The organism is Brevundimonas sp. GW821-FHT12C05, assembly GCF_058807475.1.
Map to the genome: position 1 here is coordinate 439,651 of NZ_JBXAQS010000002.1, position 52,156 is coordinate 491,806.

Genomic DNA, 52,156 nt, shown 5'->3' on the forward strand with positions numbered 1-52,156 from the left:
ACGGTCAGTCTTGCGGCGGTGACCGCGGCCGAAGCGATTCAGGCCGGGAAGGCCGAGGCCGCGACATAGACCCAGGCGGTCTCCCCCGAAGCCAGCCGGACGCTGACGCGGCGATAGTCGTCGACCTCATAGGCGTCGGCGGCGGCCAATTCGGCAGAGGTGATGCGGAAAACCGTCCCGGGCACGCGATCGGCGGCGTCGGCGCTGGGCCGCACGATCGGATGGCGGTTCGATCCGCTTTCGGCGATCACCTCGGGATCGGTGATCTCCACCCAGTCAGTCCGGAACCCCGGCAGGGCGTCCGGCGCACCGTCGAGCCTGCGGCCGAAATTGGCCAGCTGGACCGCCGGGTCCTGAAGCGTCCCATAGGAGAACAGCAGGACCGCGGCGTCGGACGCCATGGCCTCAGGCGGCCGCTTCTGTCTTCTTGCGCGACGGCGCGACCATCAGCTTCTTGGTCTTGGCGATGGCCTCGGCCGGGTTCAGCCCCTTCGGGCAGACCTGGGCGCAGTTCATGATCGTGTGGCAGCGGTAGAGCTTGAACGGGTCCTCGAGGTCGTCGAGGCGCTTGTCCGTTGCGTCATCGCGGCTGTCGGCGATCCAGCGGTAGGACTGCAGCAGGGCCGCCGGGCCCAGGTACTCTTCCTGGTTCCACCAGTAGCTGGGGCAGGACGTCGAGCAGCAGGCGCACAGGATGCATTCGTACAGGCCGTCCAGCTTGGCGCGGTCTTCCGGCGACTGCAGGCGCTCCTTCTCCGGGTCCGGTTCGTCGGACTGGAGGTAGGGCTGGATCGAGTCGTACTGGGCGTAGAACAGGCTCAGGTCCGTCACCAGGTCCTTGATCACCGGCTGGTGCGGCAGCGGGCCGATCGAGATGGTGTTGGACGCGCACTCGTCCATGCCCTTGGTGCAGGCCAGCGCGTTGCGCCCGTCGATGGTCATCGAGCAGGAGCCGCAGATGCCCTCGCGGCACGATCGGCGGAAGGCAAGGGTCGGGTCGATCTCGTTCTTGATGTGGATCAGGGCGTCCAGCAGCATGGGGCCGTGCTCGTCGGCCGAGACCTCGTAGACGTCCCAGCGCGGGTCGGCGTCGACCTCGGGGTCGTAGCGATAGACCTTGTAGGTCTTGACGTTGGTCGCGCCGGCCGGAGCCTTGTGGACCTTGCCGGCCGTGGGCTTGGAGCCGCGGGGGAGAGTGAGTTGGACCATGTTCAGTAAACCCGCGCCTTGGGCTCGATGTACGAGACATCGTCCGACATCGTGTAATTGTGCACCGGACGGTAGTCGATCTTGGTCTGGTCGCCCGGCGTCTTCCAGGCGAGCGTGTGCTTCATCCAGTTGACGTCGTCGCGGTTCGGATAGTCCTCGCGGGCGTGGGCGCCGCGCGATTCCGTCCGGTTCAGGGCGCCCTCGATGGTGACCAGGGCCTGATCGATCAGGTTGTCGTATTCGAGGGTCTCGACCAGGTCGGTGTTCCAGATCAGGCCGCGGTCGGTGGTCTTGATGTCCGCGCCGCGGGCGTGGATGTCGCGCAGCTTGGCGACGCCCTCTTCCAGGGTCTTGCCGGTGCGGAACACGGCGGCGTCCGACTGCATGGCGCGCTGCATCTCGATGCGCAACTTGGCGGTCGGGGTCGAGCCGTCGGCGAAGCGGAAGCGGTCCAGGCGGGCCAGGTGGCCGTCGGTCGAGGCTGCGGGAGCATCGGGCACGGCGCCGGCCTTGTCGACGATCTCGCCGGTGCGCAGGCCGGCGGCGCGGCCGAACACCACCAGGTCGGTCAGGGAGTTGGAGCCCAGGCGGTTGGCGCCGTGCACCGAGACGCAGGCCGCCTCGCCGACGGCCATCAGGCCCGGAACCACGCTGTCGGGGTTGCCGTCGCGCAGGGTCAGGACCTCGCCGTGATAGTTCGTCGGGATGCCGCCCATGTTGTAGTGGACGGTCGGCAGGACCGGGATCGGCTCCTTGGTCACGTCGACGCCGGCGAAGATCTTGGCCGATTCCGAAATGCCCGGCAGGCGCTCGTGCAGGATGGCCGGATCCAGGTGATCCAGGTGCAGGAAGATGTGGTCCTTCTTCGGACCCACGCCGCGGCCTTCGCGGATCTCGATGGTCATGGAGCGGCTGACCATGTCGCGCGGGGCCAGGTCCTTCACGGTCGGCGCATAGCGCTCCATGAAGCGCTCGCCTTCCGAGTTGGTCAGGTAGCCGCCCTCGCCGCGGGCGCCCTCGGTGATCAGGCAGCCGGCGCCGTAGATGCCGGTCGGGTGGAACTGCACGAACTCCATGTCCTGCAGCGGCAGGCCGGCGCGCAGCACCATGGCGTTGCCGTCGCCGGTGCAGGTGTGGGCCGAGGTGGCCGAGAAGTAGGCGCGGCCGTAACCGCCGGTGGCCAGGATCACCATCTTGGCGCGGAAGCGGTGCAGGGTGCCGTCGTCCAGCTTCAGCGCCGTCAGGCCGGTGCAGACGCCGTCCTGCATGATCAGGTCCAGGCCGAAATACTCGACGAAGAACTCGACCTCGCGACGGACCGACTGGCCGTACAGGGTGTGCAGGATGGCGTGGCCGGTGCGGTCGGCGGCGGCGCAGGTGCGCTGCACCGGGCCCTCGCCGTAGTTGCGGGTCATGCCGCCGAAGGCGCGCTGGTAGATGCGGCCGTCATCGGTCCGGCTGAAGGGCACGCCCCAGTGTTCCAGCTCGTAGACCGCCTTGGGGGCCTCGCGGACCAGGTATTCGATGGCGTCCTGGTCGCCCAGCCAGTCCGACCCCTTGACGGTGTCGTACATGTGCCATTTCCACGAGTCCTCGCCCATGTTGCCCAGGCTGGCGGAGATGCCGCCCTGGGCCGCGACGGTGTGGCTCCGCGTGGGGAAGACCTTGGTCACGCAGGCGACCTTCAGGCCCTGCTGGGCGGCGCCCAGCGCGGCGCGAAGGCCCGAGCCCCCGGCGCCCAGGACCACCACGTCATAGGCGTGATCGATGAATTCGTAAGCAGCCGCCACCGATCAGGCTCCGATACCAGCCGGCAGCGGGGCCGAACCCAGCGCCAGGCGCACGATGAAGAAGACACTGGCCGCGGCCAGAGCCAGGAAGACGAGGTTCAGACCGCCGATCGCCAGGGTCTTGGCCAGCGGTTTGTGGATGTAGTCCTCGATGATGACCTTCCACGCCAGGCTGGCGAAGAGGAACAGCGTCAGCAGGGTGAGGATCAGCAGACCCGCGTTCAGCGGACTGGCGAACCAGGCCAGCAGATCGTCATAGCCGGCGCCGGCCAGGGTGAAGACGCTCGAGACGACCCACAGACCCAGCGGCATCAGCAGCGCCAGGGCGACCCGCTCGGTCAGCCACTCGCCGGCGCCGTGGCGCTCGGAGATCTTGACGTGGTTCTTGAACTTGGCCGGACCGCTCACAGCGAGACCCTCCCGGTGGCGAACAGCAGGACCCAGAACAGCACGGCCAGCGGGATCGGCCCCCAGACGGCGATGTTCGACAGCAGGTTGGCCGACTTCAGGGTCAGGCCGTTGCCGGTGTCGTTGAACAGGTGGCGCGCGCCGTTCAGCAGGAAGGAGAACAGCACCACCGTCAGGCCGAAGCCGATGAACAGGCCGAACGGCGAGCCCAGCAGGGCCGCCGCCCCGGCGTAGCTTTCCGGCCCGCAGGCCAGGGCGGCCAGCCAAGCCACCGCGATCGCCGCGCCGACGCTGATCGCGCCGATGGTGACGCGGAACAGGATCGAGGCCGTCATGGTGACGTGCCAGCGCCAGATCTGGAGGTGGGGAGACAGCGGACGGATGCGGCCATTGGGCTGACGCACGAAACGGCCGGTGGGATCGGTCACCGGAGCGTTGGAGGCGTCGCCCGGCAGAGGGGAGCTCGACATATTGCGAATGGTTCTCAAAAACCTGAGCGAAATCAGGCGCTCGAAATCGGTGAACTGGCTTTAGTCAGCCGTGACGGGGGGGTCAACGCGGCCAAGGTCGAGTTGCGCTCGCAGACGCGTGATCGGGGTGCGCGGCGCCCATCACGATTTCGCGTGTGGCGCTTCTGCACTAGGCGCGGCGGTCCGCGCACGGCAGCTTCCCTTCATGTCGGGGTTCATCCTTCTCGCCTTCGCGGGCGCGTTGCTGCAGCAGTCCGCGCCGCATCCGTCCACGCTGGCGCAATATTCGGCGCCGGCGATCCGGCCGTTCGAGCCGGCGTCCGACTTTGGTCGCGAACGGGCCCAGGGGGACGCCGAGACCGAGGCGCATCGCCGCCCGCTGGAAACGCCGGTCTCGGTCGAGGCCTATGTCCGTTCCTATGAGTATTCGCCGGGCGACACCGAGGCGGCCTATGACCAGGGCGTGGCCGCGGCGGAAATCCGCGTCGACCAGAGCGCCGGCGCCATGGACGGCCGCTGGCGGGTTTCAGACGATCAGGGCCGGGTCCTTTTCGGTCTGGTGCTGAATGACGACGGTCGAGGTCCGGTCGAGGGCGGCTGGCGCGGCGCCTCGGGCGCGGGCGTGGCCACGGTGGACGGCGGGATGGTGACGCTGGACGGACTGGGCGCGCTGACGCTGGAGCCCGCCGGTCGCGATTGGCATGGGACGCTGACCGAGGGCGGCCGCACCCGGACCGTGACGGTCAGTCGGGTGAACTGAGCCTGAGCCGCGATACGGCGGCCTGCAGACCGGGCGCCCCATAGGGAAGCGCCGCGCCGCGGCCCCAGACGGGATCGGGCCACAGGGCGTCATCATGGCGACGGCCGATGACATGCACATGCAGCTGGGCCGTGACGTTGCCGAGCGCGCCGACGTTCAGCTTCTGCACCGGCCGACCCGCGGCCTCGCCCAGCAGTCGCACCGCCTCTCCCGCCTTCAGGATCTCGTCCATCAGGACGGCCCGGTCGCCCGCGTCGAGGTCTTCCAGCTCATGCAGGCCCGTCCTGCGCGGGATCAGGATCAGCCACGGAAAGCGCGTGTCGTCCTGCAGCCGCAGCTGGCACAGCGGCCAGTCGAGCACGATGACGGAGCCGGCGTCGAAGGCGGGATCGGCCTTGAAGGAAACGGTCATGACGCCTCGGTCGCCCGTCGCGGCCGAGGCGTCAAGCGGAACGCCTAGACCATTTTTGCTTCAGGTCGGATCGACCTGAATCCAAAAAATGGTCCAGCATCAAACTAGAGCGAAATCTGAGCCGAGTTGGACTGCGTCCAACTCGACCGATTTCGCTCTAGTTCAATGCATAGACGACGCAGGCGCGGTCGGTCAGTTCGCGCAGCGGCGGCTGGAGCGCGAGGCGGGCCGCTTCGATCTGCGCCTCGCTGGGAGCTTCGCCCGGAGGGGGCGGCGGCGGCGGCGACGGTGCATAGGCCGCCCGGGCTCCGGTCACCATCATGTCGCTGCTGACGCTGGTGACCTGCTCTTCGCTCCCTCCGTAGGACGGCCAGCCGGCGAGAACGTCCGTTTCGCAGGCACGCCCCGTTGGATCGATGACCTGCACCCGCCCCAGCGTGGCTCCGGCGTTGGTGGCGGCTTCCCGGGCCCGGCGGGCGGCGTCCTTCACGGCTTCGGCCTGCAGCCAGGTCTTCACCGCATTGTCGGGGTCCAGGCCGAAGCCGACGGCGCTGACCGAGGTCGGCTGCGAGGCCGTGACGGTCGCGTAGACCCGTTCCAGCACGGCGACATTCCGTATGGTCACCGACACCGAGGCGTCGGATTGATAGCGGGCGATGCGATCAGCGCGGACATTGTCGCGCATGACGCCGTTCTCATCGCGATACTGGTCGTAGATGGGCCGGGTGGTGATGGTCGTTTCGACCCGGACGGTGTCGGCTCCGTAGGCGCCCAGCGCCTGGCTGAGGGCGCGAACCTGATCCGCCGCCTTGCGGGAGGCCTCCGCCGCGGTGCGTTCCACCGACTGGAAGGTCGCGCCGAAACTGGCGCGATTGGCCTGCACTTCGGTTCGCACATAGCCGACCGAGGCGATGACCGGATCGCGCATCCACCAGGGCGCCGGCACATAGCGGTCGCCGATCGAGGCGGGCGGCGTCTGGGCGAGGGCGACCGTGGGCGCGACGGTCGGAGCGAGGCTGGCGAAGGTGAGGAGGACGGCGGTCAGGCGGCGCATTCGAAAACTCCCTGCTAGGCCCTGACCTGACCCTCGAAACCGATCCGGGTAAAGGGGCGGCCGGCAATCGTCAGGCTCCGTCAGGGTCTATGCTGACCATAGAAATTATCTATCGATCATTCGGTTCGACAATCATTGACTTTGTGCAGTGCACACGGCATTTCGCGGCTGCGGCGCCGCTCCCCCGGCGCTCCGGATTTCCATTCCCCAAGAGTCTTCAGGAGAACAGCAATGCTGGGCGTCGGTCAAAAACTGCCGGAATTCAAGATCATCGGCGTGAAGCCGGGCTTCAACAGCCACGAAGAAGGCGGCGTCTCGGCCTTCGAGCCGATCACCAACGAGAGCTTCGAAGGCAAGTGGAAGGTCATCTTCTTCTACCCGAAGGACTTCACCTTCGTGTGCCCGACCGAGATCGCCGAATTCGCCAAGCTCGGTAAGGACTTCGCCGACCGCGACACCATCGTCCTGGGCGGCTCGACCGACAACGAATTCGTCAAGCTGGCCTGGCGCCGCGACCACGCCGACCTGAACGCCCTGCCGATCTGGCAGTTCGCCGACAACGGCGGCAAGTTCGCCCGCGAACTGGGCGTCCTGAACGAGGAAGAGGGCGTCGCCCTGCGCGCCACCTTTGTGGTCGATCCGCACAACGTCGTGCAGCACGTCTACGTCACCAACCTGAACGTCGGCCGTGCGCCGGCGGACACCCTGCGCGTCGTCGATGCGCTGCAGACCGACGAGCTGTGCGCCTGCAACCGCCCGGTGGGCGGCGAGACCCTGGCGGCGTAACTGTAGCGTCAGTGTTTCCCTGACAGGCGGCGGCGAAAGTCGCCGCCTGTTTCGTTTTGTGAACGCGCCGGGCCCTTGGCCCATCGGAGCGCGACCACACATGAGGGGCCTGTCCGGCCGTCGGCGCGGATAGCGGACCTCACCTCCAGGAAGGACCCCAAACCATGTCGATCGACGCCCTGCGCGACCTCATTCCCGCCTACGGCAAGGATATCTCGCTGAACCTGTCGTCTCTGGCTGCCGAGACGGTGCTGAACGACCAGCAGAAATGGGGCTGCTTCCTGGCCTCGGCTCACGCCATCGGCGTGGCGCCGGTGGTCAAGGCGATCGAGGCCCAGGCGGCCACGATCCTGTCGCCCGAGGCGATGAACGCGGCCAAGGCCGCCGCCGCCATCATGGGCATGAACAACATCTACTATCGCGCCCTGCACCTGATGAAGAACCAGGAGTACACGACCCTCCCGGCCAAGCTGCGGATGAACGTCATCGGCAATCCGGGCGTCGACAAGATGGACTTCGAGCTGTGGTCGACCGCTGTCTCGGCCATCAACGGCTGCGGCGCCTGTCTGGACGCCCACGAGGGCGAGCTGCGCAAGCACAACGTGCCCAACACCCAGGTCCAGGCCGCCCTGCGCATCGGCGCGGTGGTTCACGCCGCCAGCCGCATCGTCGCATCGGAAACGGCGCTGGCTTAAGGCTCGGCAATGACGGGGGCGGCCCAGTCCGTCCCCTTCAGCGCGGCGGCGTAGGTCCGGCTGACCGGCGCCGTCGCCCCGTCCGACAGGACCAGCTCGCCCCGCCCGCTCTTCCAGCGCGCGGTCTCGACGCCGGTCCGCGCCACCCACCACGAGCGATGGGTGCGGAACCCGTCACAGGCGCCCAGTGAGTCCAGGGCGTCGCCGAACCGCATCAGCACCAGATCGGATCCGGCCTCGGTGCGGATGCGCAGATAGTGGTCCTCCGCCTCGACCGCGATGAGGCGCGCGCGCGCCAGTCGCGGCGAAAGCTTGGTTCGAATGGCCGGAGGCGCGGCCCCGTCGGAGACGGGCGCGGGGGTGTGCTTGAACGCCGCGCGGGCCAGCCACGCCAGGCCGACGACGGCGATATTGACCGTCAGCACGCTGGGCATGCCCCAGACCAGCTTTCCGAGCTGGAAAGGCGCCTCCCACAGGATCACAGGCAGGATCGCCACCCACAGGGTGATTGGCGGCGTCATGGCGATCAGCTGGGTCAGGGCGAACAGACGCGGTCGTCCGGGAACCCGGCGCGCGACCCACGGTTCGATCACCGCCGCGATGACGCCGCCGCCGACAAGGGCGAACTCCCAGAACAGGTAGCGTTGCAGCGTCGGGATATCTTCTGAATCGAACGCCGAGATGGCGGCGAGGAACCAGCCGAGCAGCATCAGGCCGATCAGCTCGACAATCCCCGAGCGGCCGATGCGCAGACGACGCATGCCCTGTTTCACGCCCTCGGTCGTCACGCCCTGCTCCGTTCACGAAGCGGATCGGGCCGTTCGCGAAATCAAGGCTGACACGCCCGGTGCGGGCGTTTCAAGCGGGCTGCATGTTTTCCTGGAGATCCCTCATGCAGCGCGTGGCGACGACGACCCTGTTCGGCCTGCTGGCCCTGATGTGCCTCGCGGTCGCCCTGTTCAGCGCTCGCTTCCTGTTGCCGTCGCCGATCATGGCGGAATCGATGGCGCCGCACCTGCAGGCCCGGCCGATCATCTTTCTGGCCCATGTGGCGGGCGGGGTGACGGCGCTGGCCCTGGGCGCCTTCCAGCTGGTCACCTGGCGTGGGCCGCGGCGGGCATGGCACCGCATGGCGGGCCGGGTCTATGTGGTCGCCTGCCTGGTCGGCGCCCTCGCCGGCCTCGGCCTGGCCTTGACGACGTCGGCGGGGCCGATCGCCGGCCTGGGCTTCGGCCTGCTGGCGGTGGTCTGGTTCGCGACCACGACGCTGGCGTGGCGCAAGGCCGTGGCGGGCGACTTCGCCCAGCACCGGCGCTGGATGATCCGCAGCCTGGCCCTGACCTTCGCGGCGGTGACACTCAGGATCATGATCCCGCTGTCGATGATCAACGGGCTGGATTTCGCGATCGCCTATCCGGCCATCGCCTTCCTGTGCTGGATCCCGAACCTGATCGTGATCGAGCTGTGGCTCAGGCTATGGGGCTGGGAGGCTACGCCGCCGGGTCCTCAGGCCCGTAGTGAATGTACCGGGTGAAACGGTTGAACTGATCCTGCATGACCGCGTCCACGCCGTCGGCGTAGGCCCCCAGGCCGGGCCCGCGGACGACATAGGTCATCACGACCTCCCAGCCGGCCCCGCCCGCGCCCCCGGTCCAGCCGATGCCCCAGTTGGCCAGGGTGGCCTTGCCCTTGAGCGGCCCGAGAGCCGCGTCGATCAGCACCCCGGTCTCCGGATCATATTCATAGACGGCGCCGTGCTCGAACGTCGAACCGTCCGGCATGGCCTCGCAGAAGCAGGTCCCGGGATCGAGCGACAGGTGCAGGTTATGGGAATCACCGCTGTAGGTGTGGGCGGGGTTCCACCAGTTCCCGATGTCTTCGACCGAGGCGATCAGGTCATCCTGCGTGGTCTCCAGGGTCGATACATAACGCAGGACGAAATGGTCGGCGCTGCGTTCGACGACCTCGGCGGCGGCCGGAGTGGCGAACGCCAGGACGGCGACGGCGGCGAGCAGTGACTTGAGCATGATCAGTCCTCCCGCCGCTATCGGGCGACGAACAACGGTATCCGTCAAGTCACGGTTTGGCGTCAGGCGGAGGTGAAGGTCAGGGGCGCGCCCCAGAACTGGCTGACCAGTTCCGACTGCGGCCCGGCCTTGCCGGTGGTCAGGAAGTCGCGGCGGCCCGAACCGCCCAGCACATATTCCGGATGCCGCTCGAAATAGCGGTCCAGGGCGTCGGCCACGGCGGTCGGCTGGTGGATCAGCGAGGTCCCGGGCGGCAGGGCGGCGGCAAAGACCCCGGCCACGATCTCATAGTGGGTGCAGCCCAGGATGGCCTTGTCCGGATGACGGCCGATGCGACGGCGCAGGGCGTCGACGTGGTCACGGACAACGACTTCCAGCTCCTCGGTCGGAGCGCCCAGTTCGATCAGGCCGGCCAGGCCCGGGCAGGGCTCGGAGAAGACGGCCAGATCCTCGCGCCGCTTGTCGATCTCGATCTCATAGACCCGGCTCATGGCCGTGGCGGCGGTGCAGAAGACGCCGGTGATCTCAAGCGCCTCGATCTTGTCGCCCAGACGCTCGGCCTCATAGGTCCAAGGCAGGCCGGTGGCGGCCTCGATGGTCGGCACGATGATGCCCAGCACATTGACCGGACGGCCGTGACGCGCGCGCGCCTCCGGCACCCAGGTCTGCTGCAGGCGGCGCAGGGCGATGGCGCTGGCGGTGTTGCAGGCCAGGACGATGACGTTGGCCCCTGCCTCGAACAGGCGTTCGCAGCCCGCGCGGGTCAGGTCGACGATCTCCTCGCCGCCCCGGCCGCCGTACGGGGCGTTGGCCTGGTCCGCCAGATAGATGAAGTCCCGCCCGGGGAAGCGTCGGGTCAGTTCGCGGTGAACGGTCAGCCCGCCCACGCCGGAGTCGAAAACGCCAATGGCCATGGGGGCGCTTTAGCCGCGCGGCTCCGCGCCGTCCATGGCTGGAGGTTACAGGGCGTTCATGTGACAGTCCGCCCTCCCCGGGCCTAGGGTCCCGGAAACGAACCGCCGCTACGGAGTTCCCATGCAAAGACGTCAACTTCTCATCGCCGGAGGCAGCCTCATGGCTCTGACCGCCACCGCCGGCTGCGCCACCGGCACGGCCCTGGGCGCCAGCGCCTCCGCCGGGAGCCTCGAAGCGGATGCCCGCGTCGGCCGCGCCGTCCTGCCGGTGCAGACGCCGCGCGCGGAACTGCTGCAACCCTGGACCGGTCCTTACGGCGGCGTGCCCCCGTGGGACAAGGTGACCGCCGCCAAGCTGCGCGAAGCGCTGCTGGAGGGCATCGAGCTGCAACGCGCTGACTACACCGCCATCGCCGACAACGCCGAGGCCCCGACCTTCGCCAACACCCTGGTGGCCATGCAGATGGCGGGCGAGCCGCTGGATCTGGTCGGCAACATCTACGGCGTCATGACCTCCAACATCGGGTCGGACGATTACAACGCGGTCGACACCGAGCTGTCGCCGCTGCTGTCCGCCGCCGGAGACGAGATCAGCTTCAACGCCAAACTGTTCCAGCGCGTGAAGGCCGTCGCCGACAACGCCGACGCCATGGGCCTGACCGCCGCCCAGAAGCGCATCGCCGTGCGCAGCCGTGACAGCTTCATCCGCTCGGGCGCCGCGTTGGACGCCGCCGGCAAGGCCGAGCTGGGCCGGATCAACACCGCCCTGGCCAACGCCTTCACCGCCTTCAGCCAGAAGGTCGTCGCCGACGAGAACACCTGGACGGTGATCCCCAACGAGGCCGGCGTCGCGGGCCTGCCCGCCTCGAACAAGGCCGCCGCCGCCGCCGCCGCCCGCAATCGCAACCTGCAGGGCTGGGCGATCATCAACACCCGCTCCAGCGTGGACCCCTTCCTCAGCTTCGCTGACGACCGCGCCCTGCGTGAGGTGGTCTGGCGCAAGTTCGTGAACCGCGGCGACAACGGCGACCGCAACGACACCAACTCGACCATCGCCGAGATCGTGCGCCTGCGTCAGCAGCGCGCGCGCCTGCTGGGCTACCGCAACCACGCCGAACTGCGCATGCAGGACACCATGGCCAAGACCCCGGCCGCGGCGATGGAGCTGATGAACCGCGTCTGGGCCCCGGCCAAGGCCCGCGTCACCGAGGAAGTGGCGGACATGCGCGCCATCGCCGGTCACGACATCGAGCCGTGGGACTACCTGTATTATTCGGAGAAGGTCCGGAAGCAGAAGTACGACCTCGATCAGAACGAGCTGAAGCCCTATTTCGAGCTCAACAACGTCCGCGCCGGCTCGTTCGAGATGGCGCGCCGCCTGTATGGCTTCACCTTCGAGAAGCTGGCGGCCGGGACCGTGCCGGTCTTCCACCCGGACGTGGTGGTCTATGAGGTCAAGGACGCGGGCCGTCCGATCGGCCTGTACTACACCGACGACTACGCCCGCGCGGGCAAGCGGTCGGGCGCCTGGATGACGACCTACCGGTCGCACTCGACCTTCGACGGGCCGAAGAACACCCTCGGCTCGAACAACAACAACTTCATCAAGGCCGAGGGCGGCGAACCGATCCTGATCTCGCTGGACGATGCCGAGACCCTGTTCCACGAGTTCGGCCACACCCTGCACGCCTATTCGTCCAACGTCGTCTACCCGGCGCTGGGCGGCACGCCGCGCGACTTCGTCGAGTATCCCTCGCAGGTGCACGAGCACTGGGTGCTCAGCCGTCCGATCCTGAACGGCTACATGAAGCATGTGCAGACCGGCCAGGCGATGCCGCAGGCGCTGCTGGACAAGGTCGAGGCCGCTTCGACCTTCAACCAGGGCTACGCTACGGTCAGCTATCTGTCCTCGGCTCTGGTCGACATGGATCTGCACACCCAAGCGACGCCGCCGACCGACATCGACGCCTTCGAGAAGGCCTCGCTGCAGCGCTACGGCATGCCCAAGGAGATCGTGATGCGGCACCGCCTGCCGCAGTTCAATCACCTGTTCACGTCGGACAGCTACTCGGCCGGGTATTATTCGTACCTCTGGTCCGAGACGATGGACGCCGACACCTGGGCCTACTTCGAGGAGTCGGGCGATGTGTTCAATCCGGATATCGCACGCCGCTTCAAGGAGATCATGCTGGCCCCGGGCAACACCGTGGACCGCGCCGAGGCCTATCGCGCCTTCCGCGGCCGCGACCCGGACGTGCGGGCGCTGCTGAAGGTGCGGGGCTTCCCGACCTCGTAAGGAACCCTACGCTCAGCCCGCGGGGTCTCGCTGCTTGAGGGTGGACTCCGCGCCGCCCTCAAGCAGCCGCCAGGCGACAGGGCGAAAAAGAAGGGCCGGCGGATCATCTCCGCCGGCCCTTTTCGCATTCGGGGATCGGGATCATGCCGGCCAGGCGGGGGTGACCGTGGCCTGTGCGTCGCTGCGGCGTGCGCGGGCGTAGTCGTCCTGACGGGACTGCGGCAGCTGACGGATAGCTTCACGCTGGATCTGCCGGACGCAGACGGCGCTGGGAGTCCTGCGCGACGTCGTCGTGCAGGCGTCGCGGGCGGCGGCGGCCACACGAGCGTCGAACGCCGCCGCACCGGCGGGCGTCGAGAGGTCCAGTCCGTTTGGGGACACGCGGACGCTGTCTTGGGCGGCGGCCGGAGCCGCGGTCAGCAGAGTGAAGGCGGCGAGGGTAAGCAGGGCCTTGGTCATCGGATCATCCTCCTGTCGCGGGAGCGGCGACGACAAGTCAGATGATGGCCTCGTATGACGATCGCCAGACGACAATCGTGATGATTCAATGATCCAAGGGCGAGAATGGCGAAGCTAAACATAAGTTAGACTTATGTCAGGACGGGAGCCGCCGGAGCGGCTCCCGTTAAGCGATCAATAGGCGACGGCGCGGCGGCTGGCGGCGTAGTCGACCTGGGCGGCGCCCGGCAGTTGGCGGACGGCCTCGCGGCGCACGGCGGCCTCGCAGAAGGCGCGGTCACCAAGGCGGCTGCCGGGGCGGCGCGCGTCGCGGCAGAGCGTTTTGGCGGCGGCCTCGACGCGCTGGTCGAAGGCGTCGCCTCCGGCCACGGTGGCGAGGTTGAGGTCGGACCAGCCGATGCGGGCGTCGGCGGCGGAGGCCGCGCCGGCGGTGGCGAGAACGAGGAAGGCGGTCAGGGAAGCGAGGGTTTTCATGGCGAACTCCGTGGAGCGCTGCGTCACCCGGGGCGGCGACCCTGGCCGTATGGCCCGACCCTGTTTCAGCTCCGTGAGCGTTCGGCGGCGAAATCGAGACGCCGGATTAAATCGCGGACATCTGAACGCCGATCAGCCGCTGTTGCGCAGCCCCGCCGCCACCCCGTTGAGCGCCAGCAGGATGCCTTCCCGCACGCGCGGATCGTCGTCCCCGGCCCGGCGGCGGCGGATCAATTCGATCTGCACATGGTTCAGCGGCTCGACATAGGGCATGCGCAGGCGGATCAGCCGGTCCAGCTCGGGCTGGCCGCCCAGCAGGGCCTCCTGACCGGTGATGGCCAGCACCGCCGCCTCGGTCCGGTCCCACTCCGTCCGGATGGTCGAGAAAACGCGGTCGGCCAACGTCTGGTCCGGGACCAGCCCGGCGTAGCGTCGGGCGATAGTCATGTCCGCCTTGGCCATGACCATCTCCATGTTCTGGATCAGGGTGCGGAAGAAGGGCCAGTCGTGGTGCATCTCGCGCAGTTCGTCGATGTCCAGGCCCTGCACCGCCGAGCCGAAGCCGAACCAGCCGGGCAGCATGACCCGGCTCTGGCTCCAGCTGAACACCCAGGGGATGGCGCGCAGATCCTCGATGGCGGTGGAGGCCGTGCGCGAGGCCGGGCGCGAGCCGATCTTCAGGTCGGCGATCTCGGCGATCGGGGTAGCGGCGCGAAAATAGTCGACGAAGCCGTCGGTCTCATAGACCAGCGCCCGGTAGGCGCTCATCGAGGTCTGCGAGAGCTTGGACAGGGTCGCCCCGTGCCGCGCGGTCAGCTCGGCGTCCGGCGGCGGGGCCAGCGAGGCCAGCAGGACGCCGCAGGTCAGGGCGTCGAGGTTGCGGCGCGCCACCTCCGGCTCGCCATACTTGTTGGCGATGACCTCGCCCTGCTCCGTCACCCGGATACGGCCGGCCACGGTGCCCTGCGGCTGGCCCAGCACGGCGGCGAAGCTGGAGCCGCCGCCGCGTCCGACCGCCCCGCCCCGTCCGTGGAACAGCTGCAGCCGCAGGCCCGCCGCATCGGTGACCTGCAACAGGGCGCGCGAGGCCTCGTGCAGCTCCCAGGTCGAGGTCAGGTAGGAGCCGTCCTTGTTGGAGTCCGAATAGCCGATCATCACCTCCTGCACGCCGCGCGCCTGGGCGACGGCGAGGGCGGACGGTTCCTTCAGCAGGCGCTCCAGCGTCGGCCTCGACGCGCGCAGGTCGCCGATGGTCTCGAACAGGGGCGCGGCCTGCACCGGACAGGCCGCGGGGTCTTCGGGCCGATAGAGGCCGACCTCCTTGAGCAGCAGATAGACCTCCAGCAGGTCCGAGGCCGCGTCGGTCTTGGAGACGATGTGGGTTCGGATGGCCTGCGGTCCGAACAGGCGCAGGGCCTCGGCCGCCGCCTGCAGAATGCCGCGCTCCTTCAGCGTTTCCTCGGCATAGGTCTCATAGGGATTGAACAGCAGCCGGCCTGAGGCCAGTTCGGCGGCCAGCACCGACAGGCGCGCCTCCTCGTCGAGGGCGGCGTAGTCTTCCGTGACGCCGGCGACCTTCAACAGGTCGGCCACGACCCGCTCATGGACATCCGAGTTCTGGCGCAGATCCAGCGTCGCCATGTGGAAGCCGAACACGTCGGCGGCGGTGATCAGCCGGGCCAGCCGGTCGTCGGCGAAGACCGCGCCGTGGTTGGCGACCAGGCTGTCCTGCAACACGGCCAAATCGGCGCGGAAAGCGGCGGGGCCCTCGTAGGGCTCGGCGGCGAAGGCGGCGGCGCGGGGCGCGGGTTGGCCGGTCAGCACCGGGTGGGTGGCGGCCAGCCGGGCGTAGATCTGGCTGAGCACCCGGCGATAGGGCTCGTCGGCGCGGTGGAGCGAATGATCGCCCGACGCCTCGGCCAGGGCTTTCAGGGCGGGGGAAGTTTCACTCATCGACCCCGACAGGCTGAGCTCGGCGCCCAGGGTGTTCACCTCGTCCAGGTAGAAGCGCAGCACGGCCCGGGCCTGGCTGCGGAAGGCGGCGCTCAGCACCGCGCCATCGACGTTCGGATTGCCGTCCCGGTCGCCGCCCACCCAGGTGCCGATGCGAATGAAGGGCTCAAGCTCCGGCGCATCCAGCCGCTTGCGCCACTCGGCCAGCTGGGCCGGCGCGACGTGCAGGAAAACGCGGTCGAGGAAGGAGACGACGGTGTCGATCTCGTCCTGCACCACCAGCCCGGCCTGCCGCACCAGCCGCGTGGCCCACAGGATGGTGGTCTGGCGGCGCAGGCCGGCGTCGCGGGCCTCCAGGTCGCAGGCGGCGCCGTTCTGGTCGCAGGCGTCCAGCAGGTCGGACACGGCGGCGATGCGGTCGATGACGCTCTTGCGCCGGACTTCGGACGGGTGGGCGGTCAGCACCGGCGAGATCAGGGCGCCGGCCAGCAGGTCGCGGGCCTCTTGCGGCGAGCGTCCGGCGGCCTTCAGCCGCTCCAGCGCGCCCTCGGGCGTGTCGGGCCGAGCGCCCGACGCGGTCTGTTCCTGCGCCCGCCGCTTTCCCGCCCGGTCCTCGGCGACATTGGCCAGAAGGGAGAAGACCGCGAAGCCGTGGGCCAGGCCAACTGCTTGATCCAGCGACAGGTCGCCCAGCAATTGCTCCAGCCGCTGGGCGTCCGCGGCGCCCGCGTCGCGGTGCCAGGCGACCGAGGCCTGACGCACCGCCTCGATCCGGTCGTAGAGATCCTTGCCGCCCTCGACGAGGATGACCTCGCCCAGCAGCCCGCCCAGCAGGCGCACTTCGTCTCGCAACCGGTCGTCGGCGGCCTGGATCATGTCTGCATCTCTCAGCGGGGAGGCTGTGAGCGTCACCGTATCAGGGGTTTTGCGGCTGGCCATCCCAAGGCGAACGCTGAAACCGAACGTGCGTTCGGCGCGGCGTTTGCAGCGCCCGCCCCGACGACAGATGACCATGGGTCCTGCGCAAGAGGAAAGTCATGTCTATTTCGCCGGTTAGTGGATTGCTTAGCGGGTTGACGGGGATCTTCGGGGCAGATTCGACCCGGCAGAAATCGCCCGCTTCCATCGACACTGCGCGTTCGGAGATGGACGAAATTCGCGAGAAGGGCCTTACCGAGTGGGCCCGCGAGCAGAAGATGGAGGCGTTGAAGGAAAAACTTCGCGCCGAGGTCCTGTCCGACAAACATCTGACCGAGGAAGGCGTCGCCGGCCTGTCGGTCGAGCAGCGCAGCTCGATCGAGGACGAGATCGCCAGGCTGATCCAGCAGAAGATGGAAGAGACCATGCAACGCTCGATGGACGCCGCCGCCCGCACCGGTAAGACCGAGGCGGTCCTGCTGGACATCATGGTCTGAGGCCTCAGGCCGGGCAGACCGCCCGGTCCGGCGAACGCCAGTCCTGTTGGACGACGGCGCGGGCGATCCGCCACGCACGGTCGCGCTGGACGCCGAGTTCGCCGACCTCGGGCGGGACGTCGCAATCCGGAATGACGCCGCGGCCGCCGGGGGGGCCGGGCCAGTTCATGCGAAACTGCAGCAGGGGCACGCCCAGCCGCAGACCGCTGTTGGGCAGGGTGATCCGCCACGTATAGCCGCTGGTGTTGCCGTCGTCGGTTCCGCCGACCTCCTCGCCCACGAAGACGCCGCGACGGGCGTGGCGAAGCATGGACGCCAGCTCGGCGCCGCCCGAGAAGGTGTAGCCGCCGACGAGCACGACAAGACGGCCCTCGAACACTGGCGCGGACGGCTCCCATTGCGACCGCAGGCCTTCGGGCGGGACGTCCAGGCGGGTCAGTCGGCCGTCCGCCAGCGGGCGCTGGAAGGCCAGGTCATCCTCGTCGAAGACGGTGCGGCTGAAGGTCTGGCCCGACCGGCTGACGACGGACAACGCCTGCCCGCGCGCCTCCACCGCCGCGTACTTGTGCTGGGGTTCAGCGACCAGGAAAGAGAAGAGGATGCTCTCGTTGGGTTCGTTCCCGCCGCCATTCTGGCGCAGGTCCAGGATCAGGCGGGCGGCGCGACCGCGCTTCAGCTCCTCGAACAGCCGCCGCATGGCCTCGCGGAAGGGGACGTGGTCAGCGTCATAGGGATCGTTGGAGAAGGTTGGCACGTCCAGATAGGCGACCCCGGGGGCCAGCCATTCCAGGGTCGCGACGCCCGGCGGCTCATCCGCGGTCTTCGGCGGCCGACCGGCCAAAGGGAAGGCGGCGACGGTCTGTTCGACGATCGCGCCGTCGCCCGCTTGGTAGCGCAGACGGAAGTCCGGCTCGTCGCCACGCCGGCGTTGGCGCAGAACGGCATAGCGGTCGCCGATTTCGAACCGCATCGGGCCGGTGACGGTATCCCCGTCGTGCGGGACCATGGACACCAGCTCGGCCAGCAGGGCGTCGTAGCCCTCGCCGTCGATGGACAGCAGGCGGGCGCCCTTGGGAATGTCGGCGGCCTCGCCGTAGCCGGCGACGACGAAGACGCCGTCGGTGCTCCAGTGCAGGTCCAGGGGCAGGGCGGCGGCGGTCTCGCGCTGGCGCCTGATGGCCTCGACGGAGGGCTTGAGGGACAGGTGACCCTCGCCGATGTGGCCCAGCAGGGGCATGAGGACGCCGTAGAGGGTCATGGGGTCATTGACGCCGTCCAGTCGGGCGAAGGCCTCGCGCTTGGCCTGTTCCCACTCCGCGGGGGACTGCCGCCAATAGATGTTCGGCAGGCCCGCCTCGACGGCGTCGATGACCAGCTGCGCGTCCTCGCGGACCTGAGCGGGGGCGAGGGGCGGCGGATCCTGGGCGAGGGCGTTCGAGGGCGCGGACAGGGCGGCGGCCAAGGCGAGGACCCGCAGGGCTGGCGTCATGGCCTGAATCCACTACAAGCAAAATACTGCTCCCGTTAGAGAGGCAATATTTTGCCGAGTCAAGCCGCGCCCGCCTTCCTGACCCATGTGGCCGCCAACGTCCGTGCGCGCCGGACGACGGCCGGCCTCAGCCAGAAGCAGCTGGCCCAGGCGTCGGGGGTCAGCCTGCGGATGATCGGCGGGATTGAGGCGGGAGCGACCAGCGTCAGCACCGCCACCCTGGACCGGATCGGTATGGTCCTGGACGCCACCCTGGCCGACCTCGTCGCCGATCCGGGGGCGGGGTGGCGGGATCCGGTGGTGGATCGGCTGGGCTGGAGCGGCGCGAACGGCGGCGAAGGCGTCCTGCGCTGGAGTCTGGACGCCCGTCGCGAGGTCGAGGCCTGGGAATGGCGCCTGGAGCCCGGCGATCTCTATCAGGCCGGGGCCGATCCCAAGGGCTGGCATGTGATGATCTTCGTGGTCGAAGGCACGCTGACGCTGGAGCTGGAGGGGGGCGCGATCGAGATCGAGCGTGACGCCCATCTGTTCGACAGCGCCCAGACGCACGCTTTCGCCAATCGGGGTCCGGGGCCGGTTCGCTTCTTCCGCTGCACCGTCTGGTGAGCGACCGGCTCGACTCACGGGTCCATATCCGCTAGAAGCCGCCGCTTCCGACGCAAGTGAACCTCGCGTCTCCACCTGCACGACCCCATTTCCGGATGGACGAGGCAGGCGAGAACCCTCTGCCGACGTGATCGTCGCCAGAGGCCGTTGTCGTATGGAGCCGCCTCACCCGTCGCAACGAGGTATTTGATGTTCGAGGCTCTGAACGAGCGGCTGTCAGGCGTCTTTGACCGGATCACCGGTCGCGGCGCCCTGTCCGAGAAGGACGTGCAAGAGGCGATGCGCGAAGTGCGCGTGGCTCTGCTCGAGGCCGACGTCGCCCTGCCCGTCGTCAAGGACTTCATCGCCTTCGCCACCGAGCGCGCCACGGGCGAGGACGTGATCCGTTCGGTCAAGCCCGCCGATCAGGTGGTCAAGATCGTCTATGACGGCCTGGTCGAGATGCTGGGCGGCGATGAGCCGACCCCGATCAACCTGAACGCCACGCCGCCCGCGGTCATCCTGATGGCCGGCCTGCAGGGCTCGGGCAAGACGACGACCTCGGCCAAGCTGGCGCTGCGGCTGACCAAGTTCGACCGCAAGAAGGTCATGATGGCCTCGCTGGACACGCGTCGTCCGGCCGCCATGGAACAGCTGGCCAAGCTGGGCGAGCAGATCGAGGTCGCCACCCTGCCGATCGTGGCGGGCGAGAGCGCGGTGCAGATCGCCAAACGCGCCCTGACCTCGGCCAAGCTGCAGGGCTTCGACGTCCTGATCCTGGACACCGCCGGCCGGATCACCCTGGACGAGGCCCTGATGGCCGAGGTGGCGGAAGTCGCCGCCGTGTCCAAGCCGGTCGAGACCCTGCTGGTCGCCGACAGCCTGACCGGTCAGGACGCCGTCCGCACCGCTAAGGCCTTCCACGAACGCCTGCCCCTGACCGGCCTGGTCCTGACCCGCGCCGACGGCGACGGCCGCGGCGGCGCCATGCTGTCGATGCGGGCCGTCACCGGTCTGCCGATCAAGTATCTGGGCGCCGGCGAAAAGGTCGATGCGCTGGACGTGTTCGACGCCCGCCGCGTCGCCGGCCGCATCCTGGGTCAGGGCGACATCGTCGCCCTGGTCGAGAAGGCCAGCCAGGAGCTGGACGCCTCCAAGGCCGAGGCCATGGCCCGCAAGCTGGCCAAGGGGCAGTTCGACCTGAACGACCTCGCCGCCCAGCTGCAGCAAATGAAGAAGATGGGCGGTCTTCAGGGCATCATGGGCATGCTGCCCGGCGTCGCCAAGATGAAGAACCAGATGGCGGAAAGCGGCGTCGACGACCGCATGATCGCCCGGCAGGAAGCCATCATCTCCTCGATGACCAAGGCCGAGCGCAAGAAGCCGGACCTGCTCAACGCCAGCCGCAAGAAGCGCGTCGCCGCCGGCGCCGGCGTCGAGGTCCAGGACATCAACCGCCTGCTCAAGCAGCACCGGCAGATGGCCGACATGGTCAAGTCGCTGTCGCGCGGCGGACCCAAGAAGATGCAGCAGATGGCCGCCATGCTGGGCGGCCTCGGCGGCGGCGGCGGCCCCGACATGGCCCACCTCAAGGCGATGGGCGGGGGCAAGATGCCCGAGCCGAGCGCCGACGAAATGAAAGCCCTTCAGGACCGGCTCGCCGGCCTGGGCGGCGGACAACTTCCGGGGGGGCTTCCGGGCTTGCCCGGTCTTCCCAAGAAATAAGCCTTCCCTTCCAAGAATAACGACTTCCTAGAAAAGAGACTGAAAATGCTGAAGATTCGTCTGGCCCGCGGTGGCGCCAAGAAGCGTCCGTACTACTATATCGTGGTCGCTGACTCGCACTCGCCGCGCGATGGCAAGTTCATCGAGCGCGTCGGCACCTACAACCCGATGCTGCCGCGCGACGGCGAGCAGAAGCGCGTCGTGCTGAAGGCGGACCGCATCTCGGAATGGCTCGCCAAGGGCGCCCAGCCGACCGACCGCGTCGCCCGCTTCCTGTCGCAGGACGAAGCCCTGGCCGGCAAGGTGAAGTGGACCCAGTCCAACAACCCGAACAAGGCCCAGCCGGGCAAGAAGGCGCAAGAGCGCGCCGCCGAACGCGCCCAGCGCGAAGCCGACCGCGCCGAAGCCGAAGCGGCCGCCAAGGTGGAAGCCGCTGAAGCCGCCGTCCGCGCCAAGGAAGAAGCCGCCGCCGCCGCCGAAGCCGCCAAGAACGCTCCGGCCGTCGAAGAGGCCCCGGCTGAAGTCGCCGCTGAAGAAGCCCCGGCCGCCGAAGAAGCCGCTGCTGAAGAGGCTCCGGCCGCTGAAGCCGCCGCCGAAGACGCCCCGGCTGCTGAAGAAGCCGCCGAGGAAAAGTCGGAAGGCTGATTTCGTCCGGTTCGCCGGGTATGAAATGAAGGGGGCGGCGTCCGTTCGGGCGCCGCCTTTCTTTTTTGAGGCGCCTATCGCGCTTGCGCTGCTTGAGGCGTGATGCGGACGGTGGGGTGGAGGAGAGATCGCCGGTGGCGCAGGACAAACTCATTCTGGTCGGGCAGGTCGCCGGCGGGTTCGGGGTCAAGGGCGAGGTGCGCGTCACCGCCTACACCGCCGAGCCGATGGCGCTGCTGGGCTACCGCGACCTGCTGCGGGCGGACGGCTCCGTAGGCCTGACCCTGCTGTCGGCGCGGCCCGACAAGGTCGGCGTCGTCGGCCGGGCCAAGGAGATCGCCACCAAGGAAGAGGCCGACGCCCTGCGCGGCCTCAAGCTGTTCATCCCGCGCGAGCGTCTGCCCGAGCCGGACGAGGACGACTTCTACCTGACCGATCTGGTCGGAGTGCAGGCGCGCGACCCCGACGGCGGGGTGCTGGGGGTGGTGAAGTCGGTGCAGAATTTCGGCGCGTCGGACATGCTGGAGATCGCCCCTCTCGCCGGAGGGCCGACCTGGTACCTGCCGTTCACCCGCGACGCCGTGCCCGAACTGCATCTGGCCGACGGTTGGGTCCTGGCGGTGCGCCCCAATGAGATCGGCGAGCGCGAGCCGGACTAGGGGCGAGGTCGGCTCGGGCGGAAGTTCCTCCAGAGCCGACCGCTTCCGGTGAAAGTCGAACCTTAGCTGTTGTCTTCGGTCGGGGCGCCGGGCCCGTTCTTCTTGATGGAGTCGATGGCGTTCTGGGCCGAGGCTTTCGACGAATACCCCTCGGTCGAGAAGATCGTCTCGGAATTGTACTTGAAGCGGACCCGGAATTCGCCCGCCTTGTCTTTGTAGATCTCGAACTTGTGCGCCATTTCAACATCCTTAGGTTGGAGCGTCGAAGGTGTCACAGTCAGGCCCGCCGTCAACCGCGTTGTGTCCGGCGCCCGACACAGGAGCGTGATCGCAACGGCGTTGAACCTCGACCGTAGCGCGGCGTTACAGGCGCCGTGCAGCAAGGGAAAGGCGCGCGACATGAGCATTTTCAGTTCGATCTGGGACCGTATCCGGGGCCGCAAGCCGGCGGCCGCGGCGCCGGCGCCCGATGTGACCTTGACCTCGGCTCCCGCCGCCGCCGCGCCGGTCGCGGCGGCCCCCGTGGATGTCGAAGCGGTGCTGGTCGCCCTGGCCGATCAAAAGGGCGGGGGCGGCAACTGGCGCACCTCGATCGTCGACCTGCTGAAGCTGCTCGATCTTGATTCCAGCCTCGACGCCCGCAAGGAGTTGGCCGAGGAGCTGAACGTCCATGCAGGCGCGCACGGCAGCGCCGAGCAGAACATCGCCCTGTCCAAGGCGGTGTGGGCCAAGCTGGCCGAGAACGGCGGCGTGGTTCCGGCCTCTCTGCGAGATTGATCCAGGCGGGCGTCCATGCCCTCCCTCACGTCCTCTCCCCGGCCCTCCAGCGTCATCCGCCGCTTCGACTATGACGCATCGCGTCGACGACTGCGGGTGACGTTCACCTCGGGCGACGTCTATGACTACGACGCCGTGCCGCCCGAGGTGGCGGAGGGTCTGCGGACCGCGCCCTCCAAGGGACGGTATTTCGGGCCGAACATCCGGGATAGCTACGTCTATCGGCGGATCGCGCGGGGCGAGGGCCGCGCCTGATCCACTCCAGACTCCAATGCTTCAGACTCGGCGCCGCCAGCGCAGGGCGACCAGCGCCACGAAGCCCGCCAGCAGACCCCAGAAGGCCGAGCCGATCCCGAACAGGGCCACGCCCGAGGCCGTGGCGGCGAAGGCGATGACGGCGGCCTCGCGATCATGGGGCTCGGCCATGGCGCCGGACAGGGCGCCGGTCAGCGGGCCGATCAGGGCCAGGCCGGTCAGCACCGCCAGCGCCCCTGGCGGCATGGCGATGAACAGCCCGGCCAGCGGCGCGGCGAACAGGGCGACGACCAGATAGAGACCGCCGTACAGCACGCCGACGATCCATCGGCGCTGCGGGTCGGGGTGGGCGTCCGGCCCGGTGCAGATGGCCGCGACGATGGCCGCCATATTGATCCCGTAGCCGCCGAAGGGGGCCAGGACGACGGTGGCCAGTCCGGTCGAGAGCAGCAGCGGTCCGGGCGGCGGCTCGTAGCCGGCGGCCTTGAGCACGACGAGGCCGGGCAGGTTCTGTGAGACCAGGGTCACCAGGAACAGCGGCAGGGCCAGGCTGACGGCGGCCTTGAGATCAAAGGCGGGGATGACGGGCGACAGCTGGCCGGACAGGCCGGTTCCCGGCGGCGTCGTCACCTGCCCGCGCAAGGCCAGCACGAGGAAGGCGCCGACCAGCACCGCGGGCAGGGCCCAGGTCGGGGCCAGCCGCCGCATGATCAGGAAGACCGCGAACAGCCCCGCCGCCAGCGCCAGATCGGTTGGGAAGACGAGGAACAGCTTCAGGCAGAAGGGCAGCAGCACGCCCGCCAGCATGGCCGAAGCGATGGCGCCGGGGATCCGGCCCGCCAGCCGACCCAGTGCGGGTACGAGGCCGGTGACCACCATCAGCAGTCCGGCGATGACGAAGGCCCCGACGGCGGTGGGCCAGCCGAGACCCAGCGTCGACGCCGCCAGCAAGGCCGCGCCGGGGGTCGACCAGGCGAGGATGATGGGGACCTTCATCCGCCAGCTGAGCAGAATGCCCGGTACGGCGATGCCGAGGCACAGCGCCGTCACCATCGACACGATCTGGTCGGGCGAGGCGCCCAGCGTGTGGCCCGCCTGGACCACCAGGGCCACGGTCCCGCCGAAGCCGATGATCACGCCGACGGCGGCGGCCGACAGGGCGGAGACGGGCAGGCGGGACGAGGTCATGCCTCGCGCTTACCGCCTCGCCCGGACCGAGGAAAGCGGGAACGGTCCCAAAGGCCTTCGCGTTACCGGGGCCATGCTGGACCACACCGGAATCGTCGTCACCGACCTGAAGGCCGCGCGCCGCTTCTATGACGCGGTCGCCGAGGCGTTGGGCCTGGAGACCCGGACATTGGCCCCGGAGTTCTTCGTGCTGGGCAAGAGCCAGGAGGAGCCGATCCCCTACCTCTGGATCGGGACGCTGATCCCCTCCTACTGGGTCGAGGGCTCGCGGCCCGGGATCAACCAGATGCACGTCGCCTTCCGCGCCGACAGCGAGGCGATGGTGCAGGCCTTTTACGACGCCGCGCTCAAGGCCGGCGGCCGCGACAACGGCGCGCCCGGCCCGCGTGAAGGCGCCATGGGCTACTACGGCGCCTTCGTGCTGGACCCCGACGGCAACAACATCGAGGCGGCCTATCGGACGGAGGTCTAGCCCTCGTCGTCGCCCGCCAGGCCCATCATGTGGAAGCCGGCGTCGACGTGAATGACTTCGCCGGTGGTCGAGAAGCCCAGGTCCGAGCACAGCCACAGGGCGGCGCCGGCGACGCCTTCCATGGAGGTGTCCTCCTTCATCGCCGACATGGCGCGGCCCTGGGCGATCATGCCCCGACCGCCCGAGATGCCCGCCAGCGACAGGGTGCGCATGGCGCCGGCCGAGATGGCGTTGACGCGGATGCCCTTGGGGCCCAGGTCGCGGGCGATGTAGCGGGTCGCCGCTTCCAGCCCGGCCTTGGCCACGCCCATGGTGTTGTAGTTCGGGATGGCCCGCTCGGACCCGAGATAGGTCATGGTGATCATCGAGCCGCCGTTCGGCATCAGCTTGGAGGCGCGCTTGGCGACGTCGACGAAGCTGAACACCGAGATGTTCATGGCCAGCAGGAAGCTGTCGCGGGTGGTGTTGTCGACGAAGGAGCCCTGCAGCTCGTTCTTGTTGGCGAAGGCCACCGAGTGGACCACGAAGTCGATCGTGCCGAAGGTCTTTTCCAGTTCGGCGAAGGCGGCGTCCATCGAGGCGTCATTGGTGACGTCGGCTTCGAGGATCAGCTTGGCGTTCACGCTCTCGGCCAGCGGGCGCACGCGGCGCTCCAGGCCCTCGCCCAGATAGGTGAAGGCCAGCTCGGCGCCCTGGGCGGCCAACTGCTGGGCGATGCCCCAGGCGATGGAGTTGCTGTTCGCGACTCCCATGATCAGGCCCTTCTTGCCCTTCATGAGTTCGCCCTTGGGCATGTTCCAGGCGGATTCGGCGGCCATGGGATGTCTCTCCATCTTGCGTCGCCCGGTTGCCCCGGGTCGGTCGGTGTCGCCGGAGGGGTAGCAGCGGCGGCCGCGCGGGGGAAGCAGGGATGGCCGGCGGTGGGGTTTACGGGCGCGCGCCTGAGTTTCAACCGTCGCAAAACGACGTTATGGTTGTGTTTCTTCGACAGGAGGACGCCATGAAGGTCGATCGTCTGAAGGGGGTGGTGGAAACCACCGGCGTCCGGATCGTCGAGGAGGTCGGACCGCCGACCTCGACCCGCGCCGCGCCGCTCGAAGAGAAGACGGCCGAGGCCATCGATCTTCTGAAGGCCCGCGTCGACGCCACCACGCCCGGCCAGCTGGAAACTCCGGAACGGCAGGCGCTGCGCACCCTCCAGCTTCAGGAAGGCGGCCGCCGGGCCTCGCTGTCCGAGCTGGAACGGACCATCGGCAGCGATGATCTTGTCGATCTGAACTATCTGTTGCGCGGACTGGACGCCGCTCGGCCGGTCGGGCGGATCACCATCCTGGACGGCGGCGGACGCGCGCTGGGCGACGCCACCGGCTTCATGGTCAGCCCGACGCTTCTGCTGACCAACCAGCATGTGCTCGCCGATGCGGCCACGGCCGCGGCCTCGCGCATCGATTTCGACTGCGAACTGGACCGGCTGGGCTTCCCCCGCCCGACCACCACCTTCGGCTTCGATCCCGGCCGGTTCTTCGTCGCCGACGCCGCCCTCGACATGGCGCTGGTCGCCGTCAGCCCCCGGCCGCTGAGAGGCGACGGGCGGCTGAGCGACTATGGCTGGCTGAGGCTCAGCCCGGAAGTGGGCAAGATCAACGTCGGCGAGGCCATCACCATCATCCAGCACCCCAATGGCCGGACCAAGCAGGTGGCCCTGCGCGAGAACCGGCTGCTGGACATCACCGCCGACCACCTGACCTATGAGTCCGACACGGCCCCGGGGTCGTCGGGCGCGCCGGTGTTCAACGATTCCTGGCAGGTCGTCGCCCTGCACCATTCGGGCGTGCCGCGAAAGGACGCGCAAGGCCGCTGGCTGCTGCAGAACGGCCAGCCGGCGGGCGAGGAGGACGACGACGCCGACATAGACTGGATCGCCAACGAGGGCGTGCGCGCCAGCCGGATCGTGACGACCGCCCTGGCCCTGGCGCCCGCCGGCGCGCTGCGGGATGAGCTGGAAGCTTGCTGCCTGGGCCGGGTCGAGCCTCCGGTTCCGGCGACGGAACGGGCGATGGCCGCTGCACCAGGCGGCGACGCGCCCGCCGCCCCTTCGGTCGCGGCGTCGGGAGCGTCCACGACCCTCACCGTGCCCCTGACCATCACCGTCAGCCTGGGCCAGACGTCCGGACCGTCCGTCACCGCCGGCGCCTCGGCCGGAGCGGTCGAGAAGGTCGTCGAGCCCTGGCACGACCCGAACTATCCCGGCCGGACCGGGTACGACCCCCGCTTCCTCGGCGTCTCCGTGCCCCTGCCGACGCTGCGGGACGCCTCAGTGGCGGCGCGGATGCATGACGGCGGCGTGGTCGTGCCCTACCAGAATTTCTCGCTGGCCATGCACAAGGCGCGACGCCTGCCCCTGTTCACCGCCTCGAACGTGGACGGGTCCGACGCGGCCAAGGAGCCGGAACCCGGCCGGTCCTACAACCGCGACGCCCTGGGCGGCCTGGCCGAGAACGATTTCGAGCGCTGGTTCCTGGATCCCCGGCTGCCGGCCGACGCCCAGTTGCCGGACCGCTTCTTCGACAAGGACCGCAAGGCCTTCGACAAGGGCCATCTGGTCCGGCGCGAGGAGGTCTGCTGGGGCGTCGACTACGCCCAGGTGCGGCGGGCCAACGGCGACACCTACCACGTCACCAACTGCACGCCCCAGGTGGCCGGCTTCAACCGGTCGAACCGCAAGGGCGTCTGGGGTCTGCTGGAGAATCTGATCGAGGCGCAGGGGCGGGTCGAGCGCTACTCCCTGTTCGCCGGGCCGCTGCTGGCGGCGGACGATCCGATCTTCGTCGGCGTCGATGACGTGGGCCAGGTGCAGGTGAAGATCCCGCGCGCCTACTGGAAGGTGGTGGTCGCGCGCGGTCAGGCCGGACTGGAGGCCTTCGGCTTCCTGCTGGAGCAGGACCTCACCCAGGTCGCGTTTGAATTCGCGGTCGATCCGGTGTGGCGCGCCCGCATGATTCCGCTGAAGACGCTGCAGGATCGGATCGGCCTGATCCGCTTCCCCCGCGCCGTGATGCGGGCTGACAAGGGCGCCTAGAGCCTGATCGGCTGACGTGGAATCGCTTCGCGATTCCACTGATGTCGTGAATCAGGCTCCAGAATTTCGCTCTAGGCGTCAGACCTTCGACAGGATCAGCGTGCCGTTGGTGCCGCCGAAGCCGAAGCTGTTGGACATGACGTGCTTCAGAGGCCCGTCGTGGCGCTTGCGCAGGATCGGCATGCCCTCGAACTCGGGATCGAGGTTTTCGATGTGGGCGCTCTCGGCGGCGAAGTCGTTGTCCATCATCAGCAGGCAGTAGATAGCCTCCTGAGCGCCCGCCGCGCCGAGCGAGTGGCCCGTCAGCGACTTGGTCGAGGAGATCATCGGCAGGTCGTCGCCGAAGACGTTGCGCACCGCGCCCATCTCCTTCAGGTCCCCGACCGGCGTCGAGGTGCCGTGCGGGTTCAGGTAGTCGATGCGCGGATTGCCGGCCATTTCCAGCGCGATCTTCATGCAGCGCTCGGCGCCCTCGCCCGAGGGGGCGACCATGTCGTAGCCGTCGGAGTTGGCGCCGTAGCCGGTCACCTCGGCATAGATCTTGGCGCCGCGCGCCACGGCGCGTTCGTATTCTTCCAGCACCACGATGCCGGCGCCGCCGGCGATGACGAAGCCGTCGCGGTCCTTGTCATAGGCGCGGCTGGCCTTGTCCGGGGTCGCGTTGAAGTTGGAGGACATGGCGCCCATGGCGTCGAACATGTTCGACATGGACCAGTCGATGTCTTCCACGCCGCCGGCGAAGACCACGTCCTGCTTGCCCCAGGCGATCTGTTCGGCGCCCGCGCCGATGCAGTGGGCGCTGGTCGCGCAGGCCGAGCTGATCGAATAGTTGATGCCCTTGAGCTCGAACCAGGTGGCCAGCACCGCCGACGGGCCCGAGGCCATGGCTTTGGGCACGGCGAACGGCCCGATGCGCTTGGGCGAGCCCTTTTCGATCGTGGTCTGGGCCGCCTGCAGGATGACCTGGGTCGAGGGGCCGCCCTCGCCGACGATCAGGCCGATGCGGTCGGACTTGATCTCGTCCGCGCTCATGCCCGAATCCTTCAGGGCTTCCTCGAAGGCGATGTGGCCCCAGGCGGTGCCGTTGGCCAGGAAGCGCGCCGCGCGGCGATCGACCAGCGGAGCCCAGTCCTCGGCGCTGACGCCCAGCGACGGCGGCGCCCAGACCTGCGAGCGGAAGCCGTGCGCGATGTGATCGGGAGCGGATTGCACGCCCGACTTCGCCTCGCGCAGCGATGCGATGACTTCTTCCTGGCCCGTGCCGATGGAAGAAACGATGCCCAGCCCGGTGACGACGACACGCCGCATGGTGGTTTCCTTCTAAGAACGCTCAGTCGCCGCGTAGTGCGCGGTCTGTCTGAATATAGGGGTTCAGCCGCCGGCCGCTTCCGTGGTCGCGCCGAACAGGCCGACGCGCATGTCGTTGCAGGTGTAGATCACCTCGCCGTCGGCCTCGAGCACGCCGTCGGCGATGCCCATGACCAGCTTGCGGTTGATCACGCGCTTCAGGTCGATCTTGTAGACGACCTTCTTGATGTGCGGCTGGACCTGACCGGTGAACTTGACCTCGCCGACGCCGAGCGCGCGGCCCTTTCCGGGACCGCCGATCCAGCCGAGGTAGAAGCCGACCAGCTGCCACATGGCGTCCAGGCCCAGGCAGCCCGGCATGACCGGATCGCCGATGAAGTGGCACTGGAAGAACCAGAGGTCCGGATGGATATCCAGCTCGGCCTCGACATAACCCTTGCCGTGCGCGCCGCCGTCGGCGTTGATCTTGGTGATCCGGTCGAACATCAGCATCGGCGGGGCCGGCAGCTGGGCGTTGCCCGGCCCGAACAGCTCGCCCCGGCCCGAGGCCAGCAGGGCTTCATAGTCAAACGACGACGGATATTTCAGCTCGGTCAAAAGCATTCTCGTTGCGGCAGGACGCGACTTCGCGTCCGGATGTTGCCGTGGGGTTACACGAGGGAACCCGGGCGCTCAAACGTTTTAACAGACCGGTGGAGTCCTACCGCTCGGCCCGTCCCGTGCCCGCGGGCCGGTTGGCGTTGCACAGGGCATGGTCCTGGACGCCGAAGACCGCGCGCTGACGCACCCAGCCGCGCAGACGGCGGACGCGGACCTCGCACCACTGGTCGACGCACTCGTCCAGCGACACCAGCGAGCGGGGCGACAGGCGGGCGCGCACCGGCGAGGTGTCGGAGCGCCCGGCGTGGATGGCGATTTCCTCGCGCGAGGCGTTGAAGACGCTGCGGCGGCTGGAGACCACGCTCCGGTGGACCCAGGCGACCGCGCCTTCCGGATCGCAGATCTTCCGCCATTCGGCGGTTTCGGCGACGACCTGAACCGGCAGGCCCGGGACGCGGTATTCCCACAGGATCGGATAGTCGAGGCCGGGCCCCTGGCGCGCGCGAACCTCGTCGGACTTGAGCGACAGCCAGCGCGGCACGGGTTGGCCGCTGGGGGTCGGTCGGCCGCCCGGCATGGCGTTTCCGGCCCCGGCCATCACCCCGAGCCCGACCAGGGCGGCGACCAGCGCGAAGCGCTTGAGGCGAGGAACTTTGCCAGACACCGGGAGGACCATTAAAGCCGGGGACGTGAAACCGAAGGCTCCGAATGTCCTCTCCCCGGCTTAAGGTCGTATTAACCAGACGCTTGCCCGACGCCGTGGAGACACGGATGCGCGAGCTGTTCGACGCCGAGCTGAACCTGACCGACCGTCCGATGGACCGGGCGGCGCTGGAGGCCGCCGTGCAGAGGGCCGACGTCCTGGCGCCGACCATCACCGACGTCATCGACGCCGACCTGATCTCGAAAGCCGGGCCGCAGCTGAAGATGATCGCCAATTTCGGCGCGGGCGTGGATCACATCGACGTCGACGCGGCGGTCGGTCGGGGCCTGATCGTCACCAACACCCCCGGCGTCCTGACCGAGGACACGGCGGATCTGGCCATGACCCTGATCCTGGCGGTCAGCCGCCGGATCGTGGAGGGCGCGCAGGTCATGCAGGAGGGCCGGTTCGAGGGCTGGAGCCCGACCTGGATGACCGGGCGCAAGCTGTGGGGCAAGCGGCTGGGCATCGTCGGCATGGGCCGGATCGGCCAGGCGCTGGCCCGCCGCGCCAAGGCCTTCGGGATGCAGGTCCATTACCACAACCGCAAGCCCGTCCCGGCCATGATCGCCGAGGAACTGGGCGCGACCTACTGGGACGACCTGGACCAGATGCTGTCGCGGATGGACCTGATCTCGCTGAACACCCCTGCGACGAAAGACACGCATCACCTGCTGTCGGCGCGGCGGCTGGCTCTGCTGCGACCCGAGGCCATCCTGGTCAACACGGCGCGAGGCGAACTGATCGACGAGGCCGCGCTGGCCGAGGCGGTGGCGCAGCGGCGCATCGCGGGCGTCGGCCTGGACGTGTTCGAACAGGAGCCCAAGGTGCATCCGGGCCTGCTGGGTCACGCCAATGTGGTGCTGCTGCCCCACCTCGGCTCGGCGACGATCGAGGCCCGTCAGGACATGGGCGACCGGGTCATCGCCAACATCCAGACCTTCGCCAACGGCCACCGGCCGCCGGATCGGGTCATTCCCGCGATGCTTTGACGCGTAAGGCTTGACCTTAGAGCCGCCCTGAATGGAAATGTCGCCCGGGCATCGGGGATTACAATGACTTCCAAGACATCGAGGGCGGCTGCGGCCGTCCTGTCGCGGCGTGGCCTGCTGGCCGCCGCCGGCGCCTTGGCGGGCGCCTGCCTGTTGCGGCCGACTGTCATGGAGGCCCGGAGCGGCGGCGGCTACGGGATCGGCGAGTTCTTCGGAACGGAAGGCTCCCGCGCGGTGTCCCTGTCGCCGTCGGGCTCCCGCATCGCCGTGTTGCAGCAGACCGGAACCGAGGCCGAACCGGCGGGCTTCATCGACATCATCCGGGCCGACGATCCCGAAGGCGAACGCCTCCGTCACCGGCTGGGGGCGCTAACCGTCGAGGCGATCGAGTGGGGCAACGATGATCGTCTTCTGATCCGGGTGGCGATCACGGGGACGACAGACGGGCGTGCGGTGACCGGATCCAATGTTCGATCGGAAGGCATCAAATACACTTCCCGGCGGATCCTGTCGGTGGCCGCCGACACGGGAGCGGCGGTGACGATGTTCCAGGATCAGCGCGAACGCATGCGCCGTTCGCTGGACATGGGACGGGTGGTCGATCTTCTGCCGGATGATCCCGACCATGTGCTGATGACGGCCTGGGAGCACGACGGCGTTCTGGGCCTGCACCGGGTCAACATCGCCACCGGCGCGGCCGAACGGATCGAGCGGGGCGTGGTGGGAACGTTCGGCTGGCACACCCAGGGCGGCGTGCCGGTCATGCGCCGCGACATCAACAGCCGGGGCACGGTGGAGACCGTCTATGTCCGCGCGTCCGGCGCAACCGACTGGAAGCTGGTCCGTCGTACGCGGGTGATCGACGCTCCGGATTTCTCGTGGGTGGGCCAGACGGATCGATCCGGGGTGGTGCTGGTCACGGCGCGCGCCGCCGGCGAGGACGTCGAGAGCGTGCGGGAGATGGACCTGGCCTCGCTCGAGCTCGGTCCGCCGATGAACGGCCGCGCCGGCCGCGACGTCGAGTACGGACTGAAGGATTCGGCCGGCCGCTACCTGGGCGCGGCCTATTACGGCGATCGGCTGGAGTATGAGTTCAGCGAGCCGGCCTTGGCGGCCCACCATCGCGCCCTGAATCGTTTCTTCGACAATGAATGCGACGTGCACTTCACCGACGTGGACACGGCCAGGAACCGCTTCATCGCCTTTGTGACCGGCCCACGGGAACCGGGGACATGGTTCTTCTATGACAAGACGGCCCGGGCGATCGTCGGCGTCGGCCAGATTCAGCGACTGGACCCGGCGCGATTGGGAGACACCGAAGGCCTCAAGGTTCCAACCCGCGATGGAGCGACGATCGAGGCCTATCTGACCGCGCCGCCCGGCGGGGCGGCGGGTCCGCTCATCGTGCTGCCCCACGGCGGGCCGGAGGCGCGGGACGTATCGGCCTGGGATCGCCAGGTCCAGGTTCTGGCCGCCCAAGGCTGGTGGGTGCTGCGCCCCAACTTCCGCGGATCGGGCGGCTACGGGCTGGACTTCGCGAGGCAGGGCTGGACCCGCTGGGGGGAAAGGATGCAGGACGACGTCGAAGACGCCGTGGCCCATGCGATCGCCGTGAAGGGACTGGACGCCGGCAAGGTCGGCATCATTGGCACCAGCTATGGCGGCTATGCCGCGCTGATGGGCGCCCTGAAGCGGCCGGACCTCTACAAGGCCGCGATTGGCATCTGCGGGGTCTACGACCTGCCCGACATGCTGGCGTGGGTGGAACGGGAAGACGATTCTCCGGACAAGCCGATCTATGAGTTCTGGACCCAGCGGATCGGCGATCGCAGGACCATGGGACCGGCGCTTGACGCCGCTTCGCCACGGCGGCGGGCGAGAGAGATATCCTGCCCGGTGCTGCTGGTTCACGGGGTCGACGACGAGGTCGTGCCCGTCATCCAGTCCCGGAGAATGCGGGACGCCTTCCGCGGAGCCGGCAAGACGGTCGAGCTGATCGAGGTCGAAGACGCCGGCCACAGCGACTGGAAGGAGTCGGTCGAGCAGGATCTGCTGGCCCGCTACGTCGCGCTGTTCCGCCAGGCCTTCGCCTGAGGCCGAAGGAGCCATCGATGAAGTCTCTGATCGTTCGCCTGGCCGGCGCCCTGATGGCCTCCGCGCTGATGTTCAGCCCGGTGCGCGCCGACCCTCTGACGGCGGCGGATTTCGCCGAGCCGGCCGCCCTGACGGCGGCCAGCCTGTCGCCTTCGGGCCGGTATATGGTCTGGGTGGCGCGCAAGGGCGGCAACCAGATCCACATCCGCGATCTCGAGACCGGCGAGGTGACCGGCTTCGACGTCGGCTCCGCCAGCGAACATTTCGGCGGCCTGTACGTCGAGTGGGTGTCGTGGAAGACCGACGACCGGCTGCTGCTGGCCATGACCCGGCTGGAGCTGCGCCGGAGCGGCAATCGCGAAGACGGGCGCATCCGCTCCTTCACCTACGGGCGGACGGTGCTGTCGGTCGCGCGGGACGGGTCGAGCAACATCCCGCTGAAGGCCCCCCGCGCCGACGACGTCGATCCGGGCGAGGTGCTGGATATCCTGCCGGATGATCCCGATCACATCCTGATGACCTACCGCAACGCCGGCGGCGGCCTGGACGTGGCCCGGGTCAATGTGACGACCGGGGAAGGAGGCAAGATCCTGGGCGGGCACAGCCGGGTGCTCAGCTATGTGACCGACAACTCGGGCGCCGTCGTCGGCCGGGTCGCCTATCGCGGCGCGACAGGGCGGGTGCTGCTGCTGGAGGCGCTGAACGCGGACGGGGCGTGGAGCGAGGTTTATCGCCTGCGCCGGGACGACATACGCGATCTGCCCGACTACGAATTCCTCGGCGCAACGGCTCAGCCGGGCCAGATCTATGTCACCGTCAGGCCGAAGGACGGCGAGGAGGGCGACACCGCCGCCGTGCATGTGTTCGACTTCGCCACCCGGCAGATGGGTCCCGCGATCTGGCGCAACGACCGCTACGACGTCAGCGGGATCGTGCTGGACGCGGATACGCGGGAACTACTGGCGGGCTGCTACTGGGCCGACATCTACCGCTGCGACTTCGCCGACCGGCGAGACGACGCCGTCATGAACGGCATCCGGCGGTATTTCGGCGACGGCTGGAGCGTGTCGGTGATCTCGCAGGCACGGGACGGATCGCGCTGGCTGGTTCGGGCCAGCGCGCCGAACAATCCCGGCGAATACCATCTGTTCAACGTCGCCGAACGGCGCATGGACTTTCTCGGCTCGATCTATCCCAACCTGCCTCAGGAGGCGCTCGGGGTCATGCGGCGCGTCGATTACACCGCCTCGGACGGTCAGGCGCTGTTTGGCTATCTGACCCGGCCCGCGGGAGCGGCGCCCGACGCCCGGTTGCCGCTGGTGGTGCTGCCGCACGGCGGTCCCGAGATGCGTGACGCCATGACCTACGACATGTGGGTCCAGTTCCTGACCACGCGCGGCTATCAGGTCTTCCAGCCCAATTTCCGGGGCTCGTCCGGCATGGGGCGGGCCTTCACCGAGGCCGGCCATCGGCAGTGGGGCCTGCGAATGCAGGACGATGTGACCGAAGGGGTGCAGGCTCTGGTCTCGCAGGGGCTGGCCGACCGCGGACAGGTCTGCATCGTCGGGGCCAGCTACGGCGGTTATGCCGCCCTGCAGGGCGGCGGGACCCAGCCGGATCTGTATCGCTGCGCCATCTCGATCGCCGGCCCCAGCGACCTGATGTCGATGCTGCGCCGGGAGCGCTCTGAAGGCGGCTCGGATTCGGACCGCTACGAATACTGGGTGCGGTCAATCGGCGATCCGGGGGCGGACCGCGCCGCCATCGAGGCGGCCTCCCCGCTCCGCCGGGCGGCGACCTGGAGCACCCCCTTGCTGTTGATCCACGGCGAAGAAGACGATGTCGTCCCGGTGGTCCAGTCACGCAACATGGAGCGCGCCTTGCGTCGCGCGGGCAAGCCGGTGCGTCTCGTCGAGCTGGACGGGGCGGGTCACAACGGCTGGTCGCGGGCGCAGGAGATCACGGTGATGACCGAGATGGAGGCTTTCCTGCGCGAGCATCTGCCGCCGGCCGCGATCGTGGCCCCGCCCGCGGCTGTCGAAGTTCAGGCCGAGGCCGTTCCGGCGCCCTGACCCCCGCAGTCGGGACAATCTGGATCGGGGGCGACGCGGACGGTGCGCGCCGTTCCCGCCAGCCCGTCATAGAGCAGCAGGCGGCCGGACAGGGGCTCTCCGGCGCCGGCGATCAGCTTGATCGCTTCGAGCGCCGCCATGGCGCCGACCACGCCCGCCAGCGCGCCGACGACGCCGACGCGGCTGCAGGTGTCGGCGTCGGGCGGCGTCTCCGGCACCAGGCAGCGATAGCAGGGGCCGCCGTGGAAGACCCCGACCTGACCGCTCCAGCGGCCCAGGGCGCCGGAGACAAGCGGGATCCGGCAGGCGAGGCAGGCGGCGTTGACGGCGAAGCGGGCGTCGAAATCGTCCGTGCCGTCGATGACCACATCGCAGCCCTCGATCAGGGCGGCGGCGTTGGCCGCGGTCAGGCGTTCCGGGCGGAGCTCCAGGCCGACGTGGGGATTGAGCGCCGCCAGGGTCTCGGACCCGGCGATCACCTTGGCGCGGCCGACGTCCGCGGTGTCGAAGATGATCTGGCGCTGAAGATTGGACAGGGACACGGCGTCGTCGTCGATCAGGCGCAGGGCCCCGACCCCGGCGGCGGCCAGGTACAGCGCGGCGGGCGCGCCGACGCCGCCCAGGCCGATCAGACCGACCCGCGCGGCCTTCAGCCGCTGCTGTCCGGGGCCGCCGACCTCCGACAGCACCAGATGGCGGGCGTAGCGTTCGATTTCGTCTTCGGAAAAGCTCACCGGCTCCAGTTAGGCGCTGCGGCGGCGAAGGTCACGCCCTCAGGCGGCGTACTTCAGGTCGAGCAGGGCCTCGGCCTCATTGGCCGTGAGGCGCGAAATCTCACCTACGCCGGCGCCCCGGAGCATGGACTGCGGGTCCGGGCAGACACTGATGGGATCGCTCAGAAGGCGGCCGGCGATCGGCGTATCGACCAGAATCCGCAGCCCCGTATGGCGGCGGTCGGCCAGCAGGCGGCGCATCAGGCGATCGATATCGACGCGCTTGCCCTCGATCGCCTGAACGATGTGGCCCCGGTGGAACATGATGACGGCCGTGATGCCGTCGCGCCGGTTGTTCACCTCGGAAACGCCGAGAATCTGGGCGATGGAAAGAGTCGATACCCCCGTCGGGCCAACGGCTTCGCTGGCGTAGATCACGCGATGAAGCACGATGCCTCCCTCAGATTGTCAAAATGGGGTACAGTCTGCCAATGTAACGGGTTACATGGGCCATATTGCGGCGAAATGGGAACGTTGTTTTCCCAAGCTTTTCGCTTGCCGCGCCGCATTCCGGTCTCCATCTGCAATGAATGATGAACAGCACCTCCTCCTTCCCTGACTGGCACGGCACCACCATCCTCGCGGTGCGCAAGGATGGCCGCACGGTCATCGCCGGCGACGGCCAGGTCTCCATGGGCCCCACCATCGTCAAGGGCGCGGCGCGCAAGGTGCGGGTCCTGGCCGGCGGCAAGGTCCTGGCCGGTTTCGCCGGGGCGACCGCGGACGCCTTCACCCTGATCGAGCGGCTGGAAGCCAAGCTGGAGCAGTATCCGGACCAGCTGGCCCGGGCCTGCGTCGACCTGGCCAAGGATTGGCGCACGGATCGCTATCTGCGGCGGCTGGAGGCCATGCTGCTGGTCGCCGACAAGGATTCGATCTTCACGGTGACCGGGGTCGGCGACGTGCTGGAGCCGGAATACGGCGTGGCGGCGGTCGGCTCGGGCGGCAACTACGCCCTGTCGGCGGCCCGAGCCCTGATGGAGAACACCGACCTGGACGCCGAGGCCATCGCGCGCCGGTCGATGGCGCTGGCGGCGGAGATCTGTGTCTACACCAACGGCAATCTGACGGTGGAGACGCTGGGGTAGCCTCGGCTTTCCGCGATTTAACGGGACAGGGCCGGCGATCTGACGTTCCCTCGGCAAGGGAGGATGTTTCATGCGCGCCCTGATCTTCGCCGCGGCCCTGCTGGCCGGCTCGCCCGTGTTCGCCCAGACGCCCGATGCCGCGCCGGTGGTGGCGGCGGAGCGCGCCTTCGCGGCGGATGCGCCGGGGATGGGCATCGCGGGCAGTTTTAACAAATGGGCGGCGCCGGATGCGGTGGTGATCGGGCCACAGGGCGTACGGCGCGTGCCCGACGCCTATCCCAACGGACCGAGGCCGGCGGATGAGCCGCTGCTGGCGTGGTGGCCGAATTTCGCGGGCATCGCCGCCTCAGGAGATCTGGGCTTCACCACGGGCGCGGTCGAGGTCGGCGGTCGGCGCACCGGCCACTATTTTACGATCTGGAAGAGGCAGGCCGACGGCGCGTGGCGCTGGGTCTATGACGGCGGGTCGGGCGCCAGTTCCGTCGATGCGCCTGGGCCCGCGACGGAGCCCGAGATTTTGGCGGTGTCGACCGGCGGCGCCGGGTCGGCCGAAAGAGCGCTAGCCGAGATCGCGCTCATCGAAGCCTTTCTGGCCAGGGGCGTACAGCGCTTCCAGCGCGAGGCCCATCTGAGGCTGATGGCGCCGAACGGCCGGGTCTATGTCGCGCCGCATCCGCCCGCGATCGGGCCAGAGGCGGCGGCCGCAGCTTTGGCGGACTGGCCCGCGACCTTCGAGTTCGACGGGCCGGAGGGTTTCGGGGCGTCGGAGGCCGGTGATCTGGCCTGGACCTACGGGCGGGCGCGGTGGACACGCGACAGCGCGGCGCGGCAGGGCTATTACGTCCACCTCTGGCAGAAGAGCGAGACCGGTTGGGGGCTGGTGCTGGCTCAGCTTGTGCCGGGCGCCCCTCCCGCAGGCGGCTGACACGCCCTATCTCGGTCACATGACCGATCTGTCTCCCCGCGAAATCGTTTCCGAACTGGACCGCTTCATCGTCGGCCAGGACGACGCCAAGCGCGCCGTCGCCGTGGCCCTGCGCAATCGCTGGCGCCGCAAGCGCGTGTCCGACGACCTGCGCGACGAGGTGACGCCCAAGAACATCCTGATGATCGGGCCGACCGGCGTCGGCAAGACCGAGATCGCCCGCCGGCTGGCGAGGCTGGCCGGCTCGCCCTTCCTGAAGGTCGAGGCGACCAAATTCACCGAGGTCGGCTATGTCGGGCGCGATGTGGATCAGATCATGCGCGACCTGGTCGAGGCGGCGCTGGTCATGGTGCGCGACAAGCGCCGATCGGGCGTGAAGGCCAAGGCCGAGGGCGCCGCCGAGGAACGGATCCTGGACGCCCTCGTCGGTCCCGGTTCGCAGCCGGCCACCCGCGACAGTTTCCGCAAGAAGCTGCGCGCCGGCGAACTGGACGACAAGGAGATCGAGATCGAACTGGCCGACACCGCTTCGCCGATGCAGGGCATGGACCTGCCGGGCGGCAATGTCGGGATGATCAACCTGTCCGAAATGCTGGGCAAGCTGGGCGGCGGCCGCACCAAGAAGGTTCGGCTGGCGGTCAAGGACGCGGTCGCGCCCCTGACCACCGAGGAAAGCGACAAGCTGCTGGATCAGGAGAGCCTGACCAACGAGGCGCTGCTGCTGGCCGAGAATGAAGGCATCGTCTTCATCGACGAGATCGACAAGGTCGCCGTCCGGTCGGAAGGCCGTGGCGCCGATGTCAGCCGCGAGGGCGTGCAGCGCGACCTGCTGCCGCTGATCGAGGGCACCACGGTGTCGACTAAATACGGGCCGGTGAAGTCCGACCACGTGCTGTTCATCGCCTCGGGCGCCTTCCACGTGGCCAAGCCGTCGGACCTGCTTCCGGAACTTCAGGGCCGCCTGCCGATCCGGGTCGAGCTGAAGGCTCTGACCCGCGACGACTTCAAGCGCATCCTGACCGAGCCTGAGGCCAATCTGATCCGTCAAAATCAGGCCCTGTTGGCCACGGAAGAGGTGACGCTCGTCTTCACCGACGACGCGGTCGAGGCCATGGCCGACGCGGCGGTGGCGGCCAATTCGGCGGTCGAGAACATCGGCGCGCGGCGGCTGCAGACCGTGCTGGAGCGGGTGCTGGAAGAGACCAGCTTCAAGGCCTCGGACCTGACCGGCCAGACCGTGACCTTCGACGGCGACAAGGTGCGCGAGCGTATCGGCGACCTGGCCGGGAATGCCGATCTGAGCCGCTACATCCTCTGATCAGCGGGCCGGTGCGGGGCGCTCGTGCTGGACGCGACCGCATCGAGCGCGCGGCGGGCCTTCTGATCGGCGGCGCTGGTCTTCAGCATGACGGCGATGACCAGCAGGCCCGCCGCGAGGGCCAGCGCCACCAGAAGCCACAGTCCGCGCGGGCTGCCGCGGTTGCGTCGGGCGATACGATCTTCGGGCATGCCTTGATCCTTCGGCGCGTTTCGATCCAGCCTACCATCCGCTCTTCGGCCAAGCTTAGTCCGCTCTTGAACCGTGAACAGAGCCGGAACATAAAGGCGGATGGCCGCCGCCGCCCTGCAGATCGACCTCGTCTTCAGCCGTCCCGACACCACGCTGGCGGTGACGCGCGGGGCCGCGCGGCTGATGCTGGACCTGGGCTATGCGCCCCTGCTGGAGGTCGGCCTGCCCAACGGGCGGCGCGCCGACGTCATGGCGCTGGGGCCGCGCGGCGACATCGTGATCGTCGAGGTGAAGTCCGGGATCGAGGACTATCGCGTCGACCGCAAATGGCATGAGTACGGGCCGTTCTGCGACACCTTCTACTTCGCCGTCGCGCCCGAGTTCCCGCAGGGCGTTCTGCCTGATGAGCCGGGATTGATCGTGGCCGACGCCTTCGGTGGGGCGGTGGTGCGCGAGGCGCCATCCAGCCCTCTGGCTCCGGCGCGGCGCAAGGCCCTGACCATCGCCTTCGCCCGGTTGGGGGCGATGCGGACGCTAAGAGATCAAACGCTCTAGACGACCAGGCCGCTCTCGCCCGCGCGCGCCAGGGCGGCGGTCGAAGACGCGCAACCCATCAACGTCTCCTCGCCGACCTTGACCACGGCGGTCAGGGGGTAGGTGCGGTCACTCATCCCGTCGCTGCACTCGGTGGCGGTCAGGGTGATGTCGAAGGTCGTGCCCGCCGCCGACTGGGTCTGGAAGGTGGCGACGGTGCCCTGGACGTCGATCTTTGGCTGCGGCGCGCGTTGTTCGGGGCGGTCCAGCCCTTCGTAGATCAGCTCCTCGCCAGTCAGCTTGACGGTCCAGAACGGCTCCGTGCCCGATACCGTCACGGGCTGCGTCAGGTCCACGCCCGACAGGACCGGCGCGGGGCTCGGCGCCTCGGCGGGCGCGGCGGGCGTCTCGGTCCCCTGCGAACAGGCCGACAGGATCAGGGCTGAGGCGGCGAGGGCGAGCAGGCGCATGGAGGACTCCGGCGAGGGTCGGGCAGGAAGCCCCGACCGGCGGGGCGGGTCAAGCTCTACAGCCAGCCCTTGTGCTTGAACCACATCAGGGGAAGCAGGGCCGATATGACCATGGCGCCCACCGCCAGCGGATAGCCGCCCATCCAGTGCAGTTCCGGCATGTGGTCGAAATTCATGCCGTAGATGGAGGCGATCAGGGTCGGGGGCAGGAAGGCGACGGCGGCCACCGAGAAGATCTTGATGATCGACGACTGCTCGATGTTGATCAGGCCCAGCGCGGCCGAGAGCTGGAAATTGATCGAGGCGGCGACCGACTGGTTGTGCGCGGTCAGGCTTTCCACGTCGCGGCTGAGCGAGCGCAGGTGGGCGCGGGCCTCGCCGCTGTCGATCCGTTCGTCGATGGCCACGAAGGCGAAGACCCGGGTCAGGCCGGCCAGACTCTGCTCGATGCGGGCGTTGGCGATCTGGGCCCGGCCCAGCTTGCCGATCAGCTTCTCGAAACCGACCGTCTTGCCGCCGGAGAAGACGTGACTGGCGATGCCTTCGACCCGCGTCACGGTCCGGGACAGGATGTCCGAGGCGCGGTCGACCACCAGCTCCATCAGGTGCAGGAACAACTCCGCGCCCGAACCGCACAGGCCGGGCTCGCGCTCCAGCTTCTCCAGCAGCATCGTGAACGGCTTGGGATCGACGTAGCGGATGGTGATCAGCGGGCCGGTGGTCAGGACGAAGGTCACCGGCTCGATGCCCGGAATGTCCTCGTCGCCCCGGGTGATGATGTCGGCGGTCAGATAGGTGGCCCCGTTCTCGCGATAGACGCGGCTGGACGCCTCCAGTTCCTGCATCTCCTCGCGCGTGGGCACGGAAACGCCCAGGGCGGCCTCGACGGCGGTGTCTTCCTCGCGCGTCGGGTTGATCAGGTCGATCCACAGCACGTTCGGCCCGAGCTTCAGGCCGCCGGCCTCAAGCTGCACTTCCTCGCAGGCCGAGCCTGTCGAGCGATAGAGGCGGATCATGAAGAAGGCCCCGCCGACGGGGCCGAACCCTCAGTGCTGGCCGGGGTCGGCCGGCTGGACCGAAGCCATCTGCACGCCGGCAGCCTGCGGGGCTTGCTGGTAGATGAAGCCATGGGTCGGATAGACGGTCGTGCCGAGGTCATGGATCGGGTTGTACCAGACCTTGACCGCCGTCCAATCGTTGCTGTTCGAGACGTCCACGACGGTGACGTTTTCCTCGACCTTGCCGCGGCTTCCGCCCCAGTTGGCATGGGTTACGCGGATGACGCGGTCGGTCAGGACTTCCGAGACGACGGCGACGTGGCCGCGGTTCATCCGGCCGTTGGCTTCGAAGGCGAGGACCGAACCGGTCTGCGGGCGATGGCCGGTGGTGAAGCGGCCCTGGGCCTGACGCCACCAAGTCACGGCGTCGCCGAAGATGTTGATGCCCGAGAACATGCGAGCGAAGGTCACGCACTGCCAGTACGGCTCATCGGCCTTTGCGGGAGCGGGCGTGACGCCCAGCGCAAAAATCCCGAGGGTCGCCGCAACTGCGGCGGCTGTGAGCCGTTTGATCATGCTGTGGCTTTTCCCGACTGCCGCTGAAACAACCCGTAACCGATAGTTCCAGAGGGTTGAAGACCCCTTTCAGGCGAGTCGGGTGTGCGCTTTCGTCGCGGATTGACCTTTGCCGTTGCGGTCCGCCAACTGGCGCAAAGCCTTACGGGCCGGGCGTTCGACGAGGTGGTAGGTCAGCATGGCCGTCACCGGAATAGCCGCGATAATCCCCAGCCACACAATGATGTGAAATCGCTTGTCGTCCGCCCCGGTCAGTCGCGCGGCGACGTTGGTCATGACCAGCAGGACCGGCGCGCAGACCATGTAGATCGAGTAGCTGATCTCGCCCAGATAGACGCCCGCCTTGGAGGCCAGCGGCCCCGCGCGCTCATTCGTCATCGAGCCCAGGCCGAGGATCAGACCGCCCGCGAGCAGGACGGTGATCGGGTCCCACAGGCCCAGCGAGGCGCTGATCAGCACGCCCGCGCCGCTCAACAGGGCGACCGGTCCGGCGAAGGGGATCGGGGCGCGGCGGTAGATCAGGTACAGGGCGCAGCCCAGCAGGAAGCAGGGCACGATGCGCAGCACGCCCCAGCGGAAGGTCGCCTCGGTCAGCGAGAAGCCGGCCAGCGGTTGGAAGGCGGCGTAGATGCCCAGCGCCACGGCGGCCGCCAGTACGGTCGCCAGCACCGGCCGGTTCCGAAGCCGCCAGGCCACGAAGGCGAAGGCCGGGAAGGTCAGATAGGCGAACCACTCCGCCGAGATCGACCAGGAGGGGTGGTTGAAGGCCGAGGTCGGGGCCAGGCCCCAGGCGTGGGTCAGGGTCAGGTGGGCGGGCAGGGAGCGCCAGTCGGTCAGGCTGTCGCTCACGGCGAGCCCGGCGACCGCCGCGCCGATGCCCAGCACGGCCATGCCGGCCAGCGTCACCAGATGCAGCGGATAGACCCGCGCGATCCGGGCCCACAGGAAGCCCTTGTACGAATAGCGTTTCTCGCCCGCGGCCTCGAGATAGACATGGCTGAGGATGAAGCCCGACAGGACGAAGAAGACCTCGACCCCCAGATAGCCCTTGGTCACCGCGACGGGCGTGAAGCCGACGTTCAGATGCGGCCAGGCGGTGTAGAGCACCACCCACGCCGCCGCGAGGAAGCGCAGGGTGGTCAGGGCGCGAAGATCGACGGGTGTGGCGGCAGGGGTCATTCCGCCACCGTACAACCCTGACGTCTGTAAACCGTTAAGCGGCGCACTCCGCAGGCTTGGTCTCGCCGGGCTTGTACGCGGCGCAGGCGCGGTCGATCTCGTCCTGGATCAGCTGGCAGGGGTTGTCCGGGTTGCACGGCGGATGGCTGGCGGTGCTGACGGCCATGCAGCGGCGGACCAGCTCCATCGCCCCATCCGACCCCTGGTCGAGCGTGCACGAGGTCGAGGACGCCTCGACCGGCGCGATCGCTTCTTCCTGCGGGGGAGCGTCGGCCGGCATGACCGGGTCCGGCGCCGCTTCAGCAGCGGGCGCGGCGGCGTCGGGCGCCTTGGTCGCGGGTTCCTGGCTGCAAGCGGAAACCATCAGAAGGGCGGCGGTCAGCAGGATCGGCAGGCGCATCGTCATCTCCCCGGACGTTGTGAAATGACGATGCCTGCTTTCGACGAACGATGAAACCCCGAGCGCCTGTAAGGCGAAGCTTACCGGCCCATCACCGGCCGAGGGCGGCCCGCTGCAGGGCGAACAGCTCGGCGCAGCCGCCGTCGGCCAGCTGGAACAGGCGGTCGAACTCGGCGCGGGTGAAGCCGCGCTTCTCGCCGGTGGCCTGAATCTCGACGATCGTGCCCGAACCGGTCAGGACGAAATTGCTGTCGGCTTCGGCGGTGGAATCCTCTTCGTAGTCGAGGTCCAGCACCGGCTGGTCGTTGCAGACGCCGCACGAGACGGCGGCGACCTGGTCCAGGATCGGATCGCTCTTCATCACGCCCTCGGCGCGCAGGTAGTCGAAGGCGCTGGCCATCGCGACCCAGGCGCCGGTGATGGCGGCGGTGCGGGTGCCGCCGTCGGCCTGGATCACATCGCAGTCCAGCACCACCTGGCGCTCGCCCAGCGCCTTCAGGTCGACCACGGCGCGCAGCGAGCGGCCGATCAGGCGCTGGATTTCCTGCGTCCGGCCGGTCTGCTTGCCGGCGGCGGCCTCCCGGCGGCCGCGGGTGTGGGTGGCGCGGGGCAGCATGCCGTACTCGGCGGTCACCCAGCCTTGACCCTTGCCGCGCATCCAGCCGGGGACATTCTCCTCGACCGAGGCGGTGACCAGCACCTTGGTGTGGCCGAAGGTGACCAGGCAGGAGCCCTCGGCGTAGCGATTCACCCCGGTCTCCAGCGTCACCTTGCGCAGTTGTTCGGGGGTGCGGTCGGAGGGGCGGGGGGTGGTCATGGTCATGGTCCTTGGAAGCCGTCGCGGCGCTGCTTATCCTGAAACCATGAGCCTGTCCCCCTCCACGCCCGGTCTGGTGCGCCTGCGTCCCGCGACGCTGGACGACATCCCGACGCTGCAGGCTTGGGACCGCGAACCGCATGTGATCGCCTGTTCCAGTGACGACGCGGATGCCGAGGTCGCCTTCGGCGGTCAGGACTGGATCGAGGAGATCGAGGCCGGGTCCGACGTCAGCTTCCACCTCATCGCCGAGGTGGATGGTCGTCCCATCGGCGTCATGCAGGTCTGCGACCCGCATCTGGAGCCGACCCATTACTGGGGCGAGATCGAACCGAACCTGCGCGCCATGGACATCTGGATCGGGCCGCCGGACGCGCTGAACCGGGGCTACGGCGCGCGGATGATGACGCTGGCGATCAATGACGCCTTCGCCGACCCGACGGTCACGGCCATCGTCATCGATCCGCTGAACACCAATGTCGACGCCCACCGCTTTTACCGGCGGCTGGGGTTCGCGGTCGTCGGGCGGCGGATGTTTGACGAGGACGACTGCCTGGTCATGCGACTGGAGCGGGCGACATGGGAGGCGCGGCCATAAAAACTCCTCTCCTGACCACGCCCGGACTGGAGGCCGGCGGCCTGGCCGGGCTGGACCAGCGCGCGCGCGACATCTTCCGGCGCATCGTCGAAAGCTATCTGCAGACCGGAGAGCCGGTGGGCTCGCGCACCCTGTCGATGAGCGGGGTCAGCCTGTCGCCGGCTTCGATCCGCAACACCATGCAGGACCTGACCCTGGCCGGGTTGCTGGGCTCGCCGCACACCTCGGCGGGACGGATCCCGACCCATGCGGGCCTGCGCCTGTTCGTCGACGGCCTGCTGGAGATCGGCGACATCGGCGCCGAGGAGCGGCGCGAGATCGATGGGCGGCTGGCCGGTCGCGGGCTCAGCTTCGACGAGGCGTTGAACGAGGCCTCGTCCCTGCTCTCCGGTCTGGCGGGCGGAGCCAGCATCGTGGCCAGCCCCGTGCGCGACGCCGGGGTCAAGCATGTGGAATTCGTGGCGCTCGGCCACGATCAGGCCCTCGCCGTTTTGGTCGGTGACGACGGCTCGGTCGAGAACCGGCTGATGCCGCTGAAGGCCGGGGTCACGCCCTCGACGCTGCAGGAGGCGTCGAACTTCCTCAACGCCCGGCTCAAGGGCCGTCCCCTGCATGAGGCGCGCACCGAGATGCGCACCGAACTGGACGCCGCCCGACGCGAATTGGACGAGACCGCCGCACGGCTGGTCGAGGACGGCCTGGCCGCCTGGTCGGGTGGAGCGGAGCGCGAACGGGCCTTGATCGTACGCGGCCGCGCCAACCTGCTGCAGGACGCCGGGGCCATGGAGGATCTGGAGAAGGTCCGGGTGCTGTTCGACGATCTGGAGCAGAAGGAACAGCTGATCGGCCTGCTCGATGGAGTGTCCACGGCCCAGGGCGTGCGCATCTTTATCGGTGCGGAAACGCGTCTGTTCTCACTTTCGGGTTCCGCCGTGATCGCGGCGCCCTATATGAGCGGCCGACAGCGGGTTCTGGGCGCCATCGGCGTCATCGGGCCCGCGCGACTGAACTACGCCCGTGTGATTCCGTTGGTGGACTATACCGCCCGGGTGCTGGGCCGGATGCTGGACGGACAAGACACGTGAACGACACCCCCGACTACGATCCCGAAACCGAGCTGGACGCCGACATCGGCGAGGCCGAAGGCTTTGGCGGCGAGGACAACCTGGCTCCGCTGGACGCCGTCATCGCCGAGCGCGACCAGTGGAAGGACCGTGCCTTGCGCGCCGTCGCCGAGACCGAGAACGTCAAGCGCCGGGCCGAGACTCAGAACAACGACGCCCGCGCCTACGCCATCCAGAAATTCGCCCGCGACCTGCTGGTCGTGGCCGACAACCTCGAGCGCGCCATCCAGGCCGCGCCCAAGGAGGCCAACGCCGGCGAGGCCGGTCTGGTCACCGGTCTGGAGCTGACCCAGAAGGCCCTGTTGTCGGCTTTCGAGGCCAACAACCTCAAGCGTGTCGCGCCTGAGCCGGGCGAGGCCTTCGATCCGCACCTGCATCAGGCCATGATGGAGCAGCCGTCCGAGACCGTTCAGGGCGGTCAGGTGCTGCAGACCCTTCAGGCCGGCTACGCCCTGTTCGGCCGCACCGTTCGCCCGGCCATGGTGGTCGTCGCCGCCAAGGGCTCGGGCGCTGCGGCGGGCAACGCGGCCTACGCCGCCGCCCAGGCCACCGGCGGGAATTTCGACGGCAAGGCCTAGGCCGCGTCCTTTAGCGCGGGGCGGGACGACCGCTCCGCCGCCGTCTCGTCCCACCAATCGCCGAGAGCGTCGATCAGCGGGACCAGCTTCAGGCCGACCGGCGTGAGGTCGTAGTCGACCCGACGCGGGTAGCCCTCGTGATCGGTGCGCTGGACGATCCCGGCCTCCTCCAGCTTGCGCAGCTCCAGCGTGAGCATGCGGTGCGACACCGTGGGATTGTCGCGCCTGAGGTCGCTGAACCGCCGGGTCCCGTCCTTCAGATAGTAGAGCAGCAACGTCGGCCACCGGCCGCTGAGCACCCGCATGGTCTCCTCGATCGGGCAGGCCGAAACGACGTCCTTCATGGTCGGGGTCCGTTCTGGTTACAAAAAGGTGCGTAATTTACTTGGGGCGGCGGGCCCCTAGTTTCCAGTTTCGCTGCGCAGCGTGATCCTCGAAATCACGGAAATACGAAAATGGAACCGATCCTTGTTTACGGCTTCCCATCGGGCACCTCCATGGGTCTGGTGGCGGCGCTCGAATGGCTGGGCCAGCCTTACCGGCTATGCCGGGTCGACATGCTGGGCGAGATGCGCGGCCCGTCCTACGCCCGCATCAATCCGCGTCACGAGACGCCCGTTCTCATCACCGAACGCGGCGCGCCCCTGACCGAGACCATGGCCATCGCGGCCTATCTGGAGGCCCGCGACGACGGGCGGCGCATCAGCTTTGAGCCGCGTTCGGCCGAGGCGGACCGGATGCATCAGTTGATGGGCTTCCTGAACACCGGCTTCACGGGCGCCTTCACCCCGCTGTGGGTGGCGTTGGAACTGGAAACGCCGGACCCGGACTACCAGGCCGCCCTGCGGCGCCTCGGCGGCCGCGCCGTCGTCGAGCGGCATGACAAGCTGGAGCGGATGGTCGGCGACGGCCCCTATCTGGTCGGCGACCGGCCGACCCTGGCCGACGCCCTGCTGACCGGCGTCGCGCGCTGGCTGGAGTATCACGAGGTCGCCGACATCGCGCGCTGGCCCCGACTGCAGGCGATCCGGGCCCGGGTTGAGGCTGATCCGGCCGTGCGCTTCGCGACGGCGCTGGAGAACGGCGAGTCCCCGCAGGGCTCCGCCGCCTTCAAGGGCCATGTCGCCCTGGCGGAGGTGATCGACCGCTTCGGGGCGGCCTAGCCCTTCAGCCGCGCGCCGAAGAAGGCCAGCAGCTTGCCCCACCCGTCGGCGGCGTCCGCGGCGCGGTAGCTGTCGCGATAGTCGGCGTGGAAGCCGTGCGGGGCGCCCGGATAGATGACGATCTCGCTGGAGGTCTGGCCTGCGCGGGCCAGGGCGCTGCGCATGGCCTCGACGCTGGGCAGGGGGATGCCGCGGTCTTCCGCGCCGTACAGGCCCAGCACCGGGCATTTCAGGTCATCGGCCAGGTCGACCGGCCACGGCTGGCCGCTGCTGACCTGTTCCGGGGTGGCGTTGGCCGCCGGGGCCAGGCGGCCGTACCAGGCGACCCCTGCGTCCAGCACGGCGAAGCGGGCGCAGGCCTGCCACACCACCTTGCCGCCCCAGCACCAGCCGGTGATGCCGATTCTGTCGCCGTTGGCCCAAAGCTGCTGGCTGACCCAGTCCAGGGTGGCCGAGACGTCGCCCATCACCTGCTCATAGCCGGCGGCGCCGACGATCTGTTGGATGCGCTGCATGTCGGACAGGGGCGCCGGGTCCTCGACCCGGTTGAAGAAGGCGGGGGCGACCGCCGCATAACCGGCCTTGGCCAGGCGGCGGCAGATGTCGCGGATGTATTCGTGCACCCCGAAGATCTCGGACACCACGATCACCACGGGGAAGGGGCCGTTCCCGTCCGGGCGGGCGACGAAGGCGGGCAGCTGGAAACCGTCGGGGGCCGGGAAGGCGACCTCGTCCTGCGACAGGCCGGCGCCGTCGGTCGTCACCGGACTGGCCTGGGCCGCCAGGGCCGCGGGCGCATAGCCGGCGAAGAACAGGCCGCCCAGTGTCCCGGCGCCCAGCGTCCGGCGGTTCAGGATCAGATCATCGGCCTGCGGACCTTCGGGACGGATCAGCGACATGGGCGGGCTCCGGGCTGTGGGAGGCCGGACAGTGGCGGCGGCGCCCGCCAGCGTCGAGTCACGATTGCCGTGAAGACGGAGCGGCCCGACGCAGGGTCAGATTGAGGCGCCCGCCGCCCGGGATCAGGCTCGATGAGCCCGGCAGCAGCCGGTCGATCCCGTGCCGCGCCAGGCGCGCGGGTCCGGTCAAGGCGCAGACATCCCCCGAGGCCAGCCGGATGGATTTGGTCGGTCCGCCGCCGGCCGCTCCGACACGGAAGATCGCCGTGTCGCCCAGCGAGACGGACAGCACCGGCGCCTCCAGATTCGCCTCGTCCCGATCCTGATGCAGACCCATCTTCGCGCCGTCCTGATAGAGGTTCACCAGACAGGCGTCCGGCGGCTCGAGCCAGCCGGTCAGGTCGCGCCAAAAATCAACCAGGGCCTGCGGGATCGGCGGCCACGGCGCGCCGGTCTCCGGGTGGGTCGGCTGGTAGCGATAGCCGTTCCGGTCCGACACCCAGCCCAGCGGCCCCAGGTTGGTCATCCGCACCGAGAAGGCCCGCCCGCCCGGCGTGACCGGCCGGTAGAAGGGGCTGTCATCCACAGCGCCCATCACTTCGGCCAACAGGGCGGCCTGCGCCTCGGTGTCCAGCGCCCCGGGCCACCAGCGAAAGCCGTCCAGTCCGGTGTCGATCTCGCGCGGGCCCATGACCCCGAGTTAGGCCGGGCTCAGGGGAATGTTAAGCGGTGGCGGTTATGAAAGGCGCATGGATCGTCGCGCCCTTCTCGGCCTTGCAGCCGTCGCCACCGCAGCCGCCGCCACGCCCGCCGCCGCTTCAGGGGGAGGCGGAAGTTCGTCGCAGGCCAGCTATCTCGGCTTGCCGACGGTGACCGGCAATGTGCGTCGCCCCGGCGGAAGCCTGGGGGTCATGACCGTCGAGATCGGAGTGGATACGCCGGATGCGGCCCTGCGCACCCGCGTGGCGCAATCGGCTCCACGTCTGCGCGCCGCCTACGCTCAAGTGGTGCAACAGAGCGCCGCGGTCCTGCTGCCGGGCGCCCCGCCCGACATCGAGCGTCTGGTCGCCCAGCTCCAGGCCGCCACCAACACCGTCATGGGCCGCGCCGGCGCGCGCCTGCTGATCGGGACGGTGATGGTGGTCTAGCCTCAGTCCTTCGTCGGACTCACCTGGCTCGCATCGCCGTAGGTGAGCGCCAGGAAGACATCCTCCAGGTCCGGATCCTCGGTCGAGATGTCGGCGATGGTCACGCCCGCGGCGCGGACGGCGGCCAGGACCTGCTCCACCGACGACTGGCCCTTCTTGTAGCTGATGGCGAAGGCGCCGTTGGCGCGCGGCACGACATCGAATCCCTTCACCGTCGGCAGGCCGTTCAGCTCGCCCTCGGGCGTCACGACGACGTTGCGGGTGTCCAGCCGGCGCAGCAGTTGCGGCGTCGGCTCGCAGGCCACCACTTCGCCCCGATTCATGATGGCGATGGTGTCGCAAAGCTCCTGCGCCTCCTCCAGATAGTGGGTGGTCAGGAGGATGGTCACGCCCTCGGCGTTGATCTTGCGGACGTATTCCCACAGCTGGCGGCGCAGCTCGACGTCGACCCCGGCGGTCGGCTCGTCGAGGATCAGGATCGGCGGATTGTGCACCAGCGCCTTGGCCACCATCAGGCGGCGCTTCATGCCGCCGCTCAGGGCGCGGACGTAGGCGTTGGCCTTGTCCGACAGGCCCAGCGCGGCCAGCAGCTCGTCCGAGCGGCGCTCATTGGCCGGCACGCCGTAGAAACCGGCCTGAACTTCCAGAGCCTCTCTGGGGGTGAAGAAGACGTCGGCGACGATCTCCTGCGGCACGACGCCCAGGGCGGCGCGGGCGTCACGCGGCTGCTTGTCGATGTCGCGGCCCCAGATCGAGGCCGTGCCGCCGGTCTTGTTCACGATCCCGGCCAGGATGTTGATCAGAGTCGACTTGCCCGCGCCGTTCGGGCCCAGCAGGCCGAACATCGAGCCGCGTGGAATGACCAGATCGACCCCGCGCAGGGCGGTCTTGGGCGGCGACTTCTTGTTGCCCGCATAGGTCTTTTCCAGCCCCCGCACCTCGATGGCGTTGACGGGCAGGGTGTCGGTCTCGGTCATTCGGCGCTTTCGGGTGTTTCGAACGGCTCCGTTTGACGGTATGGAGCGCGCGCGCATACCTATGCACCCTCGCACCAATCGCCAAGTCAGAGCCGTCCGAATGTCCTCGCGACCCACCACCGTGATCATCCCGCCGCCGGAAGAGATCGTGGTGACCAGCAAGCGCGTCGCCTGCGACGGCGGCGGCGGAGCCCTGGGCCATCCGCTCGTCTATATGGACATGGGGGAGGACGACCACGTCGAGTGCGGCTACTGCGACCGCCGCTTCGTGCTCGGCAAAAAGAAGAAGGCCGAGAGCGAGTACCACAGCCCGGCCGCCCGCCCGCCCGAGGCGCACTGACCCCTTACGAGGCGGGCGCGCCTCCGCCCGCGGCGATCCAGGCGTCGACCTGGTCCTCCAGCACGTCCAGCGGCACCGAGCCCGAACCCAGCACGACCGCGTGGAAGTCGCGGATGTTGAAACGGTCGCCCAGCGCCGCCCGCGCCCGCGCGCGCAACTCCATGATCTTCAGCTCGCCGATCTTGTAGCTGGTCGCCTGGCCCGGGCTGGTGATGTAGCGCTCGACCTCCTTCTGGATGTCGCGCTCGCTCAGCAGGGAGTTCTGGCGGAAATAGTCCATCGCCTGTTCCCGGC

Annotated in this window: 62 protein-coding genes (2 of these 62 running past the window's edge); 28 read left to right on the top strand and 34 right to left on the bottom strand. The window is 68.7% G+C overall.

The features are described from left to right. Positions 1–69, top strand: partial view of a hypothetical protein gene (locus AC1RRF_RS11525; protein ID WP_492834603.1) — the end only. It extends 711 nt beyond the left edge of the window; the window shows 69 of its 780 coding nt (coding positions 712–780); the start codon falls outside the window, past its left edge; the stop codon is at positions 67–69. On the opposite strand, the gene AC1RRF_RS11530 is transcribed toward AC1RRF_RS11525, so the two are convergent. Genes AC1RRF_RS11530 through sdhC form a run of 5 tightly spaced genes read right to left on the bottom strand, consistent with a single transcriptional unit; the run spans position 39 to position 3,877 of the window. After that, entirely contained in the window at positions 39–401 is a 363-nt protein-coding gene (locus AC1RRF_RS11530; protein ID WP_492834605.1) for a gamma-glutamylcyclotransferase family protein, read from the bottom strand. The genes AC1RRF_RS11525 and AC1RRF_RS11530 overlap by 31 nt on opposite strands. 4 nt (positions 402–405) lie before the next feature. After that, positions 406–1,209 (bottom strand): succinate dehydrogenase iron-sulfur subunit, encoded by an 804-nt coding sequence (locus AC1RRF_RS11535; protein ID WP_492834607.1) that lies wholly within the window; start codon positions 1,207–1,209, stop codon positions 406–408. A 2-nt stretch (positions 1,210–1,211) separates the two neighbouring features. Next, the gene (gene sdhA, locus AC1RRF_RS11540) at positions 1,212–2,999 is read right to left on the bottom strand and encodes a succinate dehydrogenase flavoprotein subunit (protein ID WP_492834609.1); all 1,788 of its coding nucleotides are present in this window, start codon (positions 2,997–2,999) and stop codon (positions 1,212–1,214) included. Between the two features lie 3 nt (positions 3,000–3,002). Beyond that, the gene (gene sdhD, locus AC1RRF_RS11545) at positions 3,003–3,407 is read right to left on the bottom strand and encodes a succinate dehydrogenase, hydrophobic membrane anchor protein (protein ID WP_291833488.1); all 405 of its coding nucleotides are present in this window, start codon (positions 3,405–3,407) and stop codon (positions 3,003–3,005) included. Then, positions 3,404–3,877: a succinate dehydrogenase, cytochrome b556 subunit gene (gene sdhC / locus AC1RRF_RS11550; RefSeq protein ID WP_492834611.1), complete on the bottom strand. Its 474-nt coding sequence runs from the start codon at positions 3,875–3,877 to the stop codon at positions 3,404–3,406. The genes sdhD and sdhC overlap by 4 nt, the downstream gene beginning before the upstream one ends. A gap of 205 nt (positions 3,878–4,082) precedes the next feature. Between sdhC and AC1RRF_RS11555 the strand changes: the two genes are divergently transcribed. Next, the gene (locus AC1RRF_RS11555; protein ID WP_492834613.1) at positions 4,083–4,637 is read left to right on the top strand and encodes a hypothetical protein; all 555 of its coding nucleotides are present in this window, start codon (positions 4,083–4,085) and stop codon (positions 4,635–4,637) included. Here the strand turns inward: AC1RRF_RS11555 and AC1RRF_RS11560 are convergent. Together AC1RRF_RS11560 and AC1RRF_RS11565 are read right to left on the bottom strand one after the other, a co-directional pair. Beyond that, entirely contained in the window at positions 4,621–5,049 is a 429-nt protein-coding gene (locus AC1RRF_RS11560; protein WP_492834615.1) for an HIT domain-containing protein, read from the bottom strand. The two genes, AC1RRF_RS11555 and AC1RRF_RS11560, sit on opposite strands and share 17 nt — an antisense overlap. Positions 5,050–5,206: 157 nt before the next feature. Continuing rightward, complete coding sequence (locus AC1RRF_RS11565) at positions 5,207–6,103, bottom strand: SIMPL domain-containing protein (RefSeq protein WP_492834617.1); 897 nt, start codon at positions 6,101–6,103, stop codon at positions 5,207–5,209. A gap of 231 nt (positions 6,104–6,334) precedes the next feature. Between AC1RRF_RS11565 and AC1RRF_RS11570 the strand changes: the two genes are divergently transcribed. Continuing rightward, the gene (locus tag AC1RRF_RS11570; RefSeq protein ID WP_291833476.1) at positions 6,335–6,889 is read left to right on the top strand and encodes a peroxiredoxin; all 555 of its coding nucleotides are present in this window, start codon (positions 6,335–6,337) and stop codon (positions 6,887–6,889) included. 164 nt (positions 6,890–7,053) lie between these two features. After that, positions 7,054–7,584, top strand: a complete 531-nt coding sequence (gene ahpD, locus AC1RRF_RS11575; protein ID WP_492834619.1) for an alkylhydroperoxidase, AhpD family — start codon at positions 7,054–7,056, stop codon at positions 7,582–7,584. Here ahpD and AC1RRF_RS11580 read toward each other — a convergent pair. Continuing rightward, entirely contained in the window at positions 7,581–8,372 is a 792-nt protein-coding gene (locus AC1RRF_RS11580) for a LytTR family DNA-binding domain-containing protein (protein ID WP_492834621.1), read from the bottom strand. The genes ahpD and AC1RRF_RS11580 overlap by 4 nt on opposite strands. Before the next feature lie 104 nt (positions 8,373–8,476). Here AC1RRF_RS11580 and AC1RRF_RS11585 point away from each other — a divergent pair, with 104 nt between their 5' ends. Further along, positions 8,477–9,118, top strand: a complete 642-nt coding sequence (locus AC1RRF_RS11585; RefSeq protein WP_492834623.1) for a DUF2306 domain-containing protein — start codon at positions 8,477–8,479, stop codon at positions 9,116–9,118. On the opposite strand, the gene AC1RRF_RS11590 is transcribed toward AC1RRF_RS11585, so the two are convergent. Beyond that, positions 9,075–9,611, bottom strand: a complete 537-nt coding sequence (locus AC1RRF_RS11590; protein WP_492834625.1) for a hypothetical protein — start codon at positions 9,609–9,611, stop codon at positions 9,075–9,077. The two genes, AC1RRF_RS11585 and AC1RRF_RS11590, sit on opposite strands and share 44 nt — an antisense overlap. A 62-nt stretch (positions 9,612–9,673) precedes the next feature. Next, complete coding sequence (locus AC1RRF_RS11595) at positions 9,674–10,525, bottom strand: glutamate racemase (RefSeq protein WP_492834627.1); 852 nt, start codon at positions 10,523–10,525, stop codon at positions 9,674–9,676. 121 nt (positions 10,526–10,646) lie between these two features. Between AC1RRF_RS11595 and AC1RRF_RS11600 the strand changes: the two genes are divergently transcribed. Further along, entirely contained in the window at positions 10,647–12,821 is a 2,175-nt protein-coding gene (locus tag AC1RRF_RS11600; protein ID WP_492834628.1) for a M3 family metallopeptidase, read from the top strand. 141 nt (positions 12,822–12,962) lie between these two features. Here AC1RRF_RS11600 and AC1RRF_RS11605 read toward each other — a convergent pair whose 3' ends face one another. From AC1RRF_RS11605 to ppc, 3 genes are all read right to left on the bottom strand, one after another. After that, positions 12,963–13,280, bottom strand: a complete 318-nt coding sequence (locus tag AC1RRF_RS11605) for a UrcA family protein (RefSeq protein WP_492834630.1) — start codon at positions 13,278–13,280, stop codon at positions 12,963–12,965. Between the two features lie 174 nt (positions 13,281–13,454). Further along, entirely contained in the window at positions 13,455–13,754 is a 300-nt protein-coding gene (locus tag AC1RRF_RS11610; protein ID WP_492834632.1) for a UrcA family protein, read from the bottom strand. A gap of 132 nt (positions 13,755–13,886) precedes the next feature. Further along, positions 13,887–16,583: a phosphoenolpyruvate carboxylase gene (gene ppc, locus AC1RRF_RS11615; RefSeq protein WP_492834634.1), complete on the bottom strand. Its 2,697-nt coding sequence runs from the start codon at positions 16,581–16,583 to the stop codon at positions 13,887–13,889. A 269-nt stretch (positions 16,584–16,852) separates the two neighbouring features. Here ppc and AC1RRF_RS11620 point away from each other — a divergent pair, with 269 nt between their 5' ends. Then, a complete protein-coding gene (locus AC1RRF_RS11620) occupies positions 16,853–17,122 on the top strand; it encodes a hypothetical protein (protein WP_492834636.1) in 270 nt (89 codons plus the stop codon). Positions 17,123–17,126: 4 nt separating this feature from the next. Here AC1RRF_RS11620 and AC1RRF_RS11625 read toward each other — a convergent pair whose 3' ends face one another. Beyond that, complete coding sequence (locus AC1RRF_RS11625; protein ID WP_492834638.1) at positions 17,127–18,611, bottom strand: S41 family peptidase; 1,485 nt, start codon at positions 18,609–18,611, stop codon at positions 17,127–17,129. A gap of 51 nt (positions 18,612–18,662) precedes the next feature. Here AC1RRF_RS11625 and AC1RRF_RS11630 point away from each other — a divergent pair, with 51 nt between their 5' ends. From AC1RRF_RS11630 to rimM, 4 genes are all read left to right on the top strand, one after another. After that, positions 18,663–19,217: a helix-turn-helix domain-containing protein gene (locus AC1RRF_RS11630; protein WP_492834640.1), complete on the top strand. Its 555-nt coding sequence runs from the start codon at positions 18,663–18,665 to the stop codon at positions 19,215–19,217. 189 nt (positions 19,218–19,406) lie between these two features. After that, positions 19,407–20,921, top strand: a complete 1,515-nt coding sequence (gene ffh / locus AC1RRF_RS11635; RefSeq protein ID WP_492834642.1) for a signal recognition particle protein — start codon at positions 19,407–19,409, stop codon at positions 20,919–20,921. 45 nt (positions 20,922–20,966) lie between these two features. Next, entirely contained in the window at positions 20,967–21,566 is a 600-nt protein-coding gene (gene rpsP, locus AC1RRF_RS11640; RefSeq protein ID WP_492834644.1) for a 30S ribosomal protein S16, read from the top strand. 134 nt (positions 21,567–21,700) lie between these two features. Next, entirely contained in the window at positions 21,701–22,225 is a 525-nt protein-coding gene (rimM, locus tag AC1RRF_RS11645; protein WP_492834646.1) for a ribosome maturation factor RimM, read from the top strand. Between the two features lie 62 nt (positions 22,226–22,287). On the opposite strand, the gene AC1RRF_RS11650 is transcribed toward rimM, so the two are convergent. Next, positions 22,288–22,464: a YegP family protein gene (locus AC1RRF_RS11650; RefSeq protein ID WP_492312052.1), complete on the bottom strand. Its 177-nt coding sequence runs from the start codon at positions 22,462–22,464 to the stop codon at positions 22,288–22,290. A 160-nt stretch (positions 22,465–22,624) separates the two neighbouring features. On the opposite strand from AC1RRF_RS11650, the gene AC1RRF_RS11655 reads away from it, so the two are divergent. Continuing rightward, on the top strand, positions 22,625–23,002 hold the full coding sequence (locus AC1RRF_RS11655; RefSeq protein WP_492834648.1) for a DUF3597 family protein: 378 nt from the start codon (positions 22,625–22,627) through the stop codon (positions 23,000–23,002). 15 nt (positions 23,003–23,017) lie between these two features. Beyond that, positions 23,018–23,257 (top strand): KTSC domain-containing protein, encoded by a 240-nt coding sequence (locus tag AC1RRF_RS11660; protein WP_492834650.1) that lies wholly within the window; start codon positions 23,018–23,020, stop codon positions 23,255–23,257. A gap of 21 nt (positions 23,258–23,278) precedes the next feature. Here AC1RRF_RS11660 and AC1RRF_RS11665 read toward each other — a convergent pair whose 3' ends face one another. Continuing rightward, positions 23,279–24,445, bottom strand: a complete 1,167-nt coding sequence (locus tag AC1RRF_RS11665; RefSeq protein ID WP_492834652.1) for a benzoate/H(+) symporter BenE family transporter — start codon at positions 24,443–24,445, stop codon at positions 23,279–23,281. On the opposite strand from AC1RRF_RS11665, the gene AC1RRF_RS11670 reads away from it, so the two are divergent. Further along, positions 24,444–24,917, top strand: a complete 474-nt coding sequence (locus AC1RRF_RS11670; protein WP_492834654.1) for a VOC family protein — start codon at positions 24,444–24,446, stop codon at positions 24,915–24,917. The two genes, AC1RRF_RS11665 and AC1RRF_RS11670, sit on opposite strands and share 2 nt — an antisense overlap. On the opposite strand, the gene AC1RRF_RS11675 is transcribed toward AC1RRF_RS11670, so the two are convergent. Continuing rightward, positions 24,914–25,711: an enoyl-ACP reductase FabI gene (locus AC1RRF_RS11675; protein ID WP_492834810.1), complete on the bottom strand. Its 798-nt coding sequence runs from the start codon at positions 25,709–25,711 to the stop codon at positions 24,914–24,916. The two genes, AC1RRF_RS11670 and AC1RRF_RS11675, sit on opposite strands and share 4 nt — an antisense overlap. Before the next feature lie 206 nt (positions 25,712–25,917). Between AC1RRF_RS11675 and AC1RRF_RS11680 the strand changes: the two genes are divergently transcribed. Continuing rightward, entirely contained in the window at positions 25,918–27,996 is a 2,079-nt protein-coding gene (locus AC1RRF_RS11680) for a DNA/RNA non-specific endonuclease (RefSeq protein ID WP_492834656.1), read from the top strand. A 78-nt stretch (positions 27,997–28,074) separates the two neighbouring features. On the opposite strand, the gene fabB is transcribed toward AC1RRF_RS11680, so the two are convergent. The 3 genes from fabB to AC1RRF_RS11695 all read right to left on the bottom strand — a co-directional run bounded on the left by fabB (position 28,075) and on the right by AC1RRF_RS11695 (position 30,568). Continuing rightward, a complete protein-coding gene (gene fabB, locus AC1RRF_RS11685) occupies positions 28,075–29,304 on the bottom strand; it encodes a beta-ketoacyl-ACP synthase I (RefSeq protein ID WP_492834658.1) in 1,230 nt (409 codons plus the stop codon). 63 nt (positions 29,305–29,367) lie between these two features. Then, on the bottom strand, positions 29,368–29,907 hold the full coding sequence (gene fabA / locus AC1RRF_RS11690) for a 3-hydroxyacyl-[acyl-carrier-protein] dehydratase FabA (protein ID WP_492834660.1): 540 nt from the start codon (positions 29,905–29,907) through the stop codon (positions 29,368–29,370). A gap of 97 nt (positions 29,908–30,004) precedes the next feature. After that, on the bottom strand, positions 30,005–30,568 hold the full coding sequence (locus tag AC1RRF_RS11695; RefSeq protein WP_492834662.1) for an SH3 domain-containing protein: 564 nt from the start codon (positions 30,566–30,568) through the stop codon (positions 30,005–30,007). Positions 30,569–30,612: 44 nt separating this feature from the next. On the opposite strand from AC1RRF_RS11695, the gene AC1RRF_RS11700 reads away from it, so the two are divergent. The 3 genes from AC1RRF_RS11700 to AC1RRF_RS11710 all read left to right on the top strand — a co-directional run bounded on the left by AC1RRF_RS11700 (position 30,613) and on the right by AC1RRF_RS11710 (position 35,765). Next, positions 30,613–31,599 carry a 2-hydroxyacid dehydrogenase gene (locus AC1RRF_RS11700; RefSeq protein WP_492834664.1) on the top strand — a complete coding sequence of 329 codons (987 nt, stop codon included), beginning with the start codon at positions 30,613–30,615 and terminating at the stop codon, positions 31,597–31,599. A 63-nt stretch (positions 31,600–31,662) separates the two neighbouring features. Next, positions 31,663–33,693 (top strand): alpha/beta hydrolase family protein, encoded by a 2,031-nt coding sequence (locus AC1RRF_RS11705; RefSeq protein WP_492834666.1) that lies wholly within the window; start codon positions 31,663–31,665, stop codon positions 33,691–33,693. 17 nt (positions 33,694–33,710) lie between these two features. After that, positions 33,711–35,765, top strand: coding sequence for an alpha/beta hydrolase family protein (locus tag AC1RRF_RS11710; protein ID WP_492834668.1), 2,055 nt, complete (start codon positions 33,711–33,713; stop codon positions 35,763–35,765). On the opposite strand, the gene AC1RRF_RS11715 is transcribed toward AC1RRF_RS11710, so the two are convergent. Further along, positions 35,738–36,499 carry a HesA/MoeB/ThiF family protein gene (locus AC1RRF_RS11715; protein WP_492834670.1) on the bottom strand — a complete coding sequence of 254 codons (762 nt, stop codon included), beginning with the start codon at positions 36,497–36,499 and terminating at the stop codon, positions 35,738–35,740. The genes AC1RRF_RS11710 and AC1RRF_RS11715 overlap by 28 nt on opposite strands. A 39-nt stretch (positions 36,500–36,538) precedes the next feature. Beyond that, the gene (locus AC1RRF_RS11720; protein WP_492834672.1) at positions 36,539–36,928 is read right to left on the bottom strand and encodes a BLUF domain-containing protein; all 390 of its coding nucleotides are present in this window, start codon (positions 36,926–36,928) and stop codon (positions 36,539–36,541) included. Positions 36,929–37,068: 140 nt separating this feature from the next. Between AC1RRF_RS11720 and hslV the strand changes: the two genes are divergently transcribed. The 3 genes from hslV (at position 37,069) to hslU (ending at position 39,869) form a co-directional block, all read left to right on the top strand. Further along, positions 37,069–37,626, top strand: coding sequence for an ATP-dependent protease subunit HslV (gene hslV / locus AC1RRF_RS11725; RefSeq protein WP_492834674.1), 558 nt, complete (start codon positions 37,069–37,071; stop codon positions 37,624–37,626). 70 nt (positions 37,627–37,696) lie between these two features. Next, positions 37,697–38,551 carry a Cif family virulence factor gene (locus tag AC1RRF_RS11730; RefSeq protein ID WP_492834676.1) on the top strand — a complete coding sequence of 285 codons (855 nt, stop codon included), beginning with the start codon at positions 37,697–37,699 and terminating at the stop codon, positions 38,549–38,551. Positions 38,552–38,570: 19 nt separating this feature from the next. Continuing rightward, the gene (gene hslU / locus AC1RRF_RS11735) at positions 38,571–39,869 is read left to right on the top strand and encodes an ATP-dependent protease ATPase subunit HslU (protein ID WP_492834678.1); all 1,299 of its coding nucleotides are present in this window, start codon (positions 38,571–38,573) and stop codon (positions 39,867–39,869) included. Here the strand turns inward: hslU and AC1RRF_RS11740 are convergent. Continuing rightward, positions 39,857–40,060, bottom strand: a complete 204-nt coding sequence (locus AC1RRF_RS11740) for a hypothetical protein (RefSeq protein WP_492834680.1) — start codon at positions 40,058–40,060, stop codon at positions 39,857–39,859. The genes hslU and AC1RRF_RS11740 overlap by 13 nt on opposite strands. Before the next feature lie 100 nt (positions 40,061–40,160). Here AC1RRF_RS11740 and mmcB point away from each other — a divergent pair, with 100 nt between their 5' ends. Beyond that, on the top strand, positions 40,161–40,616 hold the full coding sequence (mmcB, locus tag AC1RRF_RS11745; protein ID WP_492834682.1) for a DNA repair putative endonuclease MmcB: 456 nt from the start codon (positions 40,161–40,163) through the stop codon (positions 40,614–40,616). Here mmcB and AC1RRF_RS11750 read toward each other — a convergent pair. From AC1RRF_RS11750 to rph, 6 genes are all read right to left on the bottom strand, one after another. Further along, on the bottom strand, positions 40,613–41,065 hold the full coding sequence (locus tag AC1RRF_RS11750; protein ID WP_492834684.1) for a COG3650 family protein: 453 nt from the start codon (positions 41,063–41,065) through the stop codon (positions 40,613–40,615). The genes mmcB and AC1RRF_RS11750 overlap by 4 nt on opposite strands. Before the next feature lie 56 nt (positions 41,066–41,121). Further along, positions 41,122–42,081 (bottom strand): magnesium transporter CorA family protein, encoded by a 960-nt coding sequence (locus AC1RRF_RS11755; protein WP_492834686.1) that lies wholly within the window; start codon positions 42,079–42,081, stop codon positions 41,122–41,124. A gap of 30 nt (positions 42,082–42,111) precedes the next feature. Then, complete coding sequence (locus AC1RRF_RS11760; protein WP_492834688.1) at positions 42,112–42,639, bottom strand: CHAP domain-containing protein; 528 nt, start codon at positions 42,637–42,639, stop codon at positions 42,112–42,114. 69 nt (positions 42,640–42,708) lie between these two features. Then, positions 42,709–43,818, bottom strand: coding sequence for an acyltransferase family protein (locus tag AC1RRF_RS11765; RefSeq protein WP_492834690.1), 1,110 nt, complete (start codon positions 43,816–43,818; stop codon positions 42,709–42,711). A 34-nt stretch (positions 43,819–43,852) separates the two neighbouring features. After that, entirely contained in the window at positions 43,853–44,218 is a 366-nt protein-coding gene (locus AC1RRF_RS11770; RefSeq protein WP_492834692.1) for a hypothetical protein, read from the bottom strand. A 91-nt stretch (positions 44,219–44,309) separates the two neighbouring features. After that, positions 44,310–45,035, bottom strand: a complete 726-nt coding sequence (gene rph / locus AC1RRF_RS11775) for a ribonuclease PH (RefSeq protein ID WP_492834694.1) — start codon at positions 45,033–45,035, stop codon at positions 44,310–44,312. A 46-nt stretch (positions 45,036–45,081) separates the two neighbouring features. Here rph and AC1RRF_RS11780 point away from each other — a divergent pair, with 46 nt between their 5' ends. From AC1RRF_RS11780 to grpE, 3 genes are read left to right on the top strand one after another with little or no spacing between them, the layout of a single operon-like run. Further along, positions 45,082–45,633, top strand: a complete 552-nt coding sequence (locus AC1RRF_RS11780) for a GNAT family N-acetyltransferase (protein ID WP_492834696.1) — start codon at positions 45,082–45,084, stop codon at positions 45,631–45,633. Then, on the top strand, positions 45,615–46,718 hold the full coding sequence (gene hrcA, locus AC1RRF_RS11785; protein WP_492834698.1) for a heat-inducible transcriptional repressor HrcA: 1,104 nt from the start codon (positions 45,615–45,617) through the stop codon (positions 46,716–46,718). Before AC1RRF_RS11780 ends, hrcA begins: the two co-directional genes overlap by 19 nt. Beyond that, a complete protein-coding gene (gene grpE / locus AC1RRF_RS11790; RefSeq protein ID WP_492834700.1) occupies positions 46,715–47,335 on the top strand; it encodes a nucleotide exchange factor GrpE in 621 nt (206 codons plus the stop codon). Before hrcA ends, grpE begins: the two co-directional genes overlap by 4 nt. On the opposite strand, the gene AC1RRF_RS11795 is transcribed toward grpE, so the two are convergent. After that, positions 47,332–47,679 (bottom strand): winged helix-turn-helix transcriptional regulator, encoded by a 348-nt coding sequence (locus tag AC1RRF_RS11795; protein ID WP_492834702.1) that lies wholly within the window; start codon positions 47,677–47,679, stop codon positions 47,332–47,334. The two genes, grpE and AC1RRF_RS11795, sit on opposite strands and share 4 nt — an antisense overlap. A gap of 111 nt (positions 47,680–47,790) precedes the next feature. On the opposite strand from AC1RRF_RS11795, the gene AC1RRF_RS11800 reads away from it, so the two are divergent. Then, positions 47,791–48,498: a glutathione S-transferase family protein gene (locus tag AC1RRF_RS11800; protein ID WP_492834704.1), complete on the top strand. Its 708-nt coding sequence runs from the start codon at positions 47,791–47,793 to the stop codon at positions 48,496–48,498. Here the strand turns inward: AC1RRF_RS11800 and AC1RRF_RS11805 are convergent. After that, positions 48,495–49,397 carry a dienelactone hydrolase family protein gene (locus AC1RRF_RS11805; protein WP_492834706.1) on the bottom strand — a complete coding sequence of 301 codons (903 nt, stop codon included), beginning with the start codon at positions 49,395–49,397 and terminating at the stop codon, positions 48,495–48,497. The genes AC1RRF_RS11800 and AC1RRF_RS11805 overlap by 4 nt on opposite strands. A 58-nt stretch (positions 49,398–49,455) precedes the next feature. Then, complete coding sequence (locus tag AC1RRF_RS11810) at positions 49,456–50,088, bottom strand: alpha-ketoglutarate-dependent dioxygenase AlkB (RefSeq protein ID WP_492834708.1); 633 nt, start codon at positions 50,086–50,088, stop codon at positions 49,456–49,458. 58 nt (positions 50,089–50,146) lie between these two features. Between AC1RRF_RS11810 and AC1RRF_RS11815 the strand changes: the two genes are divergently transcribed. Next, positions 50,147–50,545 carry a Tat pathway signal protein gene (locus tag AC1RRF_RS11815; RefSeq protein WP_492834710.1) on the top strand — a complete coding sequence of 133 codons (399 nt, stop codon included), beginning with the start codon at positions 50,147–50,149 and terminating at the stop codon, positions 50,543–50,545. Positions 50,546–50,547: 2 nt separating this feature from the next. Here AC1RRF_RS11815 and AC1RRF_RS11820 read toward each other — a convergent pair whose 3' ends face one another. Next, on the bottom strand, positions 50,548–51,522 hold the full coding sequence (locus AC1RRF_RS11820) for an ABC transporter ATP-binding protein (protein ID WP_492834712.1): 975 nt from the start codon (positions 51,520–51,522) through the stop codon (positions 50,548–50,550). 100 nt (positions 51,523–51,622) lie between these two features. Between AC1RRF_RS11820 and AC1RRF_RS11825 the strand changes: the two genes are divergently transcribed. Next, a complete protein-coding gene (locus tag AC1RRF_RS11825) occupies positions 51,623–51,862 on the top strand; it encodes a zinc-finger domain-containing protein (RefSeq protein WP_291838021.1) in 240 nt (79 codons plus the stop codon). Positions 51,863–51,866: 4 nt separating this feature from the next. On the opposite strand, the gene AC1RRF_RS11830 is transcribed toward AC1RRF_RS11825, so the two are convergent. Then, a protein-coding gene (locus AC1RRF_RS11830; RefSeq protein ID WP_492834714.1) for a DUF885 domain-containing protein crosses the window boundary here: on the bottom strand, positions 51,867–52,156 show its 3' end. The gene runs 1,564 nt beyond the window's last position; 290 of the gene's 1,854 nt are visible here — the last part of the coding sequence; its start codon lies off the right edge, out of view; it ends in the stop codon at positions 51,867–51,869.

Bases quoted from the DNA above. Each gene is read 5' to 3' on its own strand.
- AC1RRF_RS11625 (WP_492834638.1), bottom strand. From the start codon at position 18,611: ATGACGCCAGCCCTGCGGGTCCTCGCCTTGGCCGCCGCCCTGTCCGCG.
- ffh (WP_492834642.1), top strand. From the start codon at position 19,407: ATGTTCGAGGCTCTGAACGAGCGGCTGTCAGGCGTCTTTGACCGGATC.
- AC1RRF_RS11730 (WP_492834676.1), top strand. From the start codon at position 37,697: ATGCGCGCCCTGATCTTCGCCGCGGCCCTGCTGGCCGGCTCGCCCGTG.
- AC1RRF_RS11680 (WP_492834656.1), top strand. From the start codon at position 25,918: ATGAAGGTCGATCGTCTGAAGGGGGTGGTGGAAACCACCGGCGTCCGG.
- AC1RRF_RS11585 (WP_492834623.1), top strand. From the start codon at position 8,477: ATGCAGCGCGTGGCGACGACGACCCTGTTCGGCCTGCTGGCCCTGATG.
- AC1RRF_RS11705 (WP_492834666.1), top strand. From the start codon at position 31,663: ATGACTTCCAAGACATCGAGGGCGGCTGCGGCCGTCCTGTCGCGGCGT.
- rph (WP_492834694.1), bottom strand. From the start codon at position 45,035: ATGACCACCCCCCGCCCCTCCGACCGCACCCCCGAACAACTGCGCAAG.
- AC1RRF_RS11780 (WP_492834696.1), top strand. From the start codon at position 45,082: ATGAGCCTGTCCCCCTCCACGCCCGGTCTGGTGCGCCTGCGTCCCGCG.
- AC1RRF_RS11620 (WP_492834636.1), top strand. From the start codon at position 16,853: ATGGACGAAATTCGCGAGAAGGGCCTTACCGAGTGGGCCCGCGAGCAG.
- AC1RRF_RS11650 (WP_492312052.1), bottom strand. From the start codon at position 22,464: ATGGCGCACAAGTTCGAGATCTACAAAGACAAGGCGGGCGAATTCCGG.
- AC1RRF_RS11700 (WP_492834664.1), top strand. From the start codon at position 30,613: ATGTCCTCTCCCCGGCTTAAGGTCGTATTAACCAGACGCTTGCCCGAC.
- hslV (WP_492834674.1), top strand. From the start codon at position 37,069: ATGATGAACAGCACCTCCTCCTTCCCTGACTGGCACGGCACCACCATC.
- AC1RRF_RS11815 (WP_492834710.1), top strand. From the start codon at position 50,147: ATGGATCGTCGCGCCCTTCTCGGCCTTGCAGCCGTCGCCACCGCAGCC.
- AC1RRF_RS11670 (WP_492834654.1), top strand. From the start codon at position 24,444: ATGCCTCGCGCTTACCGCCTCGCCCGGACCGAGGAAAGCGGGAACGGT.
- AC1RRF_RS11560 (WP_492834615.1), bottom strand. From the start codon at position 5,049: ATGACCGTTTCCTTCAAGGCCGATCCCGCCTTCGACGCCGGCTCCGTC.
- AC1RRF_RS11755 (WP_492834686.1), bottom strand. From the start codon at position 42,081: ATGATCCGCCTCTATCGCTCGACAGGCTCGGCCTGCGAGGAAGTGCAG.
- ppc (WP_492834634.1), bottom strand. From the start codon at position 16,583: ATGATCCAGGCCGCCGACGACCGGTTGCGAGACGAAGTGCGCCTGCTG.
- AC1RRF_RS11765 (WP_492834690.1), bottom strand. From the start codon at position 43,818: ATGACCCCTGCCGCCACACCCGTCGATCTTCGCGCCCTGACCACCCTG.
- AC1RRF_RS11795 (WP_492834702.1), bottom strand. From the start codon at position 47,679: ATGAAGGACGTCGTTTCGGCCTGCCCGATCGAGGAGACCATGCGGGTG.
- AC1RRF_RS11530 (WP_492834605.1), bottom strand. From the start codon at position 401: ATGGCGTCCGACGCCGCGGTCCTGCTGTTCTCCTATGGGACGCTTCAG.
- AC1RRF_RS11565 (WP_492834617.1), bottom strand. From the start codon at position 6,103: ATGCGCCGCCTGACCGCCGTCCTCCTCACCTTCGCCAGCCTCGCTCCG.
- AC1RRF_RS11740 (WP_492834680.1), bottom strand. From the start codon at position 40,060: ATGCCCGAAGATCGTATCGCCCGACGCAACCGCGGCAGCCCGCGCGGA.
- AC1RRF_RS11555 (WP_492834613.1), top strand. From the start codon at position 4,083: ATGTCGGGGTTCATCCTTCTCGCCTTCGCGGGCGCGTTGCTGCAGCAG.
- AC1RRF_RS11810 (WP_492834708.1), bottom strand. From the start codon at position 50,088: ATGGGCCCGCGCGAGATCGACACCGGACTGGACGGCTTTCGCTGGTGG.
- AC1RRF_RS11600 (WP_492834628.1), top strand. From the start codon at position 10,647: ATGCAAAGACGTCAACTTCTCATCGCCGGAGGCAGCCTCATGGCTCTG.
- AC1RRF_RS11675 (WP_492834810.1), bottom strand. From the start codon at position 25,711: ATGCCCAAGGGCGAACTCATGAAGGGCAAGAAGGGCCTGATCATGGGA.
- AC1RRF_RS11805 (WP_492834706.1), bottom strand. From the start codon at position 49,397: ATGTCGCTGATCCGTCCCGAAGGTCCGCAGGCCGATGATCTGATCCTG.
- rpsP (WP_492834644.1), top strand. From the start codon at position 20,967: ATGCTGAAGATTCGTCTGGCCCGCGGTGGCGCCAAGAAGCGTCCGTAC.
- AC1RRF_RS11655 (WP_492834648.1), top strand. From the start codon at position 22,625: ATGAGCATTTTCAGTTCGATCTGGGACCGTATCCGGGGCCGCAAGCCG.
- ahpD (WP_492834619.1), top strand. From the start codon at position 7,054: ATGTCGATCGACGCCCTGCGCGACCTCATTCCCGCCTACGGCAAGGAT.
- hslU (WP_492834678.1), top strand. From the start codon at position 38,571: ATGACCGATCTGTCTCCCCGCGAAATCGTTTCCGAACTGGACCGCTTC.
- AC1RRF_RS11800 (WP_492834704.1), top strand. From the start codon at position 47,791: ATGGAACCGATCCTTGTTTACGGCTTCCCATCGGGCACCTCCATGGGT.
- AC1RRF_RS11760 (WP_492834688.1), bottom strand. From the start codon at position 42,639: ATGATCAAACGGCTCACAGCCGCCGCAGTTGCGGCGACCCTCGGGATT.
- AC1RRF_RS11610 (WP_492834632.1), bottom strand. From the start codon at position 13,754: ATGAAAACCCTCGCTTCCCTGACCGCCTTCCTCGTTCTCGCCACCGCC.
- AC1RRF_RS11595 (WP_492834627.1), bottom strand. From the start codon at position 10,525: ATGGCCATTGGCGTTTTCGACTCCGGCGTGGGCGGGCTGACCGTTCAC.
- AC1RRF_RS11825 (WP_291838021.1), top strand. From the start codon at position 51,623: ATGTCCTCGCGACCCACCACCGTGATCATCCCGCCGCCGGAAGAGATC.
- AC1RRF_RS11750 (WP_492834684.1), bottom strand. From the start codon at position 41,065: ATGCGCCTGCTCGCCCTCGCCGCCTCAGCCCTGATCCTGTCGGCCTGT.
- AC1RRF_RS11820 (WP_492834712.1), bottom strand. From the start codon at position 51,522: ATGACCGAGACCGACACCCTGCCCGTCAACGCCATCGAGGTGCGGGGG.
- AC1RRF_RS11660 (WP_492834650.1), top strand. From the start codon at position 23,018: ATGCCCTCCCTCACGTCCTCTCCCCGGCCCTCCAGCGTCATCCGCCGC.
- AC1RRF_RS11710 (WP_492834668.1), top strand. From the start codon at position 33,711: ATGAAGTCTCTGATCGTTCGCCTGGCCGGCGCCCTGATGGCCTCCGCG.
- AC1RRF_RS11770 (WP_492834692.1), bottom strand. From the start codon at position 44,218: ATGCGCCTGCCGATCCTGCTGACCGCCGCCCTTCTGATGGTTTCCGCT.
- AC1RRF_RS11535 (WP_492834607.1), bottom strand. From the start codon at position 1,209: ATGGTCCAACTCACTCTCCCCCGCGGCTCCAAGCCCACGGCCGGCAAG.
- AC1RRF_RS11605 (WP_492834630.1), bottom strand. From the start codon at position 13,280: ATGACCAAGGCCCTGCTTACCCTCGCCGCCTTCACTCTGCTGACCGCG.
- AC1RRF_RS11590 (WP_492834625.1), bottom strand. From the start codon at position 9,611: ATGCTCAAGTCACTGCTCGCCGCCGTCGCCGTCCTGGCGTTCGCCACT.
- AC1RRF_RS11665 (WP_492834652.1), bottom strand. From the start codon at position 24,445: ATGACCTCGTCCCGCCTGCCCGTCTCCGCCCTGTCGGCCGCCGCCGTC.
- AC1RRF_RS11570 (WP_291833476.1), top strand. From the start codon at position 6,335: ATGCTGGGCGTCGGTCAAAAACTGCCGGAATTCAAGATCATCGGCGTG.
- fabA (WP_492834660.1), bottom strand. From the start codon at position 29,907: ATGCTTTTGACCGAGCTGAAATATCCGTCGTCGTTTGACTATGAAGCC.
- sdhC (WP_492834611.1), bottom strand. From the start codon at position 3,877: ATGTCGAGCTCCCCTCTGCCGGGCGACGCCTCCAACGCTCCGGTGACC.
- mmcB (WP_492834682.1), top strand. From the start codon at position 40,161: ATGGCCGCCGCCGCCCTGCAGATCGACCTCGTCTTCAGCCGTCCCGAC.
- hrcA (WP_492834698.1), top strand. From the start codon at position 45,615: ATGGGAGGCGCGGCCATAAAAACTCCTCTCCTGACCACGCCCGGACTG.
- fabB (WP_492834658.1), bottom strand. From the start codon at position 29,304: ATGCGGCGTGTCGTCGTCACCGGGCTGGGCATCGTTTCTTCCATCGGC.